The 53,875-nt window shown below is 55.1% G+C and carries 53 protein-coding genes and 3 pseudogenes; 32 read left to right on the forward strand and 24 right to left on the reverse strand.

All coding sequences use genetic code 11. From position 1 onward, the window contains the following. Positions 1 to 235: 235 nt before the first annotated feature. Positions 236 to 1,888 carry a DUF6930 domain-containing protein gene (locus OSC10802_RS0115470; protein WP_017717678.1) on the reverse strand — a complete coding sequence of 551 codons (1,653 nt, stop codon included), beginning with the start codon at positions 1,886 to 1,888 and terminating at the stop codon, positions 236 to 238. 58 nt (positions 1,889 to 1,946) lie between these two features. Next, on the reverse strand, positions 1,947 to 2,822 hold the full coding sequence (locus OSC10802_RS0115475; protein ID WP_026098513.1) for a transposase: 876 nt from the start codon (positions 2,820 to 2,822) through the stop codon (positions 1,947 to 1,949). Between the two features lie 856 nt (positions 2,823 to 3,678). Here OSC10802_RS0115475 and OSC10802_RS56505 point away from each other — a divergent pair. From OSC10802_RS56505 to OSC10802_RS0115500, 4 genes and pseudogenes are all read left to right on the forward strand, one after another. Continuing rightward, a pseudogene (locus OSC10802_RS56505) lies at positions 3,679 to 3,839 on the forward strand (RNA-guided endonuclease TnpB family protein); the annotation flags it as partial. 21 nt (positions 3,840 to 3,860) lie between these two features. Continuing rightward, positions 3,861 to 4,217, forward strand: coding sequence for a HesB/IscA family protein (locus OSC10802_RS0115485; protein ID WP_017717679.1), 357 nt, complete (start codon positions 3,861 to 3,863; stop codon positions 4,215 to 4,217). Positions 4,218 to 4,603: 386 nt separating this feature from the next. Beyond that, on the forward strand, positions 4,604 to 5,026 hold the full coding sequence (locus OSC10802_RS0115495) for a tetratricopeptide repeat protein (RefSeq protein WP_017717680.1): 423 nt from the start codon (positions 4,604 to 4,606) through the stop codon (positions 5,024 to 5,026). Positions 5,027 to 5,218: 192 nt separating this feature from the next. Continuing rightward, the gene (locus OSC10802_RS0115500) at positions 5,219 to 5,413 is read left to right on the forward strand and encodes a hypothetical protein (protein ID WP_017717681.1); all 195 of its coding nucleotides are present in this window, start codon (positions 5,219 to 5,221) and stop codon (positions 5,411 to 5,413) included. A 573-nt stretch (positions 5,414 to 5,986) separates the two neighbouring features. Here OSC10802_RS0115500 and thyD read toward each other — a convergent pair. Next, positions 5,987 to 6,913, reverse strand: coding sequence for a thylakoid membrane protein ThyD (gene thyD / locus OSC10802_RS0115510; protein WP_017717683.1), 927 nt, complete (start codon positions 6,911 to 6,913; stop codon positions 5,987 to 5,989). Between the two features lie 388 nt (positions 6,914 to 7,301). Between thyD and OSC10802_RS0115525 the strand changes: the two genes are divergently transcribed. The 3 genes from OSC10802_RS0115525 to OSC10802_RS0115535 all read left to right on the forward strand — a co-directional run bounded on the left by OSC10802_RS0115525 (position 7,302) and on the right by OSC10802_RS0115535 (position 10,783). Next, positions 7,302 to 8,384, forward strand: coding sequence for a class I fructose-bisphosphate aldolase (locus OSC10802_RS0115525; protein WP_017717686.1), 1,083 nt, complete (start codon positions 7,302 to 7,304; stop codon positions 8,382 to 8,384). A 357-nt stretch (positions 8,385 to 8,741) separates the two neighbouring features. Continuing rightward, a complete protein-coding gene (locus tag OSC10802_RS0115530) occupies positions 8,742 to 9,908 on the forward strand; it encodes a pyridoxal phosphate-dependent aminotransferase (protein ID WP_017717687.1) in 1,167 nt (388 codons plus the stop codon). A gap of 155 nt (positions 9,909 to 10,063) precedes the next feature. Continuing rightward, positions 10,064 to 10,783 carry a diacylglycerol/polyprenol kinase family protein gene (locus tag OSC10802_RS0115535; RefSeq protein WP_232731823.1) on the forward strand — a complete coding sequence of 240 codons (720 nt, stop codon included), beginning with the start codon at positions 10,064 to 10,066 and terminating at the stop codon, positions 10,781 to 10,783. A 212-nt stretch (positions 10,784 to 10,995) separates the two neighbouring features. On the opposite strand, the gene OSC10802_RS52975 is transcribed toward OSC10802_RS0115535, so the two are convergent. The 3 genes from OSC10802_RS52975 to OSC10802_RS49970 form a co-directional block, all read right to left on the reverse strand. After that, on the reverse strand, positions 10,996 to 11,145 hold the full coding sequence (locus tag OSC10802_RS52975; RefSeq protein ID WP_017717689.1) for a hypothetical protein: 150 nt from the start codon (positions 11,143 to 11,145) through the stop codon (positions 10,996 to 10,998). Positions 11,146 to 11,282: 137 nt separating this feature from the next. Next, the gene (locus tag OSC10802_RS52980) at positions 11,283 to 11,432 is read right to left on the reverse strand and encodes a hypothetical protein (RefSeq protein WP_017717690.1); all 150 of its coding nucleotides are present in this window, start codon (positions 11,430 to 11,432) and stop codon (positions 11,283 to 11,285) included. A gap of 281 nt (positions 11,433 to 11,713) precedes the next feature. Further along, a complete protein-coding gene (locus OSC10802_RS49970; protein ID WP_017717691.1) occupies positions 11,714 to 11,869 on the reverse strand; it encodes a hypothetical protein in 156 nt (51 codons plus the stop codon). 118 nt (positions 11,870 to 11,987) lie between these two features. On the opposite strand from OSC10802_RS49970, the gene OSC10802_RS0115550 reads away from it, so the two are divergent. From OSC10802_RS0115550 to OSC10802_RS49975, 6 genes are all read left to right on the forward strand, one after another. Continuing rightward, a complete protein-coding gene (locus tag OSC10802_RS0115550) occupies positions 11,988 to 13,391 on the forward strand; it encodes a nicotinate phosphoribosyltransferase (RefSeq protein WP_017717692.1) in 1,404 nt (467 codons plus the stop codon). Between the two features lie 41 nt (positions 13,392 to 13,432). Continuing rightward, complete coding sequence (locus OSC10802_RS0115555) at positions 13,433 to 14,011, forward strand: nicotinate-nucleotide adenylyltransferase (protein WP_017717693.1); 579 nt, start codon at positions 13,433 to 13,435, stop codon at positions 14,009 to 14,011. 5 nt (positions 14,012 to 14,016) lie between these two features. Beyond that, positions 14,017 to 14,781, forward strand: a complete 765-nt coding sequence (locus OSC10802_RS0115560; protein WP_017717694.1) for an NUDIX hydrolase — start codon at positions 14,017 to 14,019, stop codon at positions 14,779 to 14,781. A 129-nt stretch (positions 14,782 to 14,910) separates the two neighbouring features. Next, complete coding sequence (locus tag OSC10802_RS0115565) at positions 14,911 to 16,614, forward strand: NAD+ synthase (protein ID WP_026098516.1); 1,704 nt, start codon at positions 14,911 to 14,913, stop codon at positions 16,612 to 16,614. Between the two features lie 924 nt (positions 16,615 to 17,538). Next, complete coding sequence (locus tag OSC10802_RS0115575; protein ID WP_017717697.1) at positions 17,539 to 20,214, forward strand: WD40 repeat domain-containing serine/threonine protein kinase; 2,676 nt, start codon at positions 17,539 to 17,541, stop codon at positions 20,212 to 20,214. Beyond that, positions 20,177 to 20,752, forward strand: coding sequence for a hypothetical protein (locus OSC10802_RS49975; RefSeq protein ID WP_232731689.1), 576 nt, complete (start codon positions 20,177 to 20,179; stop codon positions 20,750 to 20,752). The genes OSC10802_RS0115575 and OSC10802_RS49975 overlap by 38 nt, the downstream gene beginning before the upstream one ends. A 156-nt stretch (positions 20,753 to 20,908) precedes the next feature. Here OSC10802_RS49975 and OSC10802_RS55660 read toward each other — a convergent pair whose 3' ends face one another. Together OSC10802_RS55660 and OSC10802_RS55665 are read right to left on the reverse strand one after the other, a co-directional pair. Then, positions 20,909 to 21,037, reverse strand: coding sequence for a hypothetical protein (locus OSC10802_RS55660; protein ID WP_255349142.1), 129 nt, complete (start codon positions 21,035 to 21,037; stop codon positions 20,909 to 20,911). Between the two features lie 316 nt (positions 21,038 to 21,353). Beyond that, positions 21,354 to 21,482 carry a hypothetical protein gene (locus OSC10802_RS55665; RefSeq protein WP_255349143.1) on the reverse strand — a complete coding sequence of 43 codons (129 nt, stop codon included), beginning with the start codon at positions 21,480 to 21,482 and terminating at the stop codon, positions 21,354 to 21,356. Positions 21,483 to 22,136: 654 nt separating this feature from the next. Between OSC10802_RS55665 and OSC10802_RS0115585 the strand changes: the two genes are divergently transcribed. Together OSC10802_RS0115585 and vapC are read left to right on the forward strand one after the other, a co-directional pair. Then, positions 22,137 to 22,370 carry an antitoxin gene (locus OSC10802_RS0115585; RefSeq protein ID WP_026098517.1) on the forward strand — a complete coding sequence of 78 codons (234 nt, stop codon included), beginning with the start codon at positions 22,137 to 22,139 and terminating at the stop codon, positions 22,368 to 22,370. Positions 22,371 to 22,384: 14 nt separating this feature from the next. After that, positions 22,385 to 22,768 (forward strand): annotated as a pseudogene (vapC, locus tag OSC10802_RS56510) (type II toxin-antitoxin system tRNA(fMet)-specific endonuclease VapC). Positions 22,769 to 22,829: 61 nt separating this feature from the next. Here vapC and OSC10802_RS49980 read toward each other — a convergent pair. Further along, on the reverse strand, positions 22,830 to 22,973 hold the full coding sequence (locus tag OSC10802_RS49980; RefSeq protein ID WP_155967850.1) for a hypothetical protein: 144 nt from the start codon (positions 22,971 to 22,973) through the stop codon (positions 22,830 to 22,832). 787 nt (positions 22,974 to 23,760) lie between these two features. On the opposite strand from OSC10802_RS49980, the gene OSC10802_RS0115595 reads away from it, so the two are divergent. The 4 genes from OSC10802_RS0115595 to OSC10802_RS0115610 all read left to right on the forward strand — a co-directional run bounded on the left by OSC10802_RS0115595 (position 23,761) and on the right by OSC10802_RS0115610 (position 27,074). Then, positions 23,761 to 24,360: a hypothetical protein gene (locus tag OSC10802_RS0115595; protein ID WP_017717702.1), complete on the forward strand. Its 600-nt coding sequence runs from the start codon at positions 23,761 to 23,763 to the stop codon at positions 24,358 to 24,360. A 173-nt stretch (positions 24,361 to 24,533) separates the two neighbouring features. Continuing rightward, a complete protein-coding gene (locus OSC10802_RS0115600; protein WP_017717703.1) occupies positions 24,534 to 24,995 on the forward strand; it encodes a BON domain-containing protein in 462 nt (153 codons plus the stop codon). Positions 24,996 to 25,167: 172 nt separating this feature from the next. Further along, positions 25,168 to 26,358: a general stress protein gene (locus OSC10802_RS0115605; RefSeq protein WP_017717704.1), complete on the forward strand. Its 1,191-nt coding sequence runs from the start codon at positions 25,168 to 25,170 to the stop codon at positions 26,356 to 26,358. Between the two features lie 266 nt (positions 26,359 to 26,624). Next, the gene (locus tag OSC10802_RS0115610; protein ID WP_017717705.1) at positions 26,625 to 27,074 is read left to right on the forward strand and encodes a BON domain-containing protein; all 450 of its coding nucleotides are present in this window, start codon (positions 26,625 to 26,627) and stop codon (positions 27,072 to 27,074) included. Between the two features lie 280 nt (positions 27,075 to 27,354). Here the strand turns inward: OSC10802_RS0115610 and bioF are convergent, their stop codons facing one another. From bioF to nusA, 3 genes are all read right to left on the reverse strand, one after another. After that, positions 27,355 to 28,587: an 8-amino-7-oxononanoate synthase gene (bioF, locus tag OSC10802_RS0115615; RefSeq protein ID WP_017717706.1), complete on the reverse strand. Its 1,233-nt coding sequence runs from the start codon at positions 28,585 to 28,587 to the stop codon at positions 27,355 to 27,357. A gap of 384 nt (positions 28,588 to 28,971) precedes the next feature. Continuing rightward, positions 28,972 to 30,858: an alpha-amylase family glycosyl hydrolase gene (locus OSC10802_RS0115620; RefSeq protein ID WP_026098518.1), complete on the reverse strand. Its 1,887-nt coding sequence runs from the start codon at positions 30,856 to 30,858 to the stop codon at positions 28,972 to 28,974. A gap of 150 nt (positions 30,859 to 31,008) precedes the next feature. After that, positions 31,009 to 32,139 carry a transcription termination/antitermination protein NusA gene (nusA, locus tag OSC10802_RS40335; protein WP_155967853.1) on the reverse strand — a complete coding sequence of 377 codons (1,131 nt, stop codon included), beginning with the start codon at positions 32,137 to 32,139 and terminating at the stop codon, positions 31,009 to 31,011. Positions 32,140 to 32,435: 296 nt separating this feature from the next. On the opposite strand from nusA, the gene OSC10802_RS0115630 reads away from it, so the two are divergent. Further along, the gene (locus tag OSC10802_RS0115630; protein ID WP_017717709.1) at positions 32,436 to 32,882 is read left to right on the forward strand and encodes a helix-turn-helix domain-containing protein; all 447 of its coding nucleotides are present in this window, start codon (positions 32,436 to 32,438) and stop codon (positions 32,880 to 32,882) included. Positions 32,883 to 33,281: 399 nt separating this feature from the next. On the opposite strand, the gene OSC10802_RS49985 is transcribed toward OSC10802_RS0115630, so the two are convergent. Continuing rightward, positions 33,282 to 33,419 carry a hypothetical protein gene (locus OSC10802_RS49985; protein ID WP_155967856.1) on the reverse strand — a complete coding sequence of 46 codons (138 nt, stop codon included), beginning with the start codon at positions 33,417 to 33,419 and terminating at the stop codon, positions 33,282 to 33,284. 230 nt (positions 33,420 to 33,649) lie between these two features. On the opposite strand from OSC10802_RS49985, the gene OSC10802_RS0115635 reads away from it, so the two are divergent. Then, the gene (locus OSC10802_RS0115635) at positions 33,650 to 33,949 is read left to right on the forward strand and encodes a hypothetical protein (RefSeq protein WP_017717710.1); all 300 of its coding nucleotides are present in this window, start codon (positions 33,650 to 33,652) and stop codon (positions 33,947 to 33,949) included. 154 nt (positions 33,950 to 34,103) lie between these two features. Here OSC10802_RS0115635 and OSC10802_RS49990 read toward each other — a convergent pair whose 3' ends face one another. From OSC10802_RS49990 to OSC10802_RS56515, 7 genes are all read right to left on the reverse strand, one after another. Beyond that, complete coding sequence (locus OSC10802_RS49990) at positions 34,104 to 34,247, reverse strand: hypothetical protein (protein ID WP_155967859.1); 144 nt, start codon at positions 34,245 to 34,247, stop codon at positions 34,104 to 34,106. 98 nt (positions 34,248 to 34,345) lie between these two features. After that, entirely contained in the window at positions 34,346 to 34,714 is a 369-nt protein-coding gene (locus OSC10802_RS0115640; RefSeq protein ID WP_017717711.1) for a PIN domain-containing protein, read from the reverse strand. Further along, on the reverse strand, positions 34,711 to 34,944 hold the full coding sequence (locus tag OSC10802_RS0115645) for a ribbon-helix-helix protein, CopG family (RefSeq protein ID WP_017717712.1): 234 nt from the start codon (positions 34,942 to 34,944) through the stop codon (positions 34,711 to 34,713). The genes OSC10802_RS0115640 and OSC10802_RS0115645 overlap by 4 nt, the downstream gene beginning before the upstream one ends. 488 nt (positions 34,945 to 35,432) lie before the next feature. Further along, positions 35,433 to 36,920, reverse strand: coding sequence for a serine/threonine protein kinase (locus tag OSC10802_RS0115650; RefSeq protein WP_017717713.1), 1,488 nt, complete (start codon positions 36,918 to 36,920; stop codon positions 35,433 to 35,435). Between the two features lie 393 nt (positions 36,921 to 37,313). After that, complete coding sequence (locus OSC10802_RS0115655; RefSeq protein WP_155967862.1) at positions 37,314 to 37,751, reverse strand: hypothetical protein; 438 nt, start codon at positions 37,749 to 37,751, stop codon at positions 37,314 to 37,316. Positions 37,752 to 38,087: 336 nt separating this feature from the next. After that, on the reverse strand, positions 38,088 to 38,465 hold the full coding sequence (locus OSC10802_RS0115660) for a DUF1823 family protein (RefSeq protein ID WP_017717715.1): 378 nt from the start codon (positions 38,463 to 38,465) through the stop codon (positions 38,088 to 38,090). 366 nt (positions 38,466 to 38,831) lie between these two features. Continuing rightward, positions 38,832 to 39,209, reverse strand: coding sequence for a CPBP family glutamic-type intramembrane protease (locus OSC10802_RS56515; protein WP_026098519.1), 378 nt, complete (start codon positions 39,207 to 39,209; stop codon positions 38,832 to 38,834). A 369-nt stretch (positions 39,210 to 39,578) separates the two neighbouring features. Here OSC10802_RS56515 and OSC10802_RS0115680 point away from each other — a divergent pair, with 369 nt between their 5' ends. Continuing rightward, the gene (locus OSC10802_RS0115680; protein ID WP_017717718.1) at positions 39,579 to 39,872 is read left to right on the forward strand and encodes an acylphosphatase; all 294 of its coding nucleotides are present in this window, start codon (positions 39,579 to 39,581) and stop codon (positions 39,870 to 39,872) included. Between the two features lie 47 nt (positions 39,873 to 39,919). Then, positions 39,920 to 40,177: a membrane protein insertion efficiency factor YidD gene (yidD, locus tag OSC10802_RS0115685; protein ID WP_026098520.1), complete on the forward strand. Its 258-nt coding sequence runs from the start codon at positions 39,920 to 39,922 to the stop codon at positions 40,175 to 40,177. A 1,012-nt stretch (positions 40,178 to 41,189) separates the two neighbouring features. Here yidD and OSC10802_RS49995 read toward each other — a convergent pair. After that, entirely contained in the window at positions 41,190 to 41,438 is a 249-nt protein-coding gene (locus OSC10802_RS49995; protein WP_155967865.1) for a hypothetical protein, read from the reverse strand. A gap of 139 nt (positions 41,439 to 41,577) precedes the next feature. Here OSC10802_RS49995 and OSC10802_RS0115705 point away from each other — a divergent pair, with 139 nt between their 5' ends. Continuing rightward, the gene (locus OSC10802_RS0115705; protein WP_017717723.1) at positions 41,578 to 43,398 is read left to right on the forward strand and encodes an N-acetylmuramoyl-L-alanine amidase; all 1,821 of its coding nucleotides are present in this window, start codon (positions 41,578 to 41,580) and stop codon (positions 43,396 to 43,398) included. A gap of 68 nt (positions 43,399 to 43,466) precedes the next feature. Further along, positions 43,467 to 44,339 carry a glutamate racemase gene (gene murI / locus OSC10802_RS0115710; protein WP_017717724.1) on the forward strand — a complete coding sequence of 291 codons (873 nt, stop codon included), beginning with the start codon at positions 43,467 to 43,469 and terminating at the stop codon, positions 44,337 to 44,339. Positions 44,340 to 44,541: 202 nt separating this feature from the next. Here the strand turns inward: murI and OSC10802_RS54525 are convergent. Next, positions 44,542 to 44,686 (reverse strand): annotated as a pseudogene (locus OSC10802_RS54525) (RNA-guided endonuclease TnpB family protein); the annotation flags it as partial. A 643-nt stretch (positions 44,687 to 45,329) separates the two neighbouring features. On the opposite strand from OSC10802_RS54525, the gene OSC10802_RS50000 reads away from it, so the two are divergent. Beyond that, positions 45,330 to 45,539: a hypothetical protein gene (locus OSC10802_RS50000; RefSeq protein WP_155967868.1), complete on the forward strand. Its 210-nt coding sequence runs from the start codon at positions 45,330 to 45,332 to the stop codon at positions 45,537 to 45,539. A gap of 751 nt (positions 45,540 to 46,290) precedes the next feature. Here the strand turns inward: OSC10802_RS50000 and OSC10802_RS50005 are convergent. Continuing rightward, positions 46,291 to 46,539, reverse strand: coding sequence for a hypothetical protein (locus tag OSC10802_RS50005; RefSeq protein ID WP_155967871.1), 249 nt, complete (start codon positions 46,537 to 46,539; stop codon positions 46,291 to 46,293). Here OSC10802_RS50005 and sds point away from each other — a divergent pair. After that, positions 46,538 to 47,509: a solanesyl diphosphate synthase gene (sds, locus tag OSC10802_RS0115720; RefSeq protein WP_017717726.1), complete on the forward strand. Its 972-nt coding sequence runs from the start codon at positions 46,538 to 46,540 to the stop codon at positions 47,507 to 47,509. The two genes, OSC10802_RS50005 and sds, sit on opposite strands and share 2 nt — an antisense overlap. A 75-nt stretch (positions 47,510 to 47,584) precedes the next feature. Here the strand turns inward: sds and OSC10802_RS0115725 are convergent, their stop codons facing one another. Next, a complete protein-coding gene (locus tag OSC10802_RS0115725) occupies positions 47,585 to 48,073 on the reverse strand; it encodes a hypothetical protein (protein WP_017717727.1) in 489 nt (162 codons plus the stop codon). Between the two features lie 172 nt (positions 48,074 to 48,245). On the opposite strand from OSC10802_RS0115725, the gene hetZ reads away from it, so the two are divergent. The 5 genes from hetZ to OSC10802_RS52990 form a co-directional block, all read left to right on the forward strand. Beyond that, a complete protein-coding gene (hetZ, locus tag OSC10802_RS0115730; protein ID WP_017717728.1) occupies positions 48,246 to 49,388 on the forward strand; it encodes a heterocyst differentiation protein HetZ in 1,143 nt (380 codons plus the stop codon). Next, positions 49,381 to 50,433, forward strand: a complete 1,053-nt coding sequence (locus OSC10802_RS0115735; RefSeq protein WP_017717729.1) for a hypothetical protein — start codon at positions 49,381 to 49,383, stop codon at positions 50,431 to 50,433. The genes hetZ and OSC10802_RS0115735 overlap by 8 nt, the downstream gene beginning before the upstream one ends. Positions 50,434 to 50,562: 129 nt before the next feature. Beyond that, a complete protein-coding gene (locus tag OSC10802_RS40340) occupies positions 50,563 to 52,947 on the forward strand; it encodes a transglutaminase TgpA family protein (protein WP_082218300.1) in 2,385 nt (794 codons plus the stop codon). A gap of 217 nt (positions 52,948 to 53,164) precedes the next feature. Then, the gene (locus OSC10802_RS55670; protein WP_255349144.1) at positions 53,165 to 53,287 is read left to right on the forward strand and encodes a hypothetical protein; all 123 of its coding nucleotides are present in this window, start codon (positions 53,165 to 53,167) and stop codon (positions 53,285 to 53,287) included. Between the two features lie 318 nt (positions 53,288 to 53,605). Next, positions 53,606 to 53,875, forward strand: a 270-nt coding sequence (locus OSC10802_RS52990; protein ID WP_026098524.1) for a hypothetical protein, incomplete at its 3' end; no start/stop codon positions are given.

Genomic DNA, 53,875 nt, shown 5'->3' on the forward strand with positions numbered 1-53,875 from the left:
CCAACTACAAACTTTTGGGCTAAAGCCCAACTACAAACTTTTGGGCTAAAGCCCAACTACAAACTTTTGGGCTAAAGCCCAACTGCAAACTTTTGGGCTAAAGCCCAACTACAAACTTTTGGGCTAAAGCCCAACTACAAACTTTTGGGCTAAAGCCCAACTGCATACTTTTGGGCTAAAGCCCAACTACAAACCTTTGGGCTAAAGCCCAACTACAAACTTTTGGGCTAAATGCCTACTCAAAGTCAAACTGCGGAACCAGGCGCAGCGTACCAATGCCCAACTCTTGGGCAGAAAGGGAGCGCACCTCAAACAGGGCCATCATATCTTTGAGCTTGGGATTGCCCCGACTCGCGCCGGTGAGGCCCTTAGCGATCACCAAACCGCAAAAACCCTTGGTTTTCTTGCAGCGCTGGTCCCACTTTTTGCGAGCGGCGACGTGATCTGGGTCATTCTCGACAAATTCCCCAAACAGGTGCAAGTCCCCGTTGTGGGTCTGCAAAATGCCCAAGTCGTAGTGTTCCTCCTCAAAGGGATCTTCACCCGGATTGAAGCCAATCCCCTTCAGCCCGCCGGCATTTTTCAACTCCTCAATCATCTCTTTTGCCTTGGGGCGCGAAGTTTGAATCAGCACAATCGGCAGCCCATCACCGGCAGCCATCACCTCCGCCGACTGATAGCACTCCACTTCCGTGCGCAGAGATTTCACCGTTTCCCACGGCACCACACCCAAGCTGAGAAAAGCGTCCTTCGGCACCAAGTCATCCCGCAGCAGGGGCTGGTCATCCTCAAAGTCCTCCTCATCTCCCTCAGCCGAGCTCACCATCTCAGACAGTTCCGACTCCACCTCCGGCAGCGTCGCCACCTTCACAGAGATCGTCGGTTGCTTCGTCTCGTCCACCTGAGGCAGGGGAATGCGAAAGCGACTGCTGACGCTGGGAAGCGTCTCGCCTGACAGTTTGCCGCGATGGGCTCGCCAGAAGCGGTGCAAGGCTTCGAGGGCCACCCAAACCGTGACAGCCTCTTCCTCATAGAGAAACGAGCGCAGCCCTTCGAGAGGGTGGAGATTGCCAAATGCCGGCTTAATCTCTGACAGCGGCAGGTCCGCTAAATCAAACTCTTCTTCATCCCCCACCTCTGCGGCTGCTTCATAGCTCAAAAACAGGCAGTCCTGACCGAGAAACGCCTCTTCGAGCTGGTGCATCGATTCATTGGCCAAAACCCGCTGCCGGAACCGCTTCAGGGAATCGAGCGAGCGATACATCAGAACGCCATAATCCACCCCCAGCATCCCCAAAATGCAGACGTACAGGGTGCCGATATCCCACTGGTTGAGCTCTACCGAGAGAATTTGGTGGTCGCCCAGCAAGTCCCAAGGGGCATCGCGCCATATGTCTAGCGCCTTGCTCACCAGAGCTTGAGCGTACTCGGGGGGCAGCTGCGGGGGTTTGGTGGTGACCGCATCCTGGAATCCCCGGAAGATTTCGTCAATCAGGGGCAGATCCGGGACATACTCAATATTGATATCCAAATTCTGGAGGACGCCGCGCAGGTAAAACTGAAGCTCTCGATTTCGCACCACAATTTTTTGCGGTCGGGCCGGCATCGCGGGGCTGTGGGGATGCTCCATCGCCCGCAGCAAGGTGCGAACGATGGCTTCCTGGCCCGTTTCCGGTGTTACCATATCCATCGACCGCACAATTCCTTGCGAACCATCCACCCAAAGAATGCACTCGCCTGGAGCGCCTGCCGGAGCGGAACCCGGCGTTGCCCATTCCGAGGTGGCGGCGTCCTCCGCCGATAGGGCGCGGCGATCTCCCTCCCAGACGCTGGGAATTTGCGGTAATTTTTGCAGGCGGCGGCGGGTAGAGTGATTGAGAGCTGTCATATACTCAGTCAACTGGATGAGAATATTATCATAGTTCAGGTAAATATAAAGTCAAATCTCACTTTTGGCCAGATTTACCTGTTTGTAAGGTTTTACCCTTACTGGCGCAACTACCAGAGCCTCTATCGGATGAGGGACTTTTCCCATTTCCGAATACTTTACTTCCCCGATTGTAAGCGGCATTTACACCGGCATTAATCAGCCCGCCCGCCCCACTCCTGAACAGTCCCCTTTGACTTCGCACCCCCAGGCCGTTCTCTTGCTTTTGGACAGGTTCCCTGTCGCAGCTCGAACACTTGCAGGTGCGCCCCCGCTCTGCCAGCAACACTTCAATCCCTTTTACGGCGCACTTGTCTTGCAGCTGACCAGCGAATTTGTGATGGGGGACGCTCACCAACTTGTGAGGGCTGGCGGTTCCGATGCCGATTTCATCTTTCCACTCCGGACTGTACCTAATCGCCAGCTGACTGACGCTATTTTTAACTCGCTCCTTAACGATAGCTGAGCTAGTTTGAGGGATGAGCCATGCCATCTTCCTATTCTGATTTTCCCACAACCAGAGCCGTTTTTTCGATATTTTTACTCCCTCGGGCAGCTTGGCCCTCAGTTCAGCATTGCGCTGATTTGCGTATTGGTTTACCGGCTTGAGGGCCCGCCCGTCAAAAATCTGAGGGCGCAAGCTAGCTAGGAAGTTTGCTAAAGTTGCCAAGTTGTTTAACCCGATATCTATCGCCGCACAATTTCCCCCTTGAGTTATTTTTGGATCTGCCCTGTTAGCGCCGACAAGTTTTCTGATATATAACCCCAGCTTGGTAACGATTATTATCTCCGATATCTTGCTGACTTTTGCTGGCAGGTAGATATCAGTTAGAGACGGGCGTTCCCTCCCTTTTTTAAAGGCAATTTGACTGACAGCCTGGTTATTGTCTCCCACTGCATCCCTCCCGTCGCTTGTGTTTTCCCCTCGGTTCTCTGTCTCCCATAATTTTAGGGGAGCCGGCGAATTCTTCAGCGGGGTCTTTATAAACTTTCATCGCCGCCCGGTAAGACGGCCAAGCCTGCCCAACTAATTTCAAAGTCCCCTGAGATCCCCCAGCGGGCAAAGCTTTGCAATCAGGGCCTTCTTTCAGACTACTATACACCAGCGTGGCGTCCGTCGCTCTCCCCGCAAAAAAATCTTGCCGGTAAATGTAATTAGCGGCGCTGTAAAGATTTTTTGATAGAAAGCACAGGCAGTCGCATTCTGACCACAATTTGTGGCTTCTACTGATTCTGTGTCGCTCTACAAGCTGCATGGCCACAGGGCAATAGGGTATATATACATTTGTATTCTAGCTGGTGCGCTGGAAATGGAGCGGGGAACCCTGCCTGCCACTGATTATACCTCTTTATATTTAAAATTTAATTAAATCACTTTTGGCAACAAAATGGTGAGTGTGCTTTCGCCGCAGGGCTCCTGGAACTGGACTGGGACTGTAGAGGGCCGTCTTTGGACGCACCGGCTGCCGGCGAGGCGAGGGTGGCAGAACAGGCCCAGCTTTGGGTTGAGGGCGGGCGGGCGAGGGCGCAGCCTCCGACCCCCCCCTGACAGGACAGATAGTTTTTTGCCGGTCGCGGATCGAGAGCCCATCATCTCGACGATCTCGATAAAATAAAAAGGACAAGCCCACGCAGTATGCTTTGATGGCACAAGGAGGCGAAATTTAATCGCCGATTTTCTGGACAAAGCTTAATAATGTGATATAATGCCGACAGAGAATCGAGGACAGCCTTATTCCTAGATAGGTTAAGTTTTCCACTGTCCCAGTTGCGGCTTTACGCGCTTCGCGGGACTGGAATAGCGATGCACGGGATTTTCCTGAAAACTCTGTGGGATAACGCCTGTATCACTTGTAAAGGTGATAGTGCCATCGTTGCATTGTCCGGAGATTCCCGGACAAATGTCGCGTAAATGTATCAGTCACGCCAACCCATGACACAAGCAACTCAGTCTCAAACACGGGGTATCCAGCTCACTGAAGCCGCCCAGCGGCAGATTTTCTCACTGCGGCAGAGCCAAGGAGAGGATCTCTGCCTGCGGGTGGGAGTGCGCCAAGGTGGCTGCTCCGGGATGTCCTACATGATGGATTTTGAGAGCCTCAGCAATGTCAGGCCCGATGATGAGGTCTTCGACTACGATGGCTTCAAGGTTGTCTGCGATCGCCGCAGCATTCTTTACCTGTACGGTCTGGTTCTCGACTACAGCAATGCCATGATAGGCGGCGGCTTCCAGTTCACCAACCCCAACGCCTCTCAAACTTGTGGCTGCGGCAAGTCGTTTTCTGCCTGATCTGACCCCCGGCAGCCGGGCGTGAGTCTTTTTCCCCCCTCGGGGAACTTCCACAGCCCGATCTTAACGTGTGACTTCAACCGGACTTACCGCTATTTATTGGTTTCGCCGCAGGCAGGCCCCGCCTGCCTTTTAATTTTTTGCCAATTTACCACACAGGCCATTTTACGGTTTCCGGTTAATTACTCTCAAAATTTCCCGCCAGCGTCAGAGGCGATCGTCCCTGGGGCGTCCGACTGGGGAGGGATTTTGGACGGGAAAACAACTGTGGCGCAGACCGCCTTTGCGCCGGTCGGGCAATCCCAGAAACCGGGTTTCTGGCAGGTACTTCATCCAACTGAAAACCGCTATAATCCTAGCCGACCTTTTCAGCGTCTACCCACCCTATGACTCAAACACCTGAAGACCTTTTCTCCACAGGCATTGAACGCTACAAAGCCGGTGAGGGGCCTTCCACCCTGATTCCGGTTTTCAAAGAAATCTGCGAGCGAGCCCCAAAAAATAGCAGCGCTTGGACTTGTTTAGCTTGGCTGTACCTGCTGGACAGCAAGCCCGCGCCGGCCTGCAAAGCGGCCCAGAAAGCCGTCAAGTGGAATGGCCAAGATCCTCAAGCGCGAGTCAACCTCGCCGTGGCCATGATCGACAGTGGCCAAAAGGGAGTGCGCCAGCACATTGAAATCGCCCAGCAGATCCTCCTAGTCTCCCCCGAATTGCGGGAAGAAGTCTTAGAAAATATTAAAGACGGATTAACCAGAAAACCCGACTGGCAGAGCTTGCAGCGGGTGCAAGCCTGGCTCTTGGAAGCGTAAGTGTTTATAACTACCCAGTTTCCGCCGGCCCCTGAAGGCTAACGGTGCAGTTGTATAAAATTCTTTACAAAATTTTATACAACTTTATGATAAAAAGCTAACATCTAATGATAAGATTTTGTGAACACAAGCATTAGCGATTCCTCGATCTTGTCATTCGAGGCACTAGGAAACTACAGGAGTTAGGAGAGTATGTCTGCAAACAACGTTGGGATCAAGCCCGAAACCCGCAATCACAAAGGGTTCTTCATACAGGAGGGTTCCTACAAGCTAATGAAGATCGATGAGTCCGGCTGGGCCCTGATCTGTGTCGATGATGCGGTCTGCCACTATGTAGACCCGGATAACCTGCAAATGCCCAGCGAACCAGGCAAGGATCTCGATTGAGCCAAAAGTTATAAATGTTAAATACCTTTGCATGAATGGCTGTGCCTGCCTTAGGCGCAGCCTAATTTTTTTTCAGGAGAAGGGAATAGGTATTTTTACATCCCGGCACGGGGAGAGCAGGATTTAATCCTGGATTCTTGACGCAAAGCAGTAGGACACGGTATAATGAGATAGGTCAGTCGCGAAAAAATAGCGTTAGCGAACCGTGCCGACCGCTCGACTTGAAAATAGTGTTTGATTTCCGATCCGCCTTTGAGACTTCCGACACGGTTGCCAAGCGAAACAGGAAATTGAGCTTAAAGCAGCTGTCATCGGGGCTGAGCGTGAAAGCGCTCTGGGTTTAAGCAGGTGCCAAAACACCGACCTGAAACATTCCCGAAATAGTGCTTTCGGGAGCTTCCCGAAAGCGAGTGCGGGATAACGCCTCTGCCGCCTTTATGGGCGATAGTGCCCTCCGTCACATTGTCCGGGAATGCCCGGAATAATGTCGCGTAAATGTATCAGTCTCCATTTCTGGGAGCAAGTTCAAAAGAGGTGGCTGCACTCGGGTGCAGCCACTTTTTTTGAAGCTTCCTAACCAGACGTTAAAATTTGTTGCAAAGCTTGCTTAACAGTTGAATATTTATACTCAAAACCAGACGCTAAAGTCCGTTTGGGCAAGACTTGCTGGCCCGCCAGCACCACTTGGGCGGCATCTCCCAAAAGCGCTTCCAAGGCAAAACCGGGCACCGGCAGCCAAGAGGGCCGGTTGATCACTTCCCCCAAAACCTGGCAGAACTCAGCCATGCGGACCGGGTTGGGAGCCGTAGCATTGTAAACCCCCTGCATCTCAGGTTGGGCCAGAGCGCGCAAAATCAGGTTCACCAGGTCATCCCGGTGAATCCAGGAGAACCACTGGCGACCACTTCCCAACGGTCCGCCGGCAAACAGCTTAAACGGAAGCAGCATTTTCCCCAAAGCCCCACCCATCCCCAGAACAATGCCGGTGCGCACAATCACCAGTCGGGTGCCGGTCTGCTTTACTTTTTCCGCCTCCGCCTCCCAAACTTGACAGACTTGAGCCAGAAAATCCTTACCGGCAGGACTCATCTCATCAAAAGTCGCGGTTTCGCTCGTCCCGTAGTACCCAATCGCCGAAGCACTCACCAGCACAGACGGCTTCGGATTCGCCCCAGCCATCGCCGCCACAATATTTTCAGTGCCCAGCTTGCGGCTGTCCAGAATTTCTTGCTTGCGTGCCGGTGTCCAGCGCTCCTCCGCTATCGGGGCACCGGCAAGATTCACCATCCCATCGCACCCCGCAAGCGACTGCTGCCAAGACCCCGACCCTGCCGGCGTCAAGGCCACAACGTCCAGATTCGGGAACGCCTGCGCCGGAAACACTCGCCGCGCCCGCTCTGGATTTCGGGTCAGGACCACGATTTGATCACCCTGCTCGCGCAACCGCTCCACCAAGCGACTGCCGACAAATCCTGTTGCGCCAGTGATGGCTACCTTCATAACGCCATTCCCCAACTTCGCTTAACACTTCTTAACCATCCTAAGCTGTTTCTGCCTTTTTGACAGCCGGCCCCAGAAACCCGGTTTCTTAAAGAAACCGGGGTTCTCAACAGGCAGCACCTGAAAAAAATATTAAGCCCCTATTCCCCTGTTGCCGTTACCCATTCAATTGCGTCAAGCTGGAAAAAGCAGGCAGCGCCTGCAGCCGGAAAAAATCGCAGACTCTTCCTTCCCGAACTGCAGCCCAGAAATGCCGGCGCTGAAGTGGAGCCAAAAGCTTCCTAACTAAAAAAGCGAGCCAGCAGCCAACTTAATCAGCGCCCGAATCCGCCGCAGCTCCAGAAAAAAACCCAAGCAGCCTGCTACTAAAATAGTGAGGGAAATTGCCATGACAACTGCTCTACACCGGCCCACAACTATCGAGTCAATTCTGGGTGCCGAAGCCGAAGACCTTCTCACTTACAGAGCCAAAGTTTCCAAAGAGCTGCTGCACCTGCCCGGACCCGATTTTCTTCACCGGGTTTGGGCTGGCAGCGACCGCTCCCCCCAAGTGCTGCGCAGCCTCCAGCAGCTTTACTCCACAGGGCGTCTGGCTGGCACCGGCTATCTTTCCATCCTGCCGGTAGACCAGGGGATTGAACACTCTGCCGGCGCTTCCTTCGCCCCCAACCCCATCTATTTCGATCCCGAAAACATCATTAAACTAGCAATCGAAGGCGGCTGCAATGCCGTAGCCACCACCTTAGGCGTCCTGGGCAGCGTTTCCCGCAAATACGCGCACAAAATCCCCTTTATCGCCAAAATCAATCACAACGAACTGCTCACCCACCCCAACAGTTATGACCAGGTAATGTTCGCCACCGTCGAACAAGCGTGGAATTTGGGAGCCGTTGCGGTGGGCGCGACAATTTACTTTGGCTCGCCAGAATCTGCACGCCAGATTCAAGAAGTAAGCCAAGCTTTCGCGCAGGCGCACAAGCTGGGCATGGCGACCATCCTCTGGTGCTACCTGCGCAACAGCGCTTTCAAACAGGACAGAGACTATCACGTTGCGGCGGATCTCACCGGCCAAGCCAACCACCTGGGCGTCACCATTGAGGCCGACATTATAAAGCAAAAACTGCCAGAATGCAACAATGGTTACGGAGCAGTTTCCCAAGCTGCCGGCAAGAAATACGGCATGACCCACGACCGGGTTTACTCGGACTTGACCTCAGACCATCCCATTGACTTAACCCGCTATCAAGTGCTCAATTGCTATTGCGGGCGTGCCGGTTTAATTAACTCCGGCGGCGCTGCAGGCATTAACGACTTTGCCGAAGCGGTGCGCACGGCAGTTATCAACAAGCGTGCCGGTGGCACCGGCTTGATTTCAGGGCGCAAGACCTTCCAGCGTCCCTTTGAAGAAGGCGTCAAACTCTTCCACGCTATCCAGGATGTTTACCTTTCGCCAGAGGTGACCGTCGCCTGAGGCGGCGACAAGAACGCCCCGCACCCTCTGTTTGCCAGCCTGCCGCTGGCACACATCTTGGGCGCGGGCCACAGGGTGGAACTCTTTGGCCACTCTTTGGGTGCGCTCCCTATCCCACCGGCACCGATGGAGGTTGCTTCCAGAGGGAACGCACCCGGCACCCCAGCGCTAAGCGCCAACAGCATTCGCCCGCGCCATCACAGGAATGTGGGTGGCTTCCTTATTTGAGTGATAAACTGGGTGCCCGCAGCACGGCACTCGAGCAAGAGTGAAGAGAAAGTGAAAAAACCGAGCCCTCCCGGCATCGTGTGGGATAGTCGGAAACGATAGAGAATTGCCGCAGTGGAGCAATTGAGCATGAAACTGGCAGCACGAGTTGGTCAGGTGACACCTTCCTTAACACTGGCGATTGACGCCAAGGCCAAGGCGATGAAAGCCTCGGGCATCGATATTTGCAGTTTCAGCGCCGGCGAACCGGATTTTGACACGCCGGCGCACATCAAAGACGCCGCCAAGCAGGCGCTGGATGCTGGCAAGACCAAATATGGCCCAGCTGCCGGTGAGCTGAAGCTGCGAGAAGCCATCGCCCACAAGCTGAAAGCCGACAACAACCTGGACTACGCAGCTGATAGCATCATCGTCACCAATGGCGGCAAACATTCTCTGTACAACCTGATGGTGGCGCTGCTCAATCCGGGGGATGAAGTGATTATACCGGCACCCTACTGGCTGAGCTATCCGGAAATGGTGACGCTAGCCGGTGGCGTGTCGGCGATCGCGCCCACCGACGAGACGACTGGGTACAAAATCACGCCGGACCAGCTGCGAAAAGCCTGCACTCCGCAGACGCGGCTGTTTGTCCTCAACTCGCCTTCCAACCCCACCGGCATGGTGTACACGCCCGATGAGATTCGGGCTTTAGCCGAAGTTGTGGTGGAGAAAGATATCCTCGTAGTCGCCGACGAAATTTACGAGAAAATTCTCTACGACGGCGCTGAACACCTCAGCATTGGCTCTGCCGGCAAAGAAATCTTCGAGCGCACGATCGTCAGCAACGGATTCGCCAAAGCTTATTCGATGACCGGCTGGCGTCTGGGCTATTTGGCCGGGCCGAAAGATTTGATTAAAGCCACCGTCACCCTGCAAAGCCACAGTACCTCCAATGTCTGCACCTTTGCCCAGTATGGCGCAATCGCGGCACTGGAAGGCCCGCAAGATTCTGTGGAAGAAATGCGCCAAGCTTTTGCCAAACGCCGGGAAGTTATGTTAGAATTGCTAAACTCCATTCCCGGAGTGTACTGCCCGAAACCAGACGGCGCTTTCTACATGTTTCCCAATATCAGCAAGACGGGTCTGAAATCGCGGGAGTTCTGTGAGGGTTTGCTGGAATCTCAGCAGGTGGCAGCGGTTCCAGGGATTGCCTTCGGTGCGGACGACTGCATCCGCTTGTCCTACGCGACAGATATGGCTACCATCGAGAAGGGCATGGCGCGATTGGAGGCGTTTGTGCGCTCGCGGATGTAGCGGCAAAAGGGCTGTTAAATTAATTCTATAGCGGTTCTCAGTTGGATGAACTATGGCCAAGAAACCCGGTTTCTTTAAGAAACCGGGTTTCTCAGTACCTGACTAATCTGAGAGACGCTATAAATAGAATACAGTGATAGGTAGAGTTGTACTTTATTACTGTCATCGTGTCCTTACTTACTGCAGTGCCTCCGCCAGCATCAGTCCCAGCTTTGTGGCTCCAGCTGACAGTCGTTGGAATCTGGGTGGGTGCGATATTGCTCCTAGCGGAGTCGTTACACCACTATGCCTCGGTCGATTTCGAGATTACGCGCAAGATAGTCCACATTGGCACCGGCAACGTCATCTTGCTAGCTTGGTGGCTGCAAATACCGGCATGGGTGGGGATTGGGGCGGCGGTTTTATCGAGTGCGGTGGCGCTTTTGTCCTACCGGTTTCCCATCTTACCGGGTGTCAACAGCGTTGGACGCCAGAGCTTTGGGACGTTTTTCTATGCCGTCAGCATCGGGGTGCTGGTGGCCTGGTTTTGGCCACTGCAACAGCCCCAGTATGCTGCTATCGGGATTTTGGTGATGACTTGGGGGGATGGGTTAGCCGCTCTGATTGGCCAGCGCTTTGGCCGGCACCCCTACGAGGTCTGGGGGAGCAAAAAGAGCTGGGAAGGCTCTCTGACAATGGCTCTCGTCAGCTTTGCAGTCTGTTGCTCGATTCTGCTCGCGGTGGGGGGCAATGTTTCGGCCACTTGGCTGGTGCCGGTGGCTGTGGCTTTTGCCGCCACCGGCTTGGAAGCTTTTTCCTGGTTTGGAATTGACAATCTCACGGTGCCTTTGGGCAGTGCGGCGGTGGCTTTTTTCTTAAATCAATTCCTGCTATAAGTTTTGCCGGCTGCTTTGGGATTTGCGGGAAACAGGAATTTCTCAAAGCGCCGGCAGCGTCAGCCGTCGCCAGAAACCCGGTTTCTCAAAGAAACCGGGTTTCTGCGCTATAGAAGCCGGTGACTTTGTAGCAAAACACATGCGCCGGCATGGAAAGGCCATGCCGGCGCAGGAATGAACTCTCGACTGTCAAAATGCTTTTCTACCTTGTGTCAATCTGTCCAATGCCGTTCCTTGTTGGCTTCTCCTTCAAAAGGTTGAACTCCGACTTCCGGATATTTATCGTCGCTGGGGCTGAAGAGGCGACCGGCGGCTGCCATCACATACTTCATGGCGTCTTCAACTGATTTCGGAAGATTCATAAACGCTCTCCTAAACGCTGGGATTCTCTGGGTTCATCACTCTTGCAATTATTGTAAGCTTGCTGGGAGTGACTTTTGTGAAATCTACATAATTTGATAAGATTCTTCCCTACAACCGGCTGCTTTTCAACCGGGCGTCAATCTGCCCAATGCCGTTCCTTGTTGGGCTCTCCTTCAAAAGGTTGAACCCCGACTTCCGGGTATTTATCGTCGCTGGGGCTGAAGATGCGACCGGCGGCTGCCATCACATACTGCATGGTGTCTTCAACGACTTTCGGAAGATTCATACACGCTCTCCTAAACTCTCGGACTCTCAGGGTTCATCACCCCTTGCTATTATTCTAAGCTTGCCGGGAGTGACTTGGCAAAAAACTACATAATTCGATAAGATTCTCCCCCGGAACGGGCTTGTTATTAAGAAAAGTTCATCTTACTTTACAGGCTGTTACTTTTCGCCGTAAATGTTAAAAAAAGTAAGGAAAAGAAGGAAGCGCTGCTCTCTCCATCTCCGCACCCCCCCTCTCCCCTGCAGCTTTTGATGCCGGCTATAATCGGCTTGCCTGTTTCGTCAGAGAGGACGCCGCGTTGGGGTGCTGGCACAGGACTCATTCATCCCGCCCACCGCTAAAGCCTTCCGCCGGCTGCCGCCGCTGCACTTGCCGCACCGGCTTTTTTTGTAGGACTTCCCATAAACGCTGGGAGAGCGAGTTGAGGTTTGGGCCATAAAGCCCTCGCTAAAGCAGCTCACAACTAAAATTTATAAAACTTTATAAAATTAAACCGCCTAATTTTGGTAAACTTCACTATAATAGGAAAAAGGGATCTCGCTGGGGAGCTGGTTGATGAGCACTGCTACTGACTGGAACAGTCCGCACGCTGACAATCTTCAGGATATGGGGAGGAGAGAGAGCGCCGATCTGGGGCTCTACCCTGAGGATTACAGTCTCCTGACCGATCTGTACCAGCTGACTATGGCCGCCTGCTACACCGGCGAAGGGTTAGAGGATCGCAGAGCCAGCTTTGAGCTGTTTGTGCGCCGGCTGCCAGACAACTTTGGCTATTTGATTGCGATGGGCTTGGCGCAGGCGCTGGACTACCTGGAGCAATTCCACTTCTGTGCTGACCAGATTGCGGCGCTGCAGGCGACGGGGATTTTTACCGAAGCCCCAGAGCGCTTTTGGACACTGCTGGAAAAGGGGCGCTTCACCGGCGATGTTTGGGCGGTGCAGGAGGGAGTTGCGGTTTTCCCCAACGAGCCGCTGCTGCGCGTGGAAGCGCCGCTATGGCAGGCTCAGCTGGTGGAAACCTACCTGCTGAACGCCCTCAACTACCAAACCTTAATCGCCACGCGAGCCGCCCGCCTGCGGGATGTGGCCGGCCCAGGGGCGACGCTGCTGGAATTCGGGACGCGGCGCGCTTTTAGCCCGCAGGCGTCTCTGTGGGCGGCAAGGGCGGCACTGGCGGCGGGACTGGACGCCACCTCAAATGTCCTGGCGGCCATGAAATTGGGGCGCAAGCCGGCGGGGACAATGGCCCATTCGCTGGTGATGGCCCTAACGGCAACCTCTGGCAGTGAGGGGCAGGCATTTCGGGCCTTCCACCACTACTTCCCCGGTGGCCCGCTATTGATTGACACCTACGATACCATTGAGGCGGCTCGTATGCTGGCCCAGCGGCTGCAAGCTGGGGAAATTGAGCTGCGGGGGGTGCGGCTGGATTCTGGGGATTTGGTGAAGCTGTCTCAGGAAGTGCGAGCCCTGCTGCCGGGGGTGCCGATTTTGGCCAGTGGGGATTTGGATGAGTGGGAAATTAGCAGGTTGCTGGGTGCCGGTGCCTGCATCGACGGCTATGGACTGGGAACCAAACTGGTGACAGGACAGCCGGTGAATGGGGTTTACAAACTGGTGGAACTCGATGGCATGCCGGTGATGAAGCAGTCTGCCGGCAAGGTGAGCTATCCGGGGCGCAAGCAGATATTTCGCCAGAAAGACCGGCAGCAGGCGGTAGGCGACCGGCTGGGACTGGCCACAGAAGAGGCGGGTGCCGGTGAGCCGCTGCTGCAGCTGGTGTTCAAACAAGGAAAGCGGGTGCAGCCGCCTGAACCGCTGGAGGCGATCGCAGAGCGCACCGCAGCCTCCGTGGCCAGCCTGCCTTATGAGACTCGCCAGCTGGTGAGCCCGGCGCAGCTGCCGGTGGAACTCTCTGCCGAGTTGCGGGCGCTGGCGCAACAAACGCAAAGTCAGTAGCCAGCTGTCAGCTGTGCGCTGGCACATCCTTCTTTAGAACGATGCTCAAGATTGCTCTATTTGGTACGAGTGCCGATCCGCCAACGGTCGGCCATCAAAAGATTCTCAGCTGGCTGTCCCAACACTTTGACTCCGTGGCAGTCTGGGCGTCGGACAATCCTTTTAAGTCTGGGCAGACGCCGCTGGAACATCGAGAGCGAATGCTGCGGTTGCTGATTGACGATATTTCGCCCCACCGGCACAACATCGCCGTCTGCCCAGAACTGAGCCACCGCAGGACTGTGACATCGGTGGAGCGAGCCCGCCAGCGCTGGCCACAAGGGGATTTTACCCTGGTCATCGGTTCCGACTTGGTGGAGCAGCTGCCCCAGTGGTATCGCGCTGAGGAGCTGTTGCGGCAAGTTAAACTGCTGGTTGTGCCCCGGCGGGGATATCTCATAGAAGAGGCCGGCATTGAGAAGCTGAGGCAGATGGGCGCTGATCTGCGGGTGGCGCAGCTGAGCCCACCGGCAGTCTCCTCCACCGCTTATCGTGAGAGTAGAGACACGGAAGCGCTGACGCCGCCGGTTGAGGCATACATTCATCGGGAGCATTTGTACGCATGTCAGGACGCGACCTAAACAAAATGGCAGCGCCGGTGGACAAACCAGGGCCAACATCAGGTTGCCGGGGGCGAGCGCAAGGTTCGCCCCGGCTCGCAGATTTCAAAGTTGGGGTTGATAATGTCATTTTCTCAGTCGATACCGCACAGAACCGCTTGCTGGTGCTGTTGGTGATGCGGCAGGATGACCCGTTTTTGGGGCAGTGGAGTTTGCCGGGAACGCTAGTGCGCCAGGGGGAATCTCTCGAAGACGCCGCCTACCGGATTTTGGCTGAGAAAATTAGGGTGCAAAACCTCTATTTGGAGCAATTATACACTTTTGGGGGGCCGGGTCGCGACCCCAGAGAGTCTCCAGAAAGCTTCGGGGTTCGCTACCTTTCGGTGAGCTATTTCGCTCTGGTGCGGTTTGAGGAAGCGGAATTGATTGCTGGGCGTCTGGCGGGAATTACCTGGTATTCTCTGGAGAGAGTGCCGCAATTGGCTTTTGACCACAACCAGATTTTGGAGTATGGCTACCGGCGTTTGCGCAATAAGCTGGAGTACAGCCCGGTTGCGTTTGAGGTGCTGCCTGAGGTGTTTACATTGAGCGATCTATATCAACTTTATACCACAATTTTGGGGGAGAACTTTTCGGATTATTCTAATTTTAGGACTCGCCTGTTGAAGCTGGGGTTCCTGAAGGATACGGGGGTGAAGGTTTCGCGGGGGGCGGGACGACCGGCATCGCTTTACAAGTTTGATGCGGGGGCGTTTGCGCGGGTGAAGGATAAGCCTTTTGTGTTTATTTAAATGCCAATTTGTGTGGTATAATTGAGGGGTGTTGGTGGGGAGTAGGGGTTTTTTGAACCGCCATAGACGCGCCAGCGGCTTCCCGTAGGGTAGACGCAGAGGACACCAAGAAAGAAAGGAGGATGTATTATGAAGATTGGTATGGCACAATTGAATCCGACGGTTGGGGATTTGGTGGGGAATGCGGAGCGGATTTTGGCGGCGGCGCGTGGGGCGGCTGAGGGGGGCTGCCGGTTGCTGCTGACTCCGGAGCTGTCTCTGTGCGGGTATCCGCCGCGAGATTTGCTGTTGGCTCCGAGTTTTGTTGAGGGGATGTGGGCTGTTTTGGAGGGGCTGGCGCGGGATTTGCCGGCTTCTCTTGCGGTGTTGGTGGGTGCGGTGGACCGGAATCTGGAGGCGCACACTACGGGGGGGAAGGCGCTGTTTAATAGTATGGTTTGGCTGGAGAATGGGGGGGTGCAGCAGGTATTTCACAAGCGGCTGTTGCCGACTTATGATGTGTTTGATGAGCACCGCTATTTTGAGCCGGGGGGAGAGAGCAATTTGCTGGTTTTGGATGGGGTGCGGATTGGGGTGACTATCTGTGAGGATTTGTGGAATGATGAGGAGTTTTGGGGGAAGCGCAGCTATGCGGTTAATCCGATTGCTGATTTGGCTGAGTTAGGGGTGGATTTGCTTGTCAATTTGTCGGCTTCGCCTTATACTGTAGGTAAGCAGCGGTTGCGGGAGGCGATGCTGGATCATGCGGCGGGGCGTTATGGGCTGCCGGTGATTTATGTGAATCAGGTGGGGGGAAATGATGACCTGATTTTTGATGGCTGCAGTGTGGCGTTGAATCGTGCCGGTGAGGTGGTTTGCCGTGCCGGTGCGTTTGAGTCGGATTTTGCGGTGCTGGATTTTGATGAGGGAAAGGGGGATTTGCTGAAAACTGCGCCGGTGGTTCGTTTGAGCGAGAGTGAGGATGAGGAAATTTGGTCGGCGCTGGTGTTGGGGGTGCGCGATTATATGCGCAAGTGCGGTTTTTCTAAGGTGGTTCTGGGGCTGAGTGGGGGTGTGGATTCGTCGCTGGTGGCGGCGATTGCTGTTGAGGCGGTGGGGCGAGATAATGTGCTGGGTGTTCTGATGCCTTCGCCTTACAGTTCGGATCATTCGGTGACGGATGCGCTGGCGCTGGCGAAAAATCTGGGGATTCAGACTCAGGTGCTGCCGATTGGGGGGTTGATGGAGGAGTATGATAAGTCTCTGGGGGATTTGTTCGCCGGCACGTCTTTTGGTTTGGCGGAGGAGAATATTCAATCGCGGATTCGCGGGAATTTGTTAATGGCGGTGTCGAATAAGTTTGGGCATTTGCTGATTTCCACCGGCAACAAGTCGGAGATGGCGGTTGGGTACTGCACGCTGTATGGGGATATGAATGGGGGGTTGGCGGCGATTGCGGATGTGCCGAAGATGCGGGTTTATTCGATTTGCCGGTGGCTGAATGAGCGGGGGAAGGGTGAGGGAGAAGTGATTCCGGAGAGTGTGCTGGTGAAGGCTCCTAGCGCTGAGCTGAAACCGGGGCAATTCGACCAGGATTCGCTGCCGCCTTATGAGGTTTTGGATGATATTTTGGCTCGGATGATTCACCATCGGGAATCGCCGGCGCAAATTGTGGCTGCTGGGCACGATGCGGCGGTGGTTGAGCGGGTGGTGAAGTTGGTGACTCGTGCGGAGTTTAAGCGCCGGCAAGCGCCGCCGGGGTTGAAGGTGACGGATCGGGCTTTTGGTACGGGTTGGCGGATGCCAATTGCGAGCCGGCGGAGTCAGCCGAGTTTGAAGGTTGGGGAGGGGTGATAGGGATTTTGGATTTTGGATTTTGGATTTTGGATTTTGGATTTTGGATTTTGGATTTTGGATTATTGCTAGGTTCCTGGCGATTGGAAATCGCGGCTATACAAACGAAGTCCGCCTTCGCGGACTTCAGAAATGCTGGATTTCCCTCGTTCCCAGGCAGAGCCTGGGAACGCCACCCAGGAGGCTCTGCCTCCTTCCAAGAGACAAGCAGTATTTATTGGTTTCCTGGCGATTAGCTAGGTTCCAGGCGATTGGAAATCGCGGCTATACAAACGAAGTCCGCCTTCGCGGACTTCAGAAATGCTGGATTTCCCTCGTTCCCAGGCAGAGCCTGGGAACGCCACCCAGGAGGCTCTGCCTCCTTCCAAGAGACAGTCCGATTAAAATTATAACAGCTTTGGATTATTGGTAGGTTCTGGGAGGAGGAAAAACTGCGCAGATTGTGAGAGTCTCGTTCTATTCTTAGCCCGCGTTGGGCGAAGCCCTTCCCGCAGGGTAGGCGGGCTTTGTCTGTATAGCCGCGATTTCTAATCGCCAGGAATCTGGCTAATCGCCGAGGAACCGCTCTACTCTTAGCCCGGGAAGGTGGACTTCAGAAATCCTGGACTTTCCCTCGTTCCCAGGATCTGCCTGGGAATGCAACCCAGGAGGAGCTGCCTCCTTCCAAAAGACAAGCAGCATTTATTGGTTTTCTGGCGATTAGCTAGGTTCCTGGCGATTGGAAATCGCGGCTATACAAACGAAGCCCGCCTACCCTGCGGGAAGGGCTTCGCCCAACGCGGGCTAGAAGAAGAGTGAATTCCCCTCGCTCGCAGGCTCTGCCTCCTTCCAAGAGACAAGCAGCATTATTAGCCTACAAGGGTATTGCCAAATGTCACCCCCGCATTTACAATCCAAATAGTCCCACTGTCAATCCCCACAACTATGCGGTGCCTGAAATGCCATCTGGACGGAATCCCTCTCAATGCAGAAATTTGCCCCAACTGCCAGGTGCATTTGCCTTCCCTGCTGCGAGATGTCCTGCCACCCAGCACCCGCTTGGATAGCGGCGCTTATGAAATAGATTACGCTTTGGGGCGGGGCGGATTTGGCATGACTTACCGCGCTCGCCACACTCGGTTGCAAAATGTGGTGGCAATTAAGGAATACTATCCTTTTGCGTGGGCGGTGCGCAACCACAACACCTGGGAGTTGAATGTGCCGCGTGCGGATGAAGACGCTTACCAGCGCGGGAAGGAGCGGTTCCTGCGGGAAGGCCAGATTTTGGCGAGACTGAATCACCCTAATGTGGTGTCGGTGCGCGATTTGTTTGAGGAGAGAAACACCGCCTATCTGGTGATGGAACTGATAAGTGGTAGCACCCTGCGGCAAGAGTTAGACGCGCAACCGGCAAATAAATTGCCGGCGCGACGGATTGCGGAAATCATGGGGCAATTGGTGCCTGCTTTGGAAGCGGTTCACAAGGCGGGGCTGTGCCATCTGGATATCAAACCCCAGAATATCATGCTGACGCCAGAAGGGCGAGTGGTGCTGGTGGATTTTGGGGCGGCGAAACAAATATCGAGTCCGTCTCGCAAAAGTTCCACCACCCGGATATTTACCGAAGAATACGCCGCGCCGGAAATTCGCCTCCGCAAGCCGGTGGGGCCGGAAAGTGATATCTTTGAATTGGGGATGACGCTGCACGAAATGCTCGTTGGTGAGCTTCCCGATCCGGGTGTGAGTCGGATGTTCCTAGAGGACACTTGGACGCCGGCAGGTTTCGAGGAACCTTGGCGGAGTCTGCTGAGTGCGGCGCTGCGCGTCAAAAAAGAGGAACGCCCCACAAGTGTGCGGGAATGGTGGGAGAGTGCGATCCCCCCCCAACCCCCTGTTAAAAAGGGGGGGCTTTCAGTTGCGCCCCTTCCTAAGGGGGGGCTAGCGGAGGATCTCAGGGGTTATTTCACTCTCCCACAACTTCCGCAGCAGGGAATGGTGCGGCGACTGGGGCGGGGAGAGATTAATAATGTGATTCCCCTGAATCAGGAGTTGGTGCTGGTGTGTGCCGGTGGGGGTGCGGCACTATTTAATATGAGCAGTGGTAAAGCGCTGTGGGAGATAGACTGTCCTGCCAGTTGCGGCACTTTGAGTCCTGATGGCACTCTGCTAGCATTAGGTGGGGAGCGAGATATCTATTTGTGGGATTTGCGCAGCGGGCAATTCTTGCGACAGCTTTCTGGACATGGGAATTCTGTGTGCAGCGTCGCCTTCTCCCCAGATGGCAAAATTCTGGCGTCGGGGATCTCGGATAAAACCGTGCGACTGTGGGATGTGGCAACAGGGAGTCAACTGCGACAGCTTTCTGGACATGGGAACTCGGTGAATAGCGTCGCCTTCTCCCCAGATGGCAAAATTCTGGCGTCGGTGAGTGGGGATAATACCGTGCGACTGTGGGATGTGGCAACAGGGAGAGAACTGCGACTGCTTTCTGGACATGGGAATTCGGTGTACAGCGTCGCCTTCTCCCCAGATGGCACAATTCTGGCGTCGGGGAACTCGGATGAAACCGTGCGACTGTGGGATGTCGCAACAGGGAGTGAACTGCGACAGCTTTCTGGACATAAGAGTTTGGTGTGGAGCGTCGCCTTCTCCCCAAATGGCAAAATTCTGGCGTCGGGGAGTGATGATAATACCGTGCGGCTGTGGGATGTGGCAACAGGGAGTGAACTGCGACAGCTTTCTGGACATGGGAACCCGGTGAATAGCGTCGCCTTCTCCCCAGATGGCAAAATTCTGGCGTCGGGGAGTTTTGACAATACCGTGCGGCTGTGGAATGTGGCAACAGGGAGTGAACTGCGACAGCTTTCTGGACATGGGAACCCGGTGAATAGCGTCGCCTTCTCCCCAGATGGCAAAATTCTGGCGTCGGGGAGTGGGAGTATTTTGTATACAGATAATACCGTGCGACTGTGGGATGTGGCAACAGGGAGTGAACTGCGACAGCTTTCTGGACATGAGAGTTGGGAGAGCAGCGTCGCTTTCTCCCCAGATGGCAAAATTCTGGCATCGGGGAGCTACGATAAAACCGTGCGACTGTGGGATGTGGCAACAGGGAGTGAAGTGCGACAGCTTTCTGGACATGGTTATTCGGTGTGCAGCGTCGCCTTCTCCCCAGATGGCAAAATTCTGGCGTCGGGGAGCGATGATAAAACCGTGCGACTGTGGGATGTCGCAACAGGGAGTGAATTGCGACAGCTTTCTGGACGTGGGAATCAGGTGAAGAGCGTCGCCTTCTCCCCAGATGGCACAATTCTGGCGTCGGGGAGTAAGGATGAAACCGTGCGACTGTGGGATGTGGCAACAGGGAGAGAACTGCGACTGCTTTCTGGACATGGGATTTGGGTGAACAGCGTCGCCTTCTCCCCAGATGGCAAAATTCTGGCGTCGGGGAGTTCGGATAAAACCGTGCGACTGTGGGATGTGACAACAGGGAGTCAACTGCGACAGCTTTCTGAACATGGGAATTCGGTCTTGAGCGTCGCCTTCTCCCCAGATGGCAAAATTCTGGCGTCGGGGAGTTGGAATGGTGTGGTGCGGTTGTGGGCGGTTGGCGGATTTTGAACCGCACGAATGGTTGTGTGATTCGCCTCGCTGCGTGTGGGGGTTGCACCGGCACTCTCGCCGCGCCAAAAGGCGCTCCACAAGATTTGGGCGCTCGGCGCGAGGGAATATCTTGGATGTTGCGGTTGGGTGCGTTCCGCATTACACCTTTGTGCGGGAATTCTCGCGGTGCCGGGGCGGGTTTACCAATCTATTTCGCTGTCTGGAAAATCCCTTTGGCTTGCCCCGCCCCTACAAGATGCCGGCATATATCCTAAATCAACCCGCCCCCACACGCAAGCCGGCATCTCTTTGCCACCGCAACCCAAAAGATAAACGCTTCACGTTTGAGTGCCGGTGTGTGCCGGTGAGTGCCGGTTGTAGTTGGGCTTTAGCCCCACCGGCGACCTTATATGCGCGCACCTTTTCCATTATTCATATAGTAACACAACTCCTGCCAATTGCAAGGGGTTTTGGGAAAAATTTTGAGACGATTTTTACTGGTGGAGGCGGAGCCTCCAGGGGGCGTTCCCAGGCGGAGCCTGGGAACGAGAGATAGCTGCGCAACCAGAGAAACCGCGCAGATTTTGAGAGTCTCGCTCCACTCTTAGCCCGCGTAGGCGGGCTTCGTTTGTGTAGCCGCGATTTCCAATCGCCAGGAACCTGGCCAACTAGCCAGAGGTCTAACCCCCCGTTAATTCGCCAACAATCTCTTTCAATCGCCGGCATCTCTTTGCCACCGCAACCCAAAGGATAAACGCTTCACATTTGAGTGCCGGTGAGTGCCGGTGTGTGCCGGTTGTAGTTGGGCTTTAGCCCCACCCCTGACCTTATATGCGCGCACCTTTTCCATTATTCATATACTAACACAACTGCTGCCGGTGGCAAGAGGTTTTGGGAAAAATTTTGAGACGATTTTTACTGGAGGAGGCGGAGCCTCCAGGGGGCGTTCCCAGGCGGAGCCTGGGAACGAGAGATAGCTGCGCAACCAGAGAAACCGCGCAGATTTTGAGAGTCTCGCTCCACTCTTAGCCCGCGTTGGGCGAAGCCCTTCCCGAAGGGTAGGCGGGCTTTGTTTGTATAGCCGCGATTTCCAATCGCCAGGAACCTGGCCAACTAGCCAGAGGTCTAACCCCCCGTTAATTCGCCAACAATCTCTTTCAATCGCCGGCATCTCTTTGCCACCGCAACCCAAAGGATAAACGCTTCACCTTTGAGTGCCGGTGAGTGCCGGTGAGTGCCGGTTGTAGTTGGGCTTTAGCCCCACCGGCGACCTTATATGCGCGCACCTTTTCCATTCTTCATATACTAACACCACTCCTGGCAATTGCAAGGGGTTTTGGGAAAAATTTTTGACAGGATTTTGGCTGGAGGAGGCGGAGCCTCCAGGGGGCGTTCCCAGGCGGAGCCTGGGAACGAGAGATAGCTGCGCAACCAGAGAAACCGCGCAGATTTTGAGAGTCTCGCTCCACTCTTAGCCCGCGTTGGGCGAAGCCCTTCCCGAAGGGTAGGCGGGCTTTGTTTGTATAGCCGCGATTTCCAATCGCCAGGAACCTGGCCAACTAGCCAGAGGTCTAACCCCCCGTTAATTCGCCAACAGTCTCTTGAAATCGCCGGCATCTCTTTGCCACCGCGCCCCAAGGATAAATGCTTCACGTTTGAGTGCCGGTGAGCCGTTTGTAGTTGGGCTTTAGCCCCACCGGCGACCTTATATGCGCGCACCTTTTCCATTCTTCTTATAGTAACACAACTGCTGCCGGTGGCAAGGGGTTTTGGGAAAAATTTTTGAGAGGATTTTGGCTGGAGGAGGCGGAGCCTCCAAAGGGGCGTCTCCCATAAGGAGCCTGCGAAGATCGCTTAAGCGACACCCAGACGCGGCTCCTGACCCTCTAAATATGCTACAATACTAAAACATAGGGCAATCCACCTCAGGAGTTGGAATCATGAATACTGCTAGAGTTCTGATGTATGAAAACAGTCAAGCAGTCATTTTACCAGAAGACTGCCAAGTTACGGGTGAGGAAGTTTATATCAAAAAAGTGGGCGGCGCTCTTGTCCTCATTCCTAAAGACAGTCCTTGGCAGTCTCTGTTTGACAGTTTAAGCCTCTTCTCGGAAGACTTCATGGACACGAGAGAGCAGCCACCCATCCAAACTAGAGAGGAACTGGTTGAATGAGATTTTTACTCGATATGAATACCTGCATTTACATTATCAAGAGAAGGCCGGCCCAGGTATTCGATAAGTTTCAGGCGCTGCTCCCGTCGGATGTAGGAATTTCATCAATCACCCTAGCTGAATTGGAATACGGCATTCATAAAAGTCTGCGCCGAGAACAAAATCGAGCGGCACTCAATCAATTTCTAATTCCTTTGTAAGTTGTGCCCTTTAACGAGACAGCAGCTCAGATTTACAGTGAGCTAAGAGGCTCTCTTGAACAAAAAGGTACAGTCATTAGGTCGATGGATATGCTAATAGCAGCCCACGCCATAAGTCTTGATGTTACCTTAGTGACCAATAATCTGAGAGAATTCTCACGGATTCCGAACTTAGTTTTAGAAAATTGGGCGGAATGATGGCACACCGATAAAAGCGCGAGGAGCGACGCCCCTACAAGATGCCGGCATATATCCTAAATCAACCCGCCCCCACACGCCCGCCGGCATCTTTTTGCCACCGCGCCCCCAAGGATAAACGCTTCATGTTTGAGTGCCGGTGAGTGCCGGTGTGTGCCGTTTGTAGTTGGGCTTTAGGCCCACCGGCGACCTTATATGCGCGCACCTTTTCCATTCTTCATATAGTAACACAACTCCTGGCAATTGCAAGGGGTTTTGGGAAAAATTTTTGAGAGGATTTTGGCAGGAGGAGGCGGAGCCTCCAGGGGGCGCTTCCAGGCTCCGCCTGGGAACGAGAGATAGCTGCGCAACGAGAGAAACCGCGCAGATTTTGAGAGTCTCGCTCCACTCTTAGCCCGCGTAGGCGGGCTTCGTTTGTGTAGCCGCGATTTCAATCGCCGGGATCTATTTGTCACCGCGACAAAAAGGATAAACGCTTCATGTTTGAGTGCCGGTGAGTGCCGGTGAGCCAGTTCTAGTTGGGCTTTAGCCCCCGTTTGTAGTTGGGCTTTAGCCCCACCCATGACCTTATATGCGCGCACCTTTTCCATTATTCATATAATAACACAACTGCTGGCAATTGCAAGGGGTTTTGGGAAAAATTTTTGAGAGGATTTTTGCAGGAGGAGGCGGAGCCTCCAAAGGGGCGCTCCCAGCCTGAGCCTGGGAACGAGAGAGGGTTTGTAGTTGGGCTTTAGCCCCACGGTTTGTAGTTGGGCTTTAGCCCCACGGTTTGTAGGAATGCCCTAACTCATGTCGCTAGCGCTAGATCCCTCAATTTCATCAAAAAAATCCAGCCTTATTAGAGCGTTACCCTGCCTCCCTCCCTCTCTCTACCGGTAGAAAGCAAAGTTACACCTGTGGGGTGAGGAACGCTCCAGACAAAATTCTTATGCTTTCTTATAGGTGACTAACCTTGTACCAAATATTTGCGCTGTGCGGACGGACGAACAATGGCACTAAATCAACACAAACGCGCTGTAGGCATATTTCCCAGCATCGAGGACGCCACTCTGGGGCTGACGGAGCTGCAAGCGGCTGGCTTTCCGATGGAGAGGGTTTCGGTGATTGCCAGAGACGCCGACGACGAGGATGAAATTGCCGGCGCTCGAGTGCGTGCCGGCAGGGGCAATCAAGCCGACGAAGGTGCGGAGGCGGGTGCGTTTGCCGGCGGCACCCTGGGAACGGTTGCCGGCTTGCTCGTGGGTTTGGGTTTAATGTCAATTCCGGGCATCGGGCCAATCGTGCTGGGAGGCGCTGCCGCAACTGCCCTGGCCACAACCCTGGCCGGCAGCGCCATTGGCACCGCCGCCGGTGGGTTAGTTGGCGGTTTGGTTGGTTTGGGAATCCCCGAAGATCGCGCCCGAGTTTATTCCGAGGGCGTGTCGCGCGGTGAATATGTCGTGATGGTTGAGGGTGCAGAAGAAGAGATAAATCTGGCCAACCGGATTCTCAGCGAGCGCGGGATTCAGGAGTGGGGCGTCTTTGAAGGCTCCAGAGGCGAGCCGGCCACCGCTGCCACTGCTGGGCCGGTCGAGCGCCGGCACCCTTAACAGAAGCCTGGCCGGCTGAAATCATATAGCGTTTCTCATCGCAGTCAGGTGCTGAGAAACCCGGTTTCTTAAAGAAACCGGGTTTCTGGGGCGCACTCAACTGTGAGCCGCTAGCTCCCCTCAACTCAACTAGCGCGTAACTTATTTCTTTTGCTGAACGGAGAAGGAAAAAAATGAACAGGCTAACCGCATTTCTACTCAGCAGTGTTTTAGTTGTTGGCGCTGCAGCTTGCAGTGAAGTTTCTAAGACGAGCGCTAACGCTCCTGATTCCCCGAACGCCAACGTGCGAGCGCCAGATGCCGAGACGGCTCAGAAAAACCAGGCTGACGCTACTAGCGACGTTCGCCGGGCGCAAGCCAATGCTGATATTCGGGCGCGCGAGCAGCGGAACAATATCGGGGGCAACCCGCTAGAAAGAGCCGATGACGATCTCGCTAGCGAGGTTCGCAGCAAGTTGGAGGTCAACCTGCCCGCTTCTTCTCTAGCTGTTAAGTCAGAAAAGGGAATTGTCACCATCTCCGGAACGGTTCCCAATCAGACGCAGCTGGCTAGAATTGAGACTTTGGCAAAGGAGATTAAAGGGGTCAAGGGCGTAAAAGTTCAGGCCACCGTTGCGCCGGCAAAACCCAAGTAGGGCAACAAAAAAAGTCAATAGCTCTCAAGTAACATTTTTTTGCGAGCGGGGGGCACCAAGGATACCCCGCTCGACGGATGAATTCGCCTGCAAAAAGTGCCTAAATGGAAGCAAGAGAAAAAACGGAGTCGTGCAGTTTCAACTCTAGTTTATACAGTTGAGGGAGCAAGAAATGACTTTCATTCAATACAGACGCGCGGTGGGTGTTTTTCCCAACTACCAGCAGGCAGAAAGTGCCCTCACCGAGCTGAGGAATTCTGGCTTTCCGATGGATCGAGTTTCCCTGGTCGCCAAGGATACAGACCGGCGCGATGTGGCCGGCGTTGGGGTGAGCGACCGTCCGGGACATGCAGCTGCCGAGGGCGCTAAAGCCGGTGCCGTTACCGGTGGGGTTGTGGGAGGTCTGGTGGGCTTGATCGGAAGCTTGACTGCGCTGACGGTTCCGGGAGTCGGGCCGGTGGTGGCAGGAGGGACTTTAGCCACTATTTTGGGCGACACTCTGGTGGGCGGTGCGATTGGTGCCGCAACGGGTGGCCTGATTGGCGCATTAGTGGGCCTGGGGATTCCAGAAGAGCGAGCCAGAGTTTACAACGAGCGCGTGTCCAGAGGGGATTATTTGGTGATGGTGGAAGGCACGGAAGAAGAAATCCGCCGCGCCCACAGCATTCTTCAGCATCGGGGCATTCAAGAATGGGGGATCTATGACGCGACAGCCGGCGATCCCCGCACTCGCCAGCATCGCGCCCTGGGGGTCTTCACCACTCGCTCGGAAACAGAAGCCGCCCTTCAGCAGCTCAGAGATGCCGGTTTCCCGATGAACAAAGTTTCTGTGATCGCACGGGACCCTGACCGGGACGATGAAATCGCCGGCGTTAATGTCAAAGATCCCGTGGGCAACAAGGCGGACGAAGGCGCAGCCACCGGCGCAGTTACGGGTGGCGCTCTCGGCGGCATCACCGGCTTGCTGGTCGGTCTGGGCGCACTGGCGATTCCGGGCATCGGGCCAATTATGCTAGCCGGTGCTGGGGCCACCGCTCTGGCCACTACCCTGGCCGGCACCGCCATTGGTGCCGCCGCCGGCGGTCTGATCGGTGCCCTGGTTGGCATGGGCATTCCCGAAGACCGAGCCCGCATCTACAGCGATCGCGTGGCGCGGGGCGATTATCTGGTGATGGTGGATGGCACGGAAGAAGAGATCCGCCGCGCGGAAAACATTCTTGCCGGTCGGGGCATTCAAGAGTGGGGTGTCTACGACCGCCCAACTACCGAAATCCACCGCACCGATTATGTCGCTCCCGGCACAACCCACACCACCGGCACCCGCACTGACGTTCGCACCGGCGGCGGTTTGAACTTGCCGTAATCCAAGCTCTCTGCGGAACCTCAAGAAACCAGGTTTGTTTAAGAAACCTGGTTTCTGGTCAGGGCGGTGTTAGGATGAATTATACCGGCCTGCTGAGAAGCTCTGCCACCCCCGTGCCGGCGCGAAAAGGTCGCGAAAAGGGTGCACTGTCCCACCTCTTCCTTTGACTGAATCACTGAGCAATTAGCCGGCAAAAAAAGCCGCTTTTCAAGTTGCCACCAACGAAACCGATCTATGCATGCAGATTCAAGGGAGAAACTCAAAAAATGAAAAAGTTCATTCCATTGCTGCTCAGCAGTCTCCTGGTTGTTGGCGCTGCAGCTTGCAACCAGGCTAAGACGAGTTCAGAGGCTCCCAATTCTCCAAGCGACACCGGCGGACAGATGTCGGCTGGGAGCAACCAAAACGATGCCAGCAGCCAGGTTCGCGAAGCGCAACGGGAGTCCGATCAGCGGGCTATCCAAGAGCGCAACGAGGCGACCGGCGGCAACACTAACCAACTGCCTGATAACGACATTAAGAGTCTAGTGCGCAATCAGCTGGAGAAAAACTTGCCCTCCAGCCAGCTAACCGTGGAGTCAAAAGATGGGGTGGTGACGGTAACAGGGCAAGTCGCCTCTGCCGACCAGCTGAAACAGATTGAACCTTTGGCCAGGAAGATTCCGGGTGTCAAGAGTGTGAATGTTCAGGCAAAAGTTGCGTCCCAAACTAAATAATCTCACAGCTCAAACTTCAATAGGGATGCCTGCTCAGTGAAGAGTGAGGAGAGGTTTTCTCTCTTCACTTTTCATTTTTATCGTTTCATCTCATGGCCGGTATTTATAGCAGTATGCACTTAGGTTAGAACATTAGACCTTCAGGGCAGGCGTCTCGCCTGCCTTACGCCTATACTTCGTATCCCAGTATCGATCAACTGACTGTCTATTGCTATAACATCCCCCTTTTGTAAATAGAATCTTCTGGTGCGTTTTGCTGGCGCAGAACGCACCCTACTGCTTAATGTGGTGTGTGGTGGGTTACGCTAGCGCTAACCCACCCTACAGATAGAGGCTTTGCGCAAGTCCTGACCCAGTTGAGGTGGCGCAGCGCTCCCACTAATTGCTGAATGTGCGCCGGCTCGTGGGTGGCCATGACTGTGATGCGAATCCGGCTCACCGGCACGGTGGGGGGGCGAACCGCTGCAGCAAAGATGCCAGAAGCTTTCAGCTGCTGCGCAACAGCGAGCACCGCACCGGCATCGGGCACCGGCAAACACACAATCGGGGACTCCTGGGAAATAGGAATAATTCCGCTGTCGAGCAGCTGCTGTTTCAAGTCAGCCACATTTTGCCAAAGCTTTGCCCGCCGCTGGGGTTCGATTTTCACAATTCCCACCGCCGCCAGCGCTGCGGCTGTGTCCGCCGGCGACAGGCCGGTGGTGTACACCCAACTGGGGGCGCGATTCCGCAGGAAGTCTATCACAGGGGCTTTCCCGGCGACGTACCCGCCCAAACTGCCCAGGGCTTTACTGAGGGTGCCCATTTGAATCAGCGATCGCCCCGTGCAGCCGAAATGCTCCACACACCCCGCGCCGGTTGCGCCAAACACGCCGGTGGCGTGCGCTTCATCCACCAGCAGCATGCAGCTGAACTCTTCTGCTAAATCTAGCAGCGCGGGGAGTTGACAGATATCGCCATCCATGCTAAAGACGGTATCGGTGAGGATCAGGCAGCGGCGGTGGTGCTGCCGGTGCTGCTGGAGCTGGGTTTTTAAATCGAGGATGTCACAGTGGCGGTACTCCACAATGGCCGCGCCACTGAGCTGGGCTCCATTTTTGAGGCTGGAGTGATTGTACTGGTCAGAAAGAATTAAATCGCGTTTGCCGGCTAAGGCGGCGATAGCGCCCAAATTGGCCAGATAGCCGGAACTGAATACGAGGGCGTCTTCGGTTTGTTTGAGTGCGGAGATCGCCAGTTCGAGCTGCCGGTGGGGGGGCCGGTGGCCGCTGAGCAATCGCGCGCCGGTGCTGCCGGTGCCGAATTCCTGGGTGGCGTCAACGGCGGCTTGAATCAAGCGATCGTCGCCGGCAAGTCCGAGATAGTCATTGCTGGCAAAGTTGATCAGCTCGCGCCGGTCGATCCGCACCACCGGCCCGGGACGTCCCTCGAGCGTTTGCGGCGAGCGATACCAGTTGGCGCGCTGAATTGTCGCCAGAGATTGTTCTATCCAAGTGTAAGGATCTGTCGGCATGGCTATCTAGCATTTTGTGCTTGATTTTCCCATAATTTGGGTGAGAGTGGTAAATAGCCGGTGGCAATTTGCAGCCGCCTTGCGCAGCGGTTTCTTCGCTTGCTATTTCTTCCTGACTGCTATAAATGGTGTGCCTTCTACGCTGTTGTTCTGCACCAACTCCCGCTCTTATACTGTATTAAAGGATATTATAGCCTTTCTCATATTAGTGAGGTACTGAGAAACCCGGTTTCTTAAAGAAACCGGGTTTCTAGGCCATAGTTCATTTAACTGAGAAGCGCTATAGCTTTCTTTTCAGTCAGGACTCGCACTCTCGCTCAGCTGCCGGCAGCCGGTGAGCGCGGCAATGCCGCGCCCCTGCGGGTGCCGGCAAGCCTCAGGCGCTCACACCGCCCAAGTGTCCCGCCACTTCACAGTGCCTTCTTTTGCCAAAATCCAGCGCCGGCAGACCAGATTTTCCCGCAGCGGTTCTTGGTTTTCCCGCCACATGGCATACTTAAAGGCGATTGCCTTACCCGCACTTTCAGTAAAGGGAATCTCCCCAAACCAAGTGTTAGCATTGATATATTCTAGCGCGTAAGCTTTGCTAAGATCCCAATTTCCCAGTTCCGGACAGTCTCCAGTCACCACAATGGTTTCACCTGGCTTGGTGACCGCCCCATTCACCTGAACTCGCGCGATGGTTTTTCCCTTGACCCGCTCTCCAATGTAACTGAGGACTACCATTTCCTTGGCCCCCAGGTGCAGCCCAAGTAACTTGCCATCTTTTACTTCAAACCGGCGCTTTGTCAGCAGGCAGCTATACTCGCCATCCTCCAAATCGGTGGACTCCACATCAATCGTCACCGGCTCGCCTTTATTCACCGCCACAAAACAGCGGGAGTCCCGGTAGCGCCGCAGGTAGCAGTAGACATCGGAGGTGATATATTTTTGCACCTGGCTCCCCAGAGACACCGCTGGGTTGAGCCGGCGCAACTTGGAGAACAGCTGCAAATCCTTATAAATCTGCGTGTCCGTGTCCCACTTCTGCATCATCGGGCGGTTGTGAGGGTCATTCCCGCCATTCGTGTCGTTGTGGAGATACTGTTCTGTTCCGTAATAAAGGCAGGGAATACCGCGACACGTCGCCATTAGGTTAACAGCCAGCCGCAACATTTTTGGGTCAGTATTTAAGCTCTGAAATCGCGGCATGTCGTGATTGTCAATAAAGGTAATCAGTTCTGTCGCCGTGTCGTACAGATAATCCAGAGCCAAAATTTCCTCGATAGCGTGAAATCCCCCCCCTTTACAGAACACCGCCCGGATCGCATCGCACAAGCCGAAATCCAGAATCGACATGCCTGATTGATTGGCAAAATGAACCGACCGGCGATCCTGAGGCTTGCTGAACCCCCACTCGCCAAACATAAACACAGAAGGTTTGTGGGTGCGCATGTCGGCAGTAAATTCTTGCCAAAACCACAGGGGCATGTGCTTGACTGTATCGACTCGCAAAGCATCGACTCCCCGGTCTAGCCATAGCTTGATTGCGGTTTTGATGTATTGGCGAAATTCATGATTGTTTTCATTGAAATCTGCCAAGCCTGACATTTCTCGGTTTTCCAGCTGCCACTGATCTTCCCAGTCTGTCACTTCGCCGTAGTGGTGATACCAGTTGTTGGTATCGTTATAGAAGTCAGCGATTAAAACTCCATCATCGTAGAGTTCTCCTTTATGCCCGTTTACATCGGGGCTGCTGTGATTGCAGACAATATCTAGAATCAGCTTCATGCCCCGGGCGTGCATCTCAGCAATCAATTGGTCGAAAACGGCACAGGTGAACAGGGAGGTTTTCTCATCCTTGCCCACAAAGCGAGGGTTAATTCGCTTAAAATCTTTTGTCCAGTAGCCGTGCATGGCGGCACTTTCAAACTGTAGATCTTCCACCTGCTCAAAGATGGGGGAGATCCAGATAGCTGTGACTCCCATCCCTTTTAGGTAGTCGAGTTTGTCAATAATCCCTTGCAAGTCACCGCCCCAGTATTTGCCCCACTTTGTCCGAGTTGCATCGTAAAGTTCTGGGTTGGGACCTTCATTGTTGCTGGAGTCGCCATCGTTAAAGCGATCTATAATGATGAAATAAATTGTTTCTTGGCGAAACTCAATCGCTCTGGTGAACAGAAACTCAAACTCCGCTTCCTGAACGGGTTTGACCTCTGCGGTGTGAAACCCAGCAGCAGCAGAAGCAGCTTTGGCCTCAATTTCAGCACGAGATGGAGGAGTTTCTACCATAAAATAAATTTCCTTGTGGAGAGAGATTGACAAGTGTCTCAGTGCTGGCACTGAATATCCTTCCATTATCCACAATGCGGGCACATTTTTTCGCAGTAGGGCGCGGGGAGAGGCACCCTACTCGCAAGGGCGGTGACACCTGACCTGCTCCTAGCTGTCAGCAGCTGCTGTGACTTCAATTGTCCAGCCGGTCAAACGGGCGGCAAGTTTGAGGTTTTGCTTCTCTTGGCCAAGAGCTAAGGGCAGTTGGCCGGCGGGGACGATCGCCTCGGCGAGACACTCCTGTGGGTCGAGGACTCTCACTTCTTTCACCTGGGCTGGGGCGAGGGCGCGGGCAATGAAGGTGGCTGGATCAGCAGACCAGCGGACGAGTTCAATCTTTTCTCCCCGCAATTCGCTGACTGCGGTTTGCAGTCGCTCCCCTCCCTCTCCCATACAGGTGGCGATCGGGTCTAGATCGGGCTGTTGGGTGTCCACTGCAATTTTGGATAGGGGGGCGACTGTGGGGGAGGAGGGGATTGAGTCCCGCGCCACGCTGACGATCTGGACAATCTCCTGCTGAATTTCGGGGACAGCCTCCGTCAGGATGCCGGCGACTAGGCCGGTGGTGGCTCTGGAAACTCGCAGCTGTGGCCCAGAGCGCGGGGTTTCATACACTTTTTTGAGGTACACTTTAAATACACCATCAACTTGATAGTTGTCTTGGTGCAACTTTTCGTAGTTGGGCAGTTCGGCTTCTACCTCGGGTTTGCCCAAACCGCTGCTGATTCCCATGACGATCCCTTTGCGATCGAGGCGAACCACCCGCGCTGGCAGCACTGTCCCTCTGAGTTCTTGGAACTGCTCCCTGATCAGCCGGCACTGCTCCTCTTGCAGTTTTTGGGTCAGCACCTGTTTGGTTTGCAAGGCGGCTAGGCGACCGAATTCCCCTTGCTCCGGCGTAACGTCCACCACAATGCTGTCACCAAGCTCAGCTGGGGCTAGGTGCACCGGCACCCCGTCGATCGCGACCTCACTGTCCGGGTTGGCGACTTTTTCCACGACCGTCCTGATGGCCAGAACGCGAAACCCTTCTGCCTCCAGGTTGAGCTCGACTTGAAAATTGCGGAACTCGTCTTCCTTATACTGGGGCTGGCTCACGCTTTGCAAGCGCCGGTAGCGCTCGTATCCTTTGAGGAGCGCTTCTCGCAGGGCGTCTTGGACGACCGACTGGGGCAAGTTGCGCTCGCGACTCATGCTGTCGATTATGGCTCGGAGTCCAGGCAGACTGACCATTGACATGACAATTTTCGATTTTAGATTGTGGATGAGCCATCCCCAACTGGGCGGCTGGCCGTTTTTATATTGTTGACCTTAAGGTGCGATTGCGGAATAAGGCAAAGGCAAAAGCCGCCCGGGCGGCGAATTTCGGGAGCTTTGGGCGTTTCCCGAGCGTCACGATCAAAGCAGAGAGAGGTTTTTGGGGATTCATGCGAGCGGTGAGGAGATGCGGCTGGGTTTAGTCGCTTGGCGCGACTGCAGTCAAATTCCACCTAAATAACATAAAATAAAAACAGAGAATTCCGCAGAAGAACCTTATGCCGGTTAAAAATTTTCTGAACGTGATGCAGGTGAAGCGACTGCAAAAAGCGCTGCGACAGAGCGACTGCCCCCGTTTGAGGGAGCACGCTCTGATTCTGCTCTTGCAGAATGACGGCAAGACCTACGAAGAGATTGCCGAATTTATTGGGTGTTCTTACCGAACCGTTGCCTACTGGTGCGTGCACGGAGATCCAGACAACCTGGACAGCCTGCGAGACAAGCGGGAGCAGGGGAACTATCGGAAGGCGAACGATGAGTACATCAAAATATTGCTGGAAACCGTTAGAAAAGACCCCCGAAAAATGGGCTATGACTTTGAACCGTGGACGAGTCAGCGCTTAGCGGCTCACATGGCAAAAGAAACCGGCATTGAACTCAGCGCCACCCAAATCACCCGGATTTTGCGAAAAAACCGCGTGCGTTTGCCCCTGAGCCGGGTTTAAACGCCGGCTGAGAGCGTTTGAGTGCAAGTTAGATGTATCTAAGGGGAGGGCGATCGCACTCCCCTCAAGAGGAAGGCGACGGCGCTGGTGGGGGAGATGAGGCGATCGCCCGTCGGAGGAAGGAGTCTCGACCAATAGAGAAACTCTGCTTCCCTCTCCCGCCTTCCTTGCAAAGCGCTTCTGGTTGGGAATTGGGCTCTGGCCTTGTGGGGGCGCGACATGTCGCGTCCCTACATGCTTGAGCGCTTGGGCTCGCAGCTCCAACGATGGACCTCAGAGCTCGAACGATCGACCTCTGAACTCGAACGATGGAGTTCCGAGCTCGAACGGTGAACCTCCGAGCTCGAACGGTGGACCTCCGAACTCGAACGATCGACCTCAGAGCTCGAACGGTGGACCTCAGAGCTCGAAAGATGCCGTTCCGAGCTTGACTTGTACAGACGCGACAGGTCCCGTCTGCACTCGAACGGTGGATCTCGGAACTTGAATGCCCTTGGGGCGCTCGCTCTGTTTTTTCTCCGACGGTAGGTTGTACATTACCATATTCTCCAGGTGCTGTCAAGAGGTTTGCCACCAGACGAGCGCCTTTTTTTTGTGGCTCTGAGGTGGAGGTTTCGAGCGAGTGCCGGGCGGGTTTATCGATCGCCGGCATTTTGGCCCACATATTTGGGCGTAGCAGATTTCACGGATGAACCCCACCCCCCAACCCCCTCCTCGCGTGCGGGGAGGGGGAGAAAGAGATGGCTCTGGTGGGGGCGGGTTGATTGATGTCCAGCGTTGGGGGCCAAAGATGGCCGGTGCCCCAGTCCCAACAGCCACCCGCATTTCGGGGTTTCTGGCTTTTCTGGGGCGGGTTGATTGATGTCCAGCGTTGGGGGCCAAAGATTTTGGGCGAACCCGCCCCTACAGTCACCGGCATTGTCTCTCGGGTGAATCCGCCGGCGCAACACCTTATATATATAGAAGACTTTCCGCGTTTAAGCCGGCGCAGGCGGGCGAAAGTCTGTCGCAGTATCTCGATCCTGGGACTAAGCGCTTTCACCCTGGGCAAAACAGAAGAGGGATAAATTGCACGAGACGGAGAAAATGCCGGTGCCACAGCATCTTACCGCACGCAATTCCTTCTTGGCATCCCCTCACGGCAGCGGTTCATTCCTAAATCAAATCCTCCCAGAGAGAGCGCCCCCACATTCTTGGCAGTCCTTCACTGCGGAGGTTCATTCATACCCCCTCACTCAACCAGACGCCCTCCCCGCGAGCGGAGAGGGAGTTAGGCGCTGTGTTTTTGCCTCCAAGCGCAGGCGGCGTCTCGCCGGCGAACACCAAGAGCCGGTGAAGTGCGAGCTTTTCGCAGCGACAGCTCATACCCAATTGAGATAGACAGTATTTTTGACTCTGGCTGAAAAAGCTTGCTAGACTTTTTTTCAATCCAAAATTCAAAATACTTGCCTCCGAAATGGGTATCACACCCTGTAGGGAATCATCACGAAATCATAGCGATCTGGCGGGAAATCCCGACTGTTGCGCGTCACAAAAATCAGCCCGTGAATCTGAGCGAGAGCGGCTTGAATCGCATCAGAAAGCCTCCATCCGTTCTCTCGGCGCAAAGCCGCAGCCAAATCAGCCACTTGCGCATCAACCGGCAGCGTGTAAAAGCGATCCAAAAGTTTCTCCGCCAGCAGCGCTTCTGGCGGAGAGAAGCCGGCAAGAACCTCAGCCCTAGCAATCGCCGAAATAGCAATTTCTCCCTGGTTGTCCCTGAGATAGGAAGTAGCCGCAGGGATATTCTTGAAATGGTCAATCAGGATAACCGAATCTAGCAACAGTCTCATTCGCACTCCGAACGCACAGCCTGCTGGTAAGCCAAACCATCCCCCTTTTTCCAAATTCCCTTAGTACGATCCAGGAGCGTATCAAGAGACGGCGAGTTCGCCTCATCTTCCTGGCGCATGCGCCGAATCGCTTGGCGGATCAGAGACGTCATCGGCGTCTTAGTTTCTCTCGCCTTATGCTCCAGCCAGCGTTTATCTTCCGGGTCTAGGCTAATTACAGTGCGGATCATTGGCTAACATTGATATCATTCCAGTAAAATGATATCACAGGCAGCAATCGTCGGATCTCCCCACCGCCTTTTTTTTCGCGCCCTCCACCCGTCTCCCTTAACGGGTAGGACATCGGGTGGTAAGGGGTGTGGGATTTTCCCCCTGAGGGGGTTGGGCTTGCCGCTATCCAGCAACTTGGCAACCCCCGCTCATATCGTGCCGGTGGTTGGGTGCGTGTCACTTTTGAATCCGGGATCTGGTAAAGCGCTGTGCCACACAGCCCGCAAAGCATAAAAACCCGCCCCGGCAGATCCCGAACCCCTGGCGAAAAAGACAAAGGAATGGAAGCATGTAGGGGCGGGTTCACCCACCACCTGTGCCACACAGCCCGCAAAGCATAAAAACCCGCCCCGGCAGATCCCGAACCTCTGGCGAAAAAGACAACAGTCTCTTTCTAATCGTCAGGAAACTAGCAAAAGTTCACCGGCATCTCAACAGCCCCATCTCCTTACCGCAACCGGCTCCCCAACCAATCGCGAATTTCATTCGCCAGCCAAACCAGCTCCGCCTCGCTCAACTCTTGCCCAAAAGCAAATTTCTCCCAACCCCTCTCAAAATTCGCCGTTCCAATCACCACACCCAACTGCGGCGGTAAATTCCTGAGATTTGCGATCTCATAATAAGGAGCCACAGACACATCCTGAATCTCATCCGTAACCCCCTTCTGCCGGCGATAGTTTAACAGCCAAACCTGCTGCCACTCCATCCCAAAACTTTCCCGGTCAAAATAAATATAAGTGCGCTCAAAATAGCTGGGCCGGCGAGCCAGCCAGTTCCCCACCAACAGGCAAAGCGCCACCAAAAAACCCGCCTCCACCAAAAGCATCAAAAAGCGAATCCCATAAACAATTGCCGGCAAACCGGCACCCAGCAACACCAGCGCCCCAGTCAAAGCGCCGGCACGCCACAAAACCGTCCCTTTCGCCAGCGCTTCCGAAGAACCTTTCAATTTGCCCCCCAACGCATTTAAGCCGCCTTTCAGGCGCTCTAGGCCGCGATTCAGAGCGTTTTTTACCGGCTCAATCGCCTCAACTTCCACCCGAGCCGGAATTTGAATTTCCAGCCGGTCCGGCGACTTGCTGAGAGTCACGCGAGTGCTGGCGGGCGCAGCAATATCTGCCACTGCCGGCTGAACACTCAGCAGCCCCGCGATCGCATCTCGCGCTTCAACAGCCGAAGTGAAACGGCGCTCAAGAGCCGGTTGAGTCAGGCGCTCAATCCAGCGCACAAAATAGACACTCACATCCTCGCGAACCCGATCGCGAAATTGAATGCGCAAATCTCGCTGAGGCAAATCAAAAGGAGGCGTGCCGGTGAGCAAATGAATCAGCGTCGCACCCAGCGCGTACAAATCCGAAGCCGGCACCGCCATCCCCCCATACTGCTCCACCGGCGCATACCCGTAAGTCCCCACCACCGTAAAACTCACACCCGCAGACACCCGATTTTGCACCGCCCCAAAATCCACCAGATAAACCCTCTCATCCGCCCCCACAATTAAATTGCTCGGCTTAATATCGCGGTGCAGCACCGGCGGCGTCAGCCCGTGCAAGTAGATCAGAATTTCTAGCACATCTTGAGCGATTTTGCGCACGCCCTCCTCAGAAAACAGCTCCCCCCGTTCCAGCAACTGCTTCAGCGACAAGCCAGGGATATATTCCTGAACCAAACAAAACGAGAGAGTCCCCTCATCAACAGTAAAATGATCGCGATACTTGGGAATGTGGGGATGGGAGAGTAGCTTCAGTACCTGCGCCTCCCGCTCAAACAACTTTAAGTCATCCCACTGCATCTGACCCCCAAAAGCCAGCAGCTTAACCGCCACTTGCTCCCCTGATTGCAAATCCTCAGCCAGCCAAGTCTGGCGCACCGGATTGTCGCTCAGTTTCTGTTTGAGCTGATAGCGATTCTGCAAGACAGAGCCTGATTCCAGCATAGTATCACCCGGGCACACAAAGAAGCTTCTACTAAGATAACCTGTCTCTCCTCCCTCGTTCCCTCGTTCCCCGCCGCAGCCTGGGAATGAGGATCTGGAGACTCTGCCTCCCTTTCTCCCACAAGTCCTGTCCTATACCTTATACCACTTAGGGACAGGCCGGACGCCTGTCCTACGCCTTCTGTGACGTAGCACAGGCGTCTCGCCTGTGCGTCTCGCCTGTGCACCTCGCCTGTGCGTCTCGCCTGTACACCTCGCCTGTGCACCTCGCCTGTGCACCTCGCCTGTGCACCTCGCCTGTGCACCTCGCCTGTGCACCTCGCCTGTGCACCTCGCCTGTGCACCTCGCCTGTGCACCTCGCCTGTGCACCTCGCCTGTGCGAACCGGCATCCCTACCGTCGCCAGACATCGGGATCGTTCGGCTCATCCGGAAGCCAGACATTGGGGTTTGGGCTCACCTGCACTCCGCCCTTCTTAGAAAACGCCACCCTGACCACATTAGTTTGCCCCACATCCAGATAGTCCGACGCCCAAACATTGAAACTGGTGATGCCGGTAATCACCACCCGATACCCGCCGGGGGGAAGCGTAACAGTTTGCCGGCCATTGAAATAGCGCACCTGCAACACCGGCTTGCCATCAATCCAGACATCGCCCCACTCCTCCCCACGAGCAACGAACTTCACCCGCACCTTACTGGACTGGCACCGTTCTGGGTAATCGGCGACAGTCGCAGGCTCCCGCAGTGCCGGCAACTTAGGAATAGCGCTAATCGGACTAGCAAAAATCACCGAAGATAGAAACGCAAACAGCATCCAAGTTTCCCCCACAATTCTCGCTCTCGCGATCTCTGGGGCGGGTGAGAGTCCCCGCCGCCGAAACGCCGGCTGCAAAACTCAGCCAAACCGAGCGTGCCGAGAATTTCAATCCCTGATACGAAGTCCTATTGCAGCAGTCATATTGGTTAGGACATCAGTGACCTAGGGCAAAAGGCGTAGGGCAGGCGTCTCGCCTGCTCTCTTGATCTAATGTCCTAACCTCAGTACATACTGCTATACAAACTAGCGGGGCGCTATTGATAGCATAGCACCTTTTCCGACAAAAGTTGTATTCAGCCCCAGAGAAAACGGCGATAACTTTTCGCCGCAATCACCTGGAGCCGCAAGTCAAAGTTCCGCGCTTTTGGCAATAGCCATATAGCTCAACAGCCAGTTAGCCATTGTCGCCCGGCGAGTTTGCCGGGGGCCAAACTCGCCCAATTTGTAGCCCTTAAACCCCAGCTGTTCTTTCAGCAACTGCTTGTTAGGCGCAGGAATCGAGCGAGTCAGCTTCACCGTAGCCGGTCGGCTGTCAATAAAATCGGGCGGTTCTGCGTACTCATCCCGCCATTCCGGAGCCACGCCCGAAGCGTCCCACTTGCCGGCGGAAGCATCATAGCGATAGCCCAGATAGTGCCACACCAGCCGGTTCACCGTAGCGTCATCAATTTCTTCCTTGATAATCGCCCAAATCGTTTCATTATTCAGTGCCGGTAAATCAGACATAAGCAGCAGTTAGTTGTTCGGGTGTACTTTTTTATGACTTCTTAAGTGTGCTGAATTAACAGTTAAAATTTTCCCACCTTTGACTCATCTTATAGTAGAATATAGCAGCAGTCATATTGGTTAGAACAATAGAAGCTTCGGGACCAGGGGAGCAAGGGAGGCCGGAATGTAGGGTTCCTAAATGCTTACTGCTATATAGACGTAGGGCAGGCGGGACGCCCCCCCTGAAAGTCTAATGTTCTAATCTAAGTGGCTGCTGCTATAGAGTCAAGTTTAACTCCCCTTCCCCGCCAGCGGCAAGGGGGTTGGGGGGTGGGGTTTCCGCCCGCGCCCGACGGAATTCCCACCGGCACACTTCTCCCCGATTCAAGGATACAGCTTTCCGCAGCCACCCAGAAGTACCAGCCACACGGCCACAACGATCCAGTGAATCACCACCGGCGGCCAAAGAGAGCCGGTGTGCAGATACGCCACACTGCGGGCAACCCCCAAAAGCGCTGCGGAGAATAGGAAAAGAGGAGTCCTGAAAATGGTGTCGTGTCGGGCTGCGAAAATATTCAGCGGATGGTATACCACAAAAAGCGCCTTACCTGACACAACCCCAAAGCCACTGCGCCCCGGGGGAAGCATTTTCTGAGGGGTGAGGGAGGAGCAAAACCCGAAAAAAAAGCTCCTCTGTTTCAATCCCGGTTCCAAAGATTCGCTGGCCAAAAATATGCTCCTCCTACCCCCGGCTGAAATCATTATTGCATTTATTTGGGCTTCCTCGCACAACCGGGATGCTCCGCCACAGACACCCCGGGCATCAGAAAAGAAACCGCCAGGATATTGGCAACCGCTGGCCAGGATTTTATAACCTCAACGTGGATAAAACCCAGCTTCAACCCAACCAGCAGCGCAATCAGCGCATAGATCCCCAACAGAGCAGCTGGCACCAGCCAGCCGGCGGCACATGGAATCGTTGAAACAGCAGCACCGGCATTTTTCGGCGAGCGCCCCGGCAGCCAGCAAATTGGCTAAATATCCAGAAACCATCACACAGCAATCTTTGCAAAACTTTACTTAAGCCTTAAAATCGAAAGGAAAGCAACCAGAGATCCAGACCGCACGCGAATGCAGAACCCATCACCGCCGCAGCCAGTCCGCGCCCGCGTTACCGTTTCCGGGAGAGTGCAAGGAGTCGGCTATCGGTTTTCAACCTTGGATGAGGCGAGCCAGCAGGGAGTCACCGGCTGGGTACGCAACCTTTCCGACGGAGGTGTGGAAGCAGTCTTTGAAGGAACCAGAGAAGATGTGGAAGCCATGATACGCTGGTGTCACCGGGGGCCCAGATCTGCTATCGTCAAAAATGTTACCGTTGAGTGGGAGGAGCCGGAAGGGCTGCCGAAGTTTGAAATTAAGCGGTAAACTCGTTCCAGCCGCAATTAATTCTAATGAGTGAGAGGAGGTCGCAGGTGAAAGTATTGCTCGTGGGGCTAATTCGCGGCTATCGAATGTTCATTTCACCCCTGTTTCCCCCCGTCTGCCGGTTTCAGCCCACCTGCTCCCAGTACGCTCTGCAAGCCATCGAGCGCTTTGGCCCGTGGCACGGCGGGTGGATGGGCATTCGGCGAATTTTGCGGTGCCATCCTTTCCATGCCGGCGGCTACGATCCTGTCCCCGAAGTTATTGAAACAGCCGCAGAAAAAACACGAGACGACAGCACCCCCTGACCCATTTCCGGGTTTGTAGTTGGGCTAAAGCCCAAAAGTTCGTAGTTGGGCTAAAGCCCAAAAGTTCGTAGTTGGGCTAAAGCCCAAAAGTTCGCAGTTGGGCTAAAGCCCAAAAGTTCGCAGTTGGGCTAAAGCCCAAAAGTTCGCAGTTGGGCTAAAGCCCAAAAGTTCGCAGTTGGGCTAAAGCCCAAAAGTTCGCAGTTGGGCTAAAGCCCAAAAGTTTGTAGTTGGGCTTTCGCCCTACCGGCGCGGCTCTGACAAAACTGAACGAAGATTGCTATAGCGCGTCTAAATCCTTTGGACAATTCCTGTAGGGGCAGTCCCCCCCTGGCTGCCCCGACCGGCGGAGGTTGCGCCAATTATTTAGACGCGGTGTATATTATGGCACCCTATATGGGAAAGCTATCTAAAAATGTAAATTTTTCTAGAACGGTTCTCCTGGAGGTGTTGTAGGGCGCTGCACAGCAGCCCCGGATGATAGGTTTGCAGGGGTAGGCCAGCCACGGAGACAGATCTTGTGCCGGCGGACACCCGCAGGGGGATTGCCCCTGCAGGTCTTTCGGGACAGCCACAGCGCGATGGCCCCTACAAGAGTGGCGAAATTCTTCCCTCCCTTTTTGAGAGGGGCAAGGGGGGGGAGAAGCTATTGCGCAGTTAATTTGTACTGTCGCCCACTGTTTTATTCCCTGCCTTACATTGAAAACGAGGCTCTGGAGGCTTCGCACACTTGCTACAATGAGCAGATTAAAAGTTTAGCAGCTTTTCTGCAGCTGACTCAGCTGAAATCTGCGGTAGAAGAGCGGGGCAGCTTCAGGCGGGTGGCGGGGAAGGTCACGGAAAGCTCAGGACGGTAAGATATCAGACATAAAAGCAGGATTTTTAGGCGGATGGCACAGAAATGGAGGTGAAAACGGATTCGACCGGCTGGCAACAGGACAGAGGCTTTCCGCGAGAAGGGGGAAACAAATTGCTCCCTTCTCACTTCAGTCGTTGCAACTTGCCCATTGCGCCCCTAACCCCCCGCCCCTGCAGTGTGGCAGGTTCGGCAACCCTCGATCGAGTCCCGGACGGCTTGAGTGCCCCAGCCACACTGGAAACTGGCGGGTTGGGAGAGCGTCTCGCTCAGCATGAACAGTAATGTGGAGCTATATTTCAGTGAGTTGTGGGAAACAGATGTCAGATAAATTGCGGCCAGTTGCTGCCAGCCCAACCCAATTTGCGAGAAATTGGGTCCTTGACGCTGCAATTCAAGCCGAGTCATGGTATTTTGCAACGAGCGTCTTAAGTTGTGAGAAGCCTCCGCAGCAGGGGGCGGGATGTGGGGGTGCATTGCTCTATCTGATTAATTTTCCCCAAGGGAAAGACTATTCGCGCTAGCTAGCGAACAAGGAGAAGCTGTTGTGAGTGTGAGATTCCACTGGCTACTGCCCAGTTTTTCTACCGTATTTTTGCTGTCATCTCCTGCCGAAGCAGCGAACCTGCAATCTTGGCGGTTTGACGCAAATGCCAACCGGCTGTACATTACCACGGACGCCGGCGTTCAACCCCGAGCCCAGCTGATAAGCAACCCGACTCGTTTGGTGATTGACTTGCCCGGTGTCAGGCTCAACCGCCTCCCAGTGAAGCAGCCGGTGGGAGGCGCGATAGCGAAAGTGGAGGTGGCGCAGTTTGACCCGCAGACCACCCGCCTGGTGATTGAACTGAGCCCCGGTTACACCCTAGACCCCCAGCAAATCCTGTTCCGGGGGGCAACTGCGAAGCAGTGGACTGTACAGCTGCCCACTCCCCAGCGGGTAGCGGATGCCTCCAGTCTTTCCCCCCTGGAAAATACAGGACAGGCACTGGCCCGGGAGACGCCGGCAGACCAGGCAGGAGCGCTGACTCGGCTGGAAAATGTGCGGGCTACCCCAGATGGGCTGTTCATTCGCACCAGCGGCCAGCAGCCAGATATTCAAGTGCAGCGGAGTCGAGATCGCTCTACTGTCAGCATAGACCTGCAGGGGACAGCCGTTAATCCCCAGGTGCAAGGGCTCGATTTGGCAGTCAATAGCAATGGCATCGCACAAGTGCGAGTCAGCCAGATCCAAAGCTCACCGCCGGTGGCTCGCGTCACGCTCAATGTCACCAACACCAGCGCCGACTGGCAGGCAACGCCCACCAACTTGGGCGGAGTGATCGTCTTGCCTACGGACCCAGGCGCAGGCGGGGGCTCCACCATTGCCAGCCAGCCACAATCCTACGGCACCCAGCGTGACGGCACCATTGCCACTCAGCCACAATCCTACGGGAGGCAGAGTGACACTCAACTGGCCACCATTGAGTCTGTCGAGCTGGTGGGCGGCTCGCAATTGCTGATCAAGACAGACGGTCCGTTCAGTTACACCAGCGACTGGGACCCGTCATCCACCTTCTACGAGATTAGAATTCCAGCGCGACTCGGCCAGCGCGTCAGAACCCCCCGGACAAATTTCAGAACTTTTGCCTCAAACGTGCGGGTGAGACAGGCCGATGCGCAAACTGTCGTCATTCAAGTCCAACCGGCCTCCTGGGCGCAGATTACCCAAATCAACCAGCCGGGCAGCCAAATGCTAGTCCTGCAGCTGCAACCGGCAGGCAGCGTCTCCCAGCCTGCTCCCACAGCCAATTATCCCTCTTCCCAGTCCCCCCGCATTCCCAGCGGGCGCGTCGTGGTGGTCGTCGATCCCGGACATGGAGGGGGGGATGTGGGTGCGGTGGGCATTGGGGGCCTGCAAGAGGCGGACATTGTTCTGGATATCTCCCGACAGGTGGCGGCACTGCTGGAGCAACAGGGCGTGCAAGCCGTTTTGACCCGACAGGATGACCGGGAAATCGAACTGGAACCGCGGGTGCAGATGGCGGATCGGGTGAGTGCCAATTTATTTGTCAGCATCCACGCCAATGCTATTGATATGAGCCGCCCTGATGTCAATGGCATCGAGACGTATTTTTACGACAGCGGAGATCGCCTGGCCAGCACCATTCACAACAGTGTCCTGCAAGCCACCGGCGCTCGCGACCGCCGGGTGCGGCAGGCCAGATTTTACGTCTTGCGCAAGACTTCTATGCCGGCTGTTTTAGTGGAAGTCGGTTTTGTCACCGGCGCTGAAGATGCGCCCAGACTGGCCAATGCTGCTTACCGGCAGCGATTGGCAGAAGGGATCACTCGCGGCATCCTCCAGTACATTGGGCAAAATAGATAGGTGTTCGCTCAGGCGACAACCCGTGGGTTTCAACTGATAACTAAAGAAGTCACAACTCAGAAGACGGCATGAATTCATCTAGCATCCTCTATCCCGAATCTTTCAGTGAGGAACCATCACGGGCCCGAATTGGCATTTTCGACAGCGGCGTGGGCGGGCTCACTGTTCTCAGAGAGCTCTACCGGCAGCTGCCCAGTGAATCTATCCTTTACTTTGGGGACACGGCGCGGCTCCCTTACGGAACTCGCACTCCCGGTGAGATTTTGCAGTTCGTGCGCGAGATCCTCACCTGGATGGTGCAGCAGGGGGTTAAAATGGTGATTATGGCCTGCAACACCAGTTCCGCTCTGGCCCTGGAGGCCGTGCGCTCTGAGTTCAGCGTCCCCATTTTGGGGGTGATCCTTCCCGGTGCCCGCGCTGCTGTTGAGAGAGGTCGCCGGATTGGGGTGATCGCCACCCCCGCCACGGCTGCCAGCAATGCCTATCGGCGGGCTATTTTAGAGATGGACCCGGCGGTCGCCGTCTGGCAAGTCGGCTGTCCGACGTTTGTCCCCCTGATCGAACAAGGCCGCATCGATGACCCCTACACCTGCGAAGTGGCGCGAGAGTATCTCGCGCCACTCCTGCAGCAGCAGATTGACACCCTGATCTATGGCTGCACCCACTACCCCCTCTTGGGGCCGGTGCTGCGCTCGATTGTGCCGGACAGTGTGCGGCTGGTCGATCCGGCTGTGCATGTGGTCGCCGCCGCCGCCCGCGAGCTAGAGCTGCTCGGACTGCGCAACACCCGCTCCCCCCTGCCCACTCGATTCGGTGTTAGCGGCAGCCCGCAACAGTTTGCCCAACTGTCCGTGCAGTGGCTCGGACATACGCCAACGGTTGAAAAGGTGTCTCTGCCGGCTGCACTCTGCGGGCCGGTGCCTCTAGAATCTGGGGAATAAGCCCCTGCCGGCAGCGCCTTGGGGACGCTTGTCCGCTGTTGCTCCCTCCCGCCAAAACCATCCGCCTGACCGTTGAAACCCCAGTGCCGGCTGTCCTTCAACGTCTCGACGGGACACCCGTTCCCCCACGACAGCAACGAGTGACAAGAAAAGCGGCTGCTTTTTTCTTGTCACCTGTCACTGATACATTTTCCGACTTATTCCGGATATTACCGGACCGTGCCACGATAGCACTCTCCCCGTCAAAGATGATAGAGGCGTTATCCCGCAAAGCTTTCAGGAAAATCCCAGGCATGGCCATTCCCGTCTTGCCATAGCATAAACCCGCTATTGGGACAGTGGAAAATTCAAAGAGCCACTATCTGGCCAATAGGGCTGTCCTCAAATCTCTGTGTGTATTATATCACGCTCTCCGGCTTGGCCTGTGAAAATCCGGGATTAAATTTTCTCTCTCGTTCAAGGATCTGGCGAGGGATTTTTGTCCACAGCCTGCGGTCGCGGGGGCAGGGGGCTGGAGCCTGCTACTGCCCGCGCACACGACTCAGGCTCCCGACATGAGGGACAATTTTACACTCTAGCGTTTCTTTGAGCAACACTCAACAAAACATAAATCGTTAACAAATAACCCGTGGCCAGAATCGGAATAATCAAAGGAATATCATGGTAAGTCATAGTACGGCCCGTGCGTTGTAAGGAGGGAGACGTTAATCTAAATCCACGCGAAAAAGGTTCTCAGCAAACTGAACCATGCACCGGCTCAACATGCTGTCTTGCCACAGGAACCTGCGGAAACATGGCTGTCTCCGGCAAATCTATCTGCCCATTGCCTAAAAGCCAGAAACACTTGCCCGGGTACCGGTTCCTCGCTGTGGCCCAACCTCGGACATCCGAGTCGCTCAACTCGATCGAGGGAGCGCTTCCTGACCTGAAACACCTCACAAACTGTCCAATCCAGTTGGGACGGCTATCATTTCCCCCCCCACACTGAACTTGACCCTCAATCCGGCAGTCATTCCCACGACAGTCACGCTTGGGGCGGAAGCCGCTGGACTGAAAGCGGAGAGAGTTGGCTGCTGTCCTCTGGATCTGGAGTGCCCGTTTTTTATGCCTAATGGCCAGGAACGACGGCGAAACCGGCAGGCCAAGGGCCGCAGCGCCAGCCCCCAACCTCTTGCCGGCGTTGGGGCCAAAGGATTTTAAGTTAGCCGAAATCTTGAGATGCGCCGGTGCTGCATCTCCACCTTGAACGGCCATCCTCCAAATACTCTGGCTTCAACCCGGTGTGCCCGGTTAAGCTGCGGGCTGCTGTTTTCCGGACTGGTTCGAGCATTGAGAAGTTATGCGTTTGCCCAAAGCAGGTAATGCATTCCCTCTCACACTCAAGCCAGCCAACTCCGGAGGTTTTCCAGCCCTCGCTTTACCGCAGGGCGGTAGGCGACGGGTAGTTAACAGGCCGTTCTGTAGTGCCTGTAACTTGCGCGCTGATAAATGTATGGAATTTTTGAAATTCTTACCCTTTAAGATAACACATGGTGTCGCGCTTTTCCAAGCCTTTGGAACCATAGCTTAACAATTCTACACAACTGGCGCGGAAGCGGCTGGAATGTCCCAGGCGCTTGCTGTTGCTGCTGCTGACCGGCAGAAAACAAGGTCTGGCAAAAGAGAGTGTAACAGATGTTGGCAGGGAGAATTGTGCTGCCTATTACAAATGTTACAAATTATACTCATGTGAGAAGTTTCACGGAGGGTAGGGGGGCGACGTCGGTGGCGGCAGGGCCAGCCCCCGTGGCCGCCCCTGCGCCGCTGGGCGCTGGCCGCGTCCAAAGCTCGTTTTGGCATAAACTGGGCCGCGTTAATAGGGGTGCGAAAGGCTCTCAATAGCTAGGCGGCAGGAAAAACCGCTATACGGCAGGGGAAGACCGTGCGTCGGGCCTTTTGCCCACAGTCTCTATCAAAAGGAAGAGAAAGCCGGCACCGGCTGGCTCAGGCCCGGTCTGAGAGAGGCTTCCGGGGGGCGGGCAGCAGTGGGTGCCGGTGGGAGGGGCACCGGCGACAGGGGGTGAGCCGTTGAAATTGTCCTGCAAAGCTGGAGTGGGACGCTTGGCCTTTCAAACAAACCTTTGCTATCCGAGACGGTTAGCTTAAAATAAAGACAATATATGTAAACTTTCTTAACTAACGCCTGAGTCGGCCCATCCATGACCTCAGCAACTTCCCTCTTTTACCCGGTTGAAACAGACTTGCGGGTGTTGACAGAAAACTTGAAAAAGCTCGTAAGTGCACGCCACCCCATCCTGTTCGCAGCAGCAGAACACCTATTCGGATCTGCGGGAAAACGGCTGAGGCCAGCAATTGTCCTGCTGATATCGCGAGCGACGGTGCGGGATGGGGAGATTACCCCCCGCCACCGGCGGCTGGCCGAGATTACGGAAATGATCCACACGGCGAGCTTAGTGCACGACGATGTGGTGGATGAATCGGAACTCCGCCGGGGGATTCCCACCGTTCACAGCAGCTTTGGCAACCGAGTGGCCGTGCTGGCCGGAGATTTCTTATTTGCCCAGTCTTCCTGGTACTTGGCCAATCTGGATAACCTGGAAGTCGTCAAACTCCTGTCAGAGGTGATCATGGATCTGGCGGAAGGGGAAATTCAGCAGGGGCTGAACCGGTTTGACAGCACCTTGTCCATCGAGGCTTACCTGGAGAAGAGTTACTACAAAACGGCATCTCTGCTCGCCAACAGCGCCAAGGCTGCCGGTATACTCAGTGAAGTCTCTGACGATCTCGCCCTTGACTTGTACGGTTACGGGCGCAATATCGGTCTGGCGTTCCAAGTGGTGGATGATATCCTCGACTTCACCGGCTCTACCGAAACCTTGGGCAAACCGGCAGGATCGGACCTCAAAAGTGGCAATCTGACAGCGCCGGTGCTGTTTGCCCTCGAAGAAAAGCCCTACTTAGAAGCGCTGATCGAGCGAGAGTTCTCCGAAGAGGGCGATTTCGATCAAGCGATCGCAGCTGTCAAAGAAAGCAAGGGCATCGAGCGATCCCGCGAATTAGCCGCCCACCACGCAGGGCTGGCGGTGCAGCACATCTCCAAGTTACCCGCCTGCGAATCCCGTCAGGCGCTAATTAATTTGGCTGACTACGTGCTGAGCCGACTGTATTAAAAGGGGAAGGAGGAAGACGAGTGGAGGAATCGTTTGATTCATCTCTCACCGTTCCGCCTTCATGCCAATCCAAACTCAGGCAATATCAGGGGGCAGATTGCCGGTACGGCGTGCCGGGGGTGGCAGGAGTTGTTGCAACTGGCTTTGAATCAGATTTTGCACATCTTCGCGCCGGACTTCCGTCCCAACTTCCAGATTGCCGGATGTCTCAAAGAAAACGATGCTGTCAACCGTGTCCAGGGCCACCATTTGAAATAAAAGGTGGGTAGCCGGAATCGGGGAAGCAATTAGCTGAGGGTTTTGGGGAGCATAACCTCCCGCAGCTGCGTCTTTGCGGGAGGGGTAAGCATAAATCACTTTTTTCTCGACCTTGGGTTGGGCCCGATTGCTTAAAGTGGTCACAACCCAGTCGCGGTTCAGGGTTTGCAGGATGTAATACTCGGAATGGCCCAGTTGGCCTGCGAGGGTTTTGAGTGCGGGAGCGATCGCGGCCACAATCTGAGGCGTCGTTCCATCTCGGGGCGCACTTTCAATTAGGGCTTGAATCTGCCGGTCTAAATCCATCTCAATCTTAAGATAACCTTCTATTTTGAGTGGAGCGGTACAGCCATCTAAAATCTAAACTCTAAAACTCAAATTTTCAATCTACTGTCCCCGCTCACCAGCTTAATTGTAGCTGCTCGTGCGAGGGGAATGCATCGCGCGTACAACCATTAAATGGGAGAGCTGCTTTGGCGTGGAAGCAATATTTCAGCTGTTATATAATGAACTGGGGCAGTCAACTCGGGCCACCGAACAGAACTGCCGGGACGTGGCGGCCCGGATCGCCGCAGAAGTAACCCGCATCTGCAGGGAAAGCAAGCGCATTCAAGCTTCCGGAGAGGTGGAAGCGTGGGCCACAACCCTGGCTCGGCACCGGCTGCAGCAATGTCTCAATTATTACAGGCTGGGGTACCGGCAGGGGCGGATAGAACTGCACAGCACCCTGAGCGCCATCGTTTACCGTTATATCACCCCCCCCCACGCACAGTCGAGCTATCAAGCTCGCCTGCTCCTGATTGAAGATTTTCTCCAGCACTTTTACGTAGAATCCCTGAACGCCTTCCGGCGGGAAGCCCAGCTGAGCTCGAAATACACTCCGCAAACCCTGCTGGAACTGGCCGAATATATGGCCTTCTCGGAGCGCTACGGGAAGCGGCGCATCCCCCTGCGAGGGAACCGCAGCCAGCAGCTGATCGTCCTGCGGGCCCAAACCTTCTCCCAGCAGCAGCCTCCGGAAACGGCTGTGGATATGGAGCAGGCGGCTGAGGGAGCCGGTGTGGAGTCAGACCAGACTTGGAATGACACCTCGGTGCAGCAGGTGCGGGAGCAGATGGTGGCCCAGGAACCCGAGCTAATGGTAGACGATCTGCGCTCTGAAGTGATTAAAGAACTGACCGCCTACCTGGAAGCGCACCAGCAAAGTGACTGTGCCGACTACTTCGCCCTGCGGTTGCAAGATTTGCCGGCTCCCGAAATTGAGGCGATTCTGGGCTTGACTCCCCGGCAGCGGGACTATTTGCAGCAGCGCTTCAAATACCACCTGATTCGGTTTGCGCTCCGCCACCGCTGGGAACTCGTCCACCAGTGGCTGGAAGCAGATTTGGAACACAACCTCGGCCTGATGCCCCAGCAGTGGCAAGAATTGCAATCCAAAATTGGCCCGAGCCAGTCAGAATTGCTACGGTTAAAACAGCAAGGACTGCCCGATGCAGCGATCGCGCAAGCTTTGGGCTGCACACAGAACCAAGTGCAGAAACGGTGGTTTAAGCTGCTCGAGCAAGCCTGGGAGATTCGCAATCGTTTAGTGTCCGGAGAGGGTACATCTACCAATGAATAAGGAATCAGAAGCGCTACAAAGTTTGTTCGCTTGGCTTTTACAGGACCCCCCCACAAATGCCTCATGCCGGGATGGAGAACCTTCCAGTCCCGGTACTGATGCGAGCGGTGACGGGGTGGATGACCTGGAGTTGGCTGACATAGACCCCCTGGATTCGGAGGAGGGGAGTCCGGCGCTATCCAGCAACTGTGCGTCGGAGGCTTTCCCCCCAACTCCAGGCGGTCAACAACTCAAAATGGGAGAAATACCTGCCGTGCAAGACCGTTTTTATGCGCTCCTGAAGCGTCGAGTCCAAATTGAGATCCAGCGGAAGCCACCGCTGTTCCCCTGGGAAAGTGATGTGTCTGAATATTCAGACTGCCAATTAGAGGAGAAAGTTCCCGAGCCGCTCTGGACTCCCCAGTTCCTTTCCCTAAATCTGCCGGTCGCGGTTCCCGAACCCGTTTTAGTCCAACTGCTAGAGCGGTGCCAGAACTTGGTGCAATCCTCCCTGCGACAGGGAGCTAAATTAGTCCGGGCTGTGGAGGCTCTGTTTCCGGGCCAGCCCCAAACGCTCAATGAGGTAACAGGGCTGGTGCTCAGGTGGGCGGAGGCTCAGCGGGGCAGACCGGAACCCCGCAATTTAGCGTCTCTACTCGCTCAGACTGATTTGCCCAGCAGCTACGAAGCCGCGACTCCCCGCCAGCAAATGGTTCTGTCGCTGCTGGCGGCGCAGGATATTATTGGCTCTCTGACTGTCGATGTCTCGCCGGCGGGGCCGCGCAAATACCGGCAGTGGCTGACTGCCGCCGGCATGCTGGATCTGGAGGCCGAATACCACTCTGGGGTTGAGTTTCCCCGGCTGCGGGTTCAGTGCCACCTGCCCTGCGGCGGCAGCTTGGAGATGCGCTGCGGCGAAACCCGAGCAATGTCACAGCGCCCGGATGAGGGCTGTCTGAGCGTGGAAGTGTTCGACCCACAACCCGATCAGACTTACTCTCTAGAAGTCTGGTTCCACAACCAAGACCAGAAACCTCTGGTGTTTGCCATCTGCCCTAAGCCCTAGGGACTGGGCGTGGGGCGTGGGGCATGGAGCATGATCGCATTGGACCGCCCGCAGAAAACCTGACAGCTGAACGGCAGGCGACCGACAATAGACACAAAGCGGATAGCTCATCGCTCTCGAAGCTCTCTTATGTCTAATTCGTCGTCTGGGATTCGGCAACTGCGTTCCGCACCCGTTATAGGTCAGTTGTGGCAGCGCCTAGAGGAGCTGCCCCGACCTCTGCCAGAGGAGTCTATCTGGCTGCGGGTGCTCGTGCAGTCCCTGGTTATTGTTGGGATTGTGGCCACTGATATTGCGGCAGAGACTCAGCTCAGCTGGTGGGCTGTGCCCCTGAGTGTTGCTGGGGGGATTTGGAGCTGGCACCGGCGTCGCGAACGCAATGTGCCGGTAAAGTTTTTGCTGGCTATTGGCATGCTGGTGGCGCTGGCGTTCTTTTTCCGAGGGCTTTTCGCTTCGGTGAGGGACGCTACGAATGACACCCGCATCGTCTTGGCTGAGCTGCTTATCCAAGTCCAGGTGCTCCACAGCTTTGACTTGCCCCGCCGCAAGGATTTGGGCTATTCTATGGTGATTGGGCTAATTCTTCTGGGAGTCGCGGGCACGCTCTCTCAGACGCTTGCTTTCGGCCCTTTGTTGCTGCTATTTTTGGCGCTCGCGCTGCCCACTTTGGTTCTGGATTACCGCTCGCGCCTGGGACTGCTAGCAGCAAGAACCAAACACCAAGAACCAAGAACCAAGAAAAAAGAAACTCAAAACTTTTTCGGTTTTTACGCTTTACTTTTCACGTTAGTTGTGGGAATAGGGCTGGGGATTTTTGCTCTGCTGCCCCGGTTTCCTGGCTACCAGTTGCGGACTTTTCCAGTGAGCGCTCCCATTGATATCCAGGGGGATTTTGACAGCAGCCGCATTTTCAATCCTCGCGGTAGCAAAAGCGGAAATCAGGGGCGAGGCACCGGCTCGGGAACTCCAGAAGAGGGGCCTGGTGAAGTAGACGATACGTTTTACTACGGCTTTAACACCCGCATGAATATGAACCTGCGGGGGCAAATGAAACCCAAGGTGGTGATGCGGGTGCGCTCGCAGGCGGAGGGTTTTTGGCGCGTGCTGGCCTTTGACCGCTACACCGGCCAGGGTTGGGAGATAACCCGCAATGAGCAAGCTGAAACGAAGGAGCGCCCTTCCTGGTCCTACCAATTTTGGCTGACGCCGGAACCAACCGCTAGCGGCACGCGGGAGATTATCCAGACTTTTACGGCTGTCTCGGATATGCCTAATTTGATTCCCGCTTTGGCTCAGCCGTGGCAACTTTACTTCCCGACGCCCAAAATAGCGGTGGATGCGGAGGGGGGTTTGCGAGCGCCGGTGGGGCTGGCGGAGGGGATCACCTACACGGTGGTTTCTCAGGTTCCCTACCGCAACCGCACTCTGTTGGGCAAAGCGCCACCGGTGTCTCCCAAGACTGTCCGCAATTACAAGGAAATCCAGCAGCACTACTTGCAACTTCCCCCGAAGACTGCTGAGAGAGTGCGGCAGCTCACTGAGCAAATTTTAGCCAATTACGCTCAGCAACAGGTGGCGAGAGCGCCGCAAAAAGAACTGACCTCTGCCTACGAAAAAGCTCTCTATCTGGCTCAATATCTGAAGCAGCACTACACTATCGAAAATATCCCGCATTTGGGGAAAAATGAAGATTTGGTGGAAGCTTTCCTGTTTAAATATAAGGGGGGCTATCCCGACCACTTCTCTACGGTCCTGACGGTGATGCTGCGTTCGATTGGCATTCCGGCGCGGCTCGTGGTGGGCTACGATCCGGGACAGTTCAATCCGTTCACCGGCTACTATGTTGTCAGCAATACGGACGCTTACGCAATGGCGGAGGTGTATTTCCCCGGTCACGGCTGGTTTGCTTTTGACCCGATTCCGGGACATGATGTGGTTCCGCCGTCGCTTGAAGATTACGAGCCGTTTAGTGTGGTGCGGCAGTTTTGGCGGTGGGTGGCGGGCTGGCTGCCTTCGCCGGTTGCTGGTCTGTTTAATACGGTGTTTGCTGCGATCGCTTCGTTTGTTTTGGGGGTTTTTGCCTGGTTTTGGAGCTTGCTGTTCCGGGGGTGGCTGGGGCTTTTCACCGGCTTGATTTTGGCGATTTGTCTGGGCTTTCTGGGCTGGCTGGGCTGGAATCAGTGGCGGGTTTGGCGCTACCGCCGGTGGCTGGGCAAGCTGCCGGCAATGGAGGGTGTTTACCAGCAAATGCTGGGGGTTTTGGCAGCTCAGGGGTTGCGCAAGCACCCGGCGCAAACGCCTTTGGAGTACGCCCGCGAGTCGCACCGGCACGCCCCACCGGCAACGGCTGCGGTGATTGATGAAATCTCCGAAGCTTATGTGCGCTGGCGGTATGCGGGCGAGCCGGTGAATCACCAGCAATTGCGCCGGCGGTTGCGGGAGTTGAAGCCGCGAAATAACCAAAATCCCCTGCAGAAATTGCGCTCACTTTTGCGGCGGGGCGGTAACATTTAACCGCCAAGATAGGTAGGGTGAGTTCTGCTGAGGCGGAATGCACTCTACTCTATGGCCCAGAAACCCGGTTTCTTAAAGAAACCGGGTTTCTCAGTACCTCACTAATATGAGAAACCCTATATAGCAGTATGCACTTAGGTTAGGACATTAGATCAAGAGGCACGGCGAACGCCTTAGCCTACGCCTTTTTCCCTAGGTCACTGATGTCCTAACCAATATGACTGCTGCTATATCATGCCGTCCTTCGTCTCACCGGCATCCTGGCCAACCCCCACAGCTCCTCCCACCGGCCTGCTGCCTCCCGATTGCCGGTCCCGCTCTTGACACCTTTCAGGCTTAAGATAAGTAATTAAACGTATATAATGAAACTTAATATACTAAAAGCCCTTGCATGCCGACATTTGGAGTTCAAGAATTAAACAAATTCCGGTTAATCGCGATCGATGTCTCTCCCGTACCCTCATCCCCGTTTGCAGTTGGGCTAATGCCGCACCCCCCCGTTTGTAGCTGGGCTAATGCCCAACCAAAGGTTTGTAGTTGGGCTAAAGCCCAACAAAAGGTTCGTAGTTGGGCTTTAGCCCTCTTCATTACCACCGGCACCCCCAGAAGCTGGTAACATTAAACCATTATTATACCGTGTGAGGGGGCGGGGTGTGCCATGCCGCAGGAATCTACGCAGTGGAATGTGGGTGATGTCATTCTCAACTTATACCAAGTCACCGGCTCTTTGGGGGAGGGGAGTTTTGGCAAAGTCTGCAAAGTTAGGCACTTAGGCTGGAATATTGACCTGGCGGTGAAAATCCCGAAACCAGAAGCTGTGGCGGCGGCGGGAGGTGTGGAGAACTTTGAGCGGGAGGCGGAAACTTGGGTGAATTTGGGGCTGCACCCTCACACGGTAAGCTGCTATTATGTGCGGCGGATTGAGGGG

It is taken from the genome of Kamptonema formosum PCC 10802, assembly GCF_000332335.1.
GTDB lineage: Bacteria > Cyanobacteriota > Cyanobacteriia > Cyanobacteriales > Oscillatoriaceae > Oscillatoria.

What these genes read in the sequence shown, in the direction of transcription:
- OSC10802_RS0115630 (WP_017717709.1), top strand. Translation starts at nt 32,436, where the DNA reads ATGCCGGTTAAAAATTTTCTGAACGTGATGCAGGTGAAGCGACTGCAA.
- OSC10802_RS49985 (WP_155967856.1), bottom strand. Translation starts at nt 33,419, where the DNA reads ATGTACAACCTACCGTCGGAGAAAAAACAGAGCGAGCGCCCCAAGGGC.
- OSC10802_RS0115585 (WP_026098517.1), top strand. Translation starts at nt 22,137, where the DNA reads ATGAATACTGCTAGAGTTCTGATGTATGAAAACAGTCAAGCAGTCATT.
- OSC10802_RS0115560 (WP_017717694.1), top strand. Translation starts at nt 14,017, where the DNA reads ATGGCAGCGCCGGTGGACAAACCAGGGCCAACATCAGGTTGCCGGGGG.
- OSC10802_RS0115485 (WP_017717679.1), top strand. Translation starts at nt 3,861, where the DNA reads ATGACACAAGCAACTCAGTCTCAAACACGGGGTATCCAGCTCACTGAA.
- OSC10802_RS0115600 (WP_017717703.1), top strand. Translation starts at nt 24,534, where the DNA reads ATGAACAGGCTAACCGCATTTCTACTCAGCAGTGTTTTAGTTGTTGGC.
- OSC10802_RS55670 (WP_255349144.1), top strand. Translation starts at nt 53,165, where the DNA reads ATGACTGCTGCTATATCATGCCGTCCTTCGTCTCACCGGCATCCTGGC.
- OSC10802_RS0115660 (WP_017717715.1), bottom strand. Translation starts at nt 38,465, where the DNA reads ATGTCTGATTTACCGGCACTGAATAATGAAACGATTTGGGCGATTATC.
- OSC10802_RS0115735 (WP_017717729.1), top strand. Translation starts at nt 49,381, where the DNA reads ATGAATAAGGAATCAGAAGCGCTACAAAGTTTGTTCGCTTGGCTTTTA.
- OSC10802_RS56515 (WP_026098519.1), bottom strand. Translation starts at nt 39,209, where the DNA reads ATGATTTCAGCCGGGGGTAGGAGGAGCATATTTTTGGCCAGCGAATCT.
- OSC10802_RS52975 (WP_017717689.1), bottom strand. Translation starts at nt 11,145, where the DNA reads ATGAATCTTCCGAAATCAGTTGAAGACGCCATGAAGTATGTGATGGCA.
- OSC10802_RS0115500 (WP_017717681.1), top strand. Translation starts at nt 5,219, where the DNA reads ATGTCTGCAAACAACGTTGGGATCAAGCCCGAAACCCGCAATCACAAA.
- bioF (WP_017717706.1), bottom strand. Translation starts at nt 28,587, where the DNA reads ATGCCGACAGATCCTTACACTTGGATAGAACAATCTCTGGCGACAATT.
- OSC10802_RS50005 (WP_155967871.1), bottom strand. Translation starts at nt 46,539, where the DNA reads ATGGATGGGCCGACTCAGGCGTTAGTTAAGAAAGTTTACATATATTGT.
- OSC10802_RS0115495 (WP_017717680.1), top strand. Translation starts at nt 4,604, where the DNA reads ATGACTCAAACACCTGAAGACCTTTTCTCCACAGGCATTGAACGCTAC.
- OSC10802_RS49975 (WP_232731689.1), top strand. Translation starts at nt 20,177, where the DNA reads ATGGTGTGGTGCGGTTGTGGGCGGTTGGCGGATTTTGAACCGCACGAA.
- OSC10802_RS0115680 (WP_017717718.1), top strand. Translation starts at nt 39,579, where the DNA reads ATGCAGAACCCATCACCGCCGCAGCCAGTCCGCGCCCGCGTTACCGTT.
- OSC10802_RS0115530 (WP_017717687.1), top strand. Translation starts at nt 8,742, where the DNA reads ATGAAACTGGCAGCACGAGTTGGTCAGGTGACACCTTCCTTAACACTG.
- OSC10802_RS0115525 (WP_017717686.1), top strand. Translation starts at nt 7,302, where the DNA reads ATGACAACTGCTCTACACCGGCCCACAACTATCGAGTCAATTCTGGGT.
- thyD (WP_017717683.1), bottom strand. Translation starts at nt 6,913, where the DNA reads ATGAAGGTAGCCATCACTGGCGCAACAGGATTTGTCGGCAGTCGCTTG.
- OSC10802_RS0115645 (WP_017717712.1), bottom strand. Translation starts at nt 34,944, where the DNA reads ATGATCCGCACTGTAATTAGCCTAGACCCGGAAGATAAACGCTGGCTG.
- OSC10802_RS0115650 (WP_017717713.1), bottom strand. Translation starts at nt 36,920, where the DNA reads ATGCTGGAATCAGGCTCTGTCTTGCAGAATCGCTATCAGCTCAAACAG.
- OSC10802_RS0115725 (WP_017717727.1), bottom strand. Translation starts at nt 48,073, where the DNA reads ATGGATTTAGACCGGCAGATTCAAGCCCTAATTGAAAGTGCGCCCCGA.
- OSC10802_RS0115555 (WP_017717693.1), top strand. Translation starts at nt 13,433, where the DNA reads ATGCTCAAGATTGCTCTATTTGGTACGAGTGCCGATCCGCCAACGGTC.
- OSC10802_RS49995 (WP_155967865.1), bottom strand. Translation starts at nt 41,438, where the DNA reads ATGACTCGGCTTGAATTGCAGCGTCAAGGACCCAATTTCTCGCAAATT.
- murI (WP_017717724.1), top strand. Translation starts at nt 43,467, where the DNA reads ATGAATTCATCTAGCATCCTCTATCCCGAATCTTTCAGTGAGGAACCA.
- sds (WP_017717726.1), top strand. Translation starts at nt 46,538, where the DNA reads ATGACCTCAGCAACTTCCCTCTTTTACCCGGTTGAAACAGACTTGCGG.
- OSC10802_RS0115610 (WP_017717705.1), top strand. Translation starts at nt 26,625, where the DNA reads ATGAAAAAGTTCATTCCATTGCTGCTCAGCAGTCTCCTGGTTGTTGGC.
- OSC10802_RS0115620 (WP_026098518.1), bottom strand. Translation starts at nt 30,858, where the DNA reads ATGGTAGAAACTCCTCCATCTCGTGCTGAAATTGAGGCCAAAGCTGCT.
- OSC10802_RS0115605 (WP_017717704.1), top strand. Translation starts at nt 25,168, where the DNA reads ATGACTTTCATTCAATACAGACGCGCGGTGGGTGTTTTTCCCAACTAC.
- nusA (WP_155967853.1), bottom strand. Translation starts at nt 32,139, where the DNA reads ATGTCAATGGTCAGTCTGCCTGGACTCCGAGCCATAATCGACAGCATG.
- OSC10802_RS0115635 (WP_017717710.1), top strand. Translation starts at nt 33,650, where the DNA reads ATGTCCAGCGTTGGGGGCCAAAGATGGCCGGTGCCCCAGTCCCAACAG.
- OSC10802_RS0115550 (WP_017717692.1), top strand. Translation starts at nt 11,988, where the DNA reads ATGAGCACTGCTACTGACTGGAACAGTCCGCACGCTGACAATCTTCAG.
- OSC10802_RS0115470 (WP_017717678.1), bottom strand. Translation starts at nt 1,888, where the DNA reads ATGACAGCTCTCAATCACTCTACCCGCCGCCGCCTGCAAAAATTACCG.
- OSC10802_RS40340 (WP_082218300.1), top strand. Translation starts at nt 50,563, where the DNA reads ATGTCTAATTCGTCGTCTGGGATTCGGCAACTGCGTTCCGCACCCGTT.
- OSC10802_RS49970 (WP_017717691.1), bottom strand. Translation starts at nt 11,869, where the DNA reads ATGGCCCAAACCTCAACTCGCTCTCCCAGCGTTTATGGGAAGTCCTAC.
- OSC10802_RS49990 (WP_155967859.1), bottom strand. Translation starts at nt 34,247, where the DNA reads ATGAGCTGTCGCTGCGAAAAGCTCGCACTTCACCGGCTCTTGGTGTTC.
- OSC10802_RS0115595 (WP_017717702.1), top strand. Translation starts at nt 23,761, where the DNA reads ATGGCACTAAATCAACACAAACGCGCTGTAGGCATATTTCCCAGCATC.
- OSC10802_RS0115640 (WP_017717711.1), bottom strand. Translation starts at nt 34,714, where the DNA reads ATGAGACTGTTGCTAGATTCGGTTATCCTGATTGACCATTTCAAGAAT.
- OSC10802_RS0115575 (WP_017717697.1), top strand. Translation starts at nt 17,539, where the DNA reads ATGCGGTGCCTGAAATGCCATCTGGACGGAATCCCTCTCAATGCAGAA.
- OSC10802_RS0115565 (WP_026098516.1), top strand. Translation starts at nt 14,911, where the DNA reads ATGAAGATTGGTATGGCACAATTGAATCCGACGGTTGGGGATTTGGTG.
- OSC10802_RS52980 (WP_017717690.1), bottom strand. Translation starts at nt 11,432, where the DNA reads ATGAATCTTCCGAAAGTCGTTGAAGACACCATGCAGTATGTGATGGCA.